General features: G+C 58.2%; 37 protein-coding genes and 5 pseudogenes. 16 read left to right on the top strand and 26 right to left on the bottom strand.

Annotation, left to right across the window (positions count from 1 at the left end; translation table 11 throughout):
* Positions 1-982 precede the first annotated feature (982 nt).
* Entirely contained in the window at positions 983-1438 is a 456-nt protein-coding gene (locus tag P9272_RS32465; RefSeq protein ID WP_256748481.1) for a transposase, read from the bottom strand.
* Positions 1439-2231: 793 nt separating this feature from the next.
* Between P9272_RS32465 and P9272_RS32460 the strand changes: the two genes are divergently transcribed.
* Positions 2232-2747, top strand: a complete 516-nt coding sequence (locus P9272_RS32460) for a DUF2285 domain-containing protein (RefSeq protein ID WP_224570032.1) — start codon at positions 2232-2234, stop codon at positions 2745-2747.
* A 784-nt stretch (positions 2748-3531) separates the two neighbouring features.
* Here P9272_RS32460 and P9272_RS32455 read toward each other — a convergent pair.
* The 7 genes and pseudogenes from P9272_RS32455 to P9272_RS32425 all read right to left on the bottom strand — a co-directional run bounded on the left by P9272_RS32455 (position 3532) and on the right by P9272_RS32425 (position 13684).
* Positions 3532-4999 (bottom strand): annotated as a pseudogene (locus P9272_RS32455) (NAD-dependent succinate-semialdehyde dehydrogenase).
* Positions 5000-5414: 415 nt separating this feature from the next.
* Positions 5415-6140, bottom strand: a pseudogene (locus P9272_RS36125) (pitrilysin family protein); the annotation flags it as partial.
* 549 nt (positions 6141-6689) lie between these two features.
* Positions 6690-7994: pseudogene (locus P9272_RS32445) on the bottom strand (pitrilysin family protein); the annotation flags it as partial.
* Positions 7995-9944: 1950 nt separating this feature from the next.
* On the bottom strand, positions 9945-11273 hold the full coding sequence (locus tag P9272_RS32440) for a HAMP domain-containing sensor histidine kinase (RefSeq protein WP_063169275.1): 1329 nt from the start codon (positions 11271-11273) through the stop codon (positions 9945-9947).
* The gene (locus P9272_RS32435) at positions 11270-11929 is read right to left on the bottom strand and encodes a response regulator transcription factor (RefSeq protein ID WP_024505389.1); all 660 of its coding nucleotides are present in this window, start codon (positions 11927-11929) and stop codon (positions 11270-11272) included. Before P9272_RS32435 ends, P9272_RS32440 begins: the two co-directional genes overlap by 4 nt.
* Before the next feature lie 619 nt (positions 11930-12548).
* Positions 12549-12981 (bottom strand): annotated as a pseudogene (locus P9272_RS32430) (helix-turn-helix domain-containing protein); the annotation flags it as partial.
* A 244-nt stretch (positions 12982-13225) separates the two neighbouring features.
* Positions 13226-13684 carry a response regulator transcription factor gene (locus P9272_RS32425; protein WP_224570033.1) on the bottom strand — a complete coding sequence of 153 codons (459 nt, stop codon included), beginning with the start codon at positions 13682-13684 and terminating at the stop codon, positions 13226-13228.
* A 751-nt stretch (positions 13685-14435) separates the two neighbouring features.
* Here P9272_RS32425 and P9272_RS32420 point away from each other — a divergent pair.
* A complete protein-coding gene (locus P9272_RS32420; protein WP_063169274.1) occupies positions 14436-15557 on the top strand; it encodes a DUF418 domain-containing protein in 1122 nt (373 codons plus the stop codon).
* Positions 15558-17100: 1543 nt separating this feature from the next.
* Positions 17101-17313, top strand: coding sequence for a cold-shock protein (locus tag P9272_RS32415; RefSeq protein WP_008874821.1), 213 nt, complete (start codon positions 17101-17103; stop codon positions 17311-17313).
* A gap of 228 nt (positions 17314-17541) precedes the next feature.
* Here the strand turns inward: P9272_RS32415 and P9272_RS32410 are convergent, their stop codons facing one another.
* The 6 genes from P9272_RS32410 to P9272_RS32385 form a co-directional block, all read right to left on the bottom strand.
* Positions 17542-18012 (bottom strand): MucR family transcriptional regulator, encoded by a 471-nt coding sequence (locus P9272_RS32410; RefSeq protein WP_024505385.1) that lies wholly within the window; start codon positions 18010-18012, stop codon positions 17542-17544.
* A gap of 894 nt (positions 18013-18906) precedes the next feature.
* Positions 18907-19449, bottom strand: coding sequence for a tetratricopeptide repeat protein (locus P9272_RS32405; protein WP_082826568.1), 543 nt, complete (start codon positions 19447-19449; stop codon positions 18907-18909).
* Between the two features lie 53 nt (positions 19450-19502).
* Entirely contained in the window at positions 19503-21566 is a 2064-nt protein-coding gene (sctV, locus tag P9272_RS32400) for a type III secretion system export apparatus subunit SctV (protein WP_063169272.1), read from the bottom strand.
* A 232-nt stretch (positions 21567-21798) separates the two neighbouring features.
* Positions 21799-22689: a hypothetical protein gene (locus P9272_RS32395; RefSeq protein WP_024505382.1), complete on the bottom strand. Its 891-nt coding sequence runs from the start codon at positions 22687-22689 to the stop codon at positions 21799-21801.
* A 117-nt stretch (positions 22690-22806) separates the two neighbouring features.
* Positions 22807-23049: a nodulation protein NopA gene (locus tag P9272_RS32390; protein WP_224570034.1), complete on the bottom strand. Its 243-nt coding sequence runs from the start codon at positions 23047-23049 to the stop codon at positions 22807-22809.
* 71 nt (positions 23050-23120) lie between these two features.
* On the bottom strand, positions 23121-23450 hold the full coding sequence (locus P9272_RS32385) for a hypothetical protein (RefSeq protein ID WP_081714433.1): 330 nt from the start codon (positions 23448-23450) through the stop codon (positions 23121-23123).
* A 1348-nt stretch (positions 23451-24798) separates the two neighbouring features.
* Between P9272_RS32385 and P9272_RS32380 the strand changes: the two genes are divergently transcribed.
* Entirely contained in the window at positions 24799-26913 is a 2115-nt protein-coding gene (locus P9272_RS32380; RefSeq protein ID WP_224570035.1) for a hypothetical protein, read from the top strand.
* Positions 26914-27438: 525 nt separating this feature from the next.
* Here the strand turns inward: P9272_RS32380 and P9272_RS32375 are convergent.
* The 12 genes from P9272_RS32375 to P9272_RS32320 all read right to left on the bottom strand — a co-directional run bounded on the left by P9272_RS32375 (position 27439) and on the right by P9272_RS32320 (position 36989).
* Positions 27439-28242 carry a hypothetical protein gene (locus P9272_RS32375; RefSeq protein ID WP_024505378.1) on the bottom strand — a complete coding sequence of 268 codons (804 nt, stop codon included), beginning with the start codon at positions 28240-28242 and terminating at the stop codon, positions 27439-27441.
* 355 nt (positions 28243-28597) lie between these two features.
* A complete protein-coding gene (locus P9272_RS32370) occupies positions 28598-29635 on the bottom strand; it encodes an EscU/YscU/HrcU family type III secretion system export apparatus switch protein (RefSeq protein ID WP_024505377.1) in 1038 nt (345 codons plus the stop codon).
* Positions 29632-30450 carry a type III secretion system export apparatus subunit SctT gene (gene sctT, locus P9272_RS32365; RefSeq protein ID WP_063169270.1) on the bottom strand — a complete coding sequence of 273 codons (819 nt, stop codon included), beginning with the start codon at positions 30448-30450 and terminating at the stop codon, positions 29632-29634. Before sctT ends, P9272_RS32370 begins: the two co-directional genes overlap by 4 nt.
* A gap of 8 nt (positions 30451-30458) precedes the next feature.
* On the bottom strand, positions 30459-30734 hold the full coding sequence (locus tag P9272_RS32360) for an EscS/YscS/HrcS family type III secretion system export apparatus protein (protein WP_024505375.1): 276 nt from the start codon (positions 30732-30734) through the stop codon (positions 30459-30461).
* 2 nt (positions 30735-30736) lie between these two features.
* Positions 30737-31402: a type III secretion system export apparatus subunit SctR gene (gene sctR, locus P9272_RS32355; RefSeq protein WP_029354851.1), complete on the bottom strand. Its 666-nt coding sequence runs from the start codon at positions 31400-31402 to the stop codon at positions 30737-30739.
* Complete coding sequence (gene sctQ / locus P9272_RS32350; RefSeq protein WP_095769044.1) at positions 31395-32423, bottom strand: type III secretion system cytoplasmic ring protein SctQ; 1029 nt, start codon at positions 32421-32423, stop codon at positions 31395-31397. The genes sctR and sctQ overlap by 8 nt, the downstream gene beginning before the upstream one ends.
* Positions 32424-32512: 89 nt before the next feature.
* Entirely contained in the window at positions 32513-33025 is a 513-nt protein-coding gene (locus P9272_RS32345; RefSeq protein ID WP_063169269.1) for a hypothetical protein, read from the bottom strand.
* On the bottom strand, positions 33001-34359 hold the full coding sequence (gene sctN / locus P9272_RS32340; RefSeq protein ID WP_063169268.1) for a type III secretion system ATPase SctN: 1359 nt from the start codon (positions 34357-34359) through the stop codon (positions 33001-33003). Before sctN ends, P9272_RS32345 begins: the two co-directional genes overlap by 25 nt.
* Positions 34356-34979 carry a type III secretion system stator protein SctL gene (gene sctL, locus P9272_RS32335; RefSeq protein WP_024505371.1) on the bottom strand — a complete coding sequence of 208 codons (624 nt, stop codon included), beginning with the start codon at positions 34977-34979 and terminating at the stop codon, positions 34356-34358. Before sctL ends, sctN begins: the two co-directional genes overlap by 4 nt.
* Entirely contained in the window at positions 34976-35662 is a 687-nt protein-coding gene (locus P9272_RS32330) for a nodulation protein NolU (RefSeq protein ID WP_210326671.1), read from the bottom strand. The genes sctL and P9272_RS32330 overlap by 4 nt, the downstream gene beginning before the upstream one ends.
* Positions 35607-36470 carry a type III secretion inner membrane ring lipoprotein SctJ gene (gene sctJ / locus P9272_RS32325; protein WP_024505369.1) on the bottom strand — a complete coding sequence of 288 codons (864 nt, stop codon included), beginning with the start codon at positions 36468-36470 and terminating at the stop codon, positions 35607-35609. The genes P9272_RS32330 and sctJ overlap by 56 nt, the downstream gene beginning before the upstream one ends.
* A gap of 9 nt (positions 36471-36479) precedes the next feature.
* Positions 36480-36989 carry a nodulation protein NolB gene (locus P9272_RS32320; RefSeq protein WP_024505368.1) on the bottom strand — a complete coding sequence of 170 codons (510 nt, stop codon included), beginning with the start codon at positions 36987-36989 and terminating at the stop codon, positions 36480-36482.
* A 187-nt stretch (positions 36990-37176) separates the two neighbouring features.
* Between P9272_RS32320 and P9272_RS32315 the strand changes: the two genes are divergently transcribed.
* The 12 genes and pseudogenes from P9272_RS32315 (at position 37177) to P9272_RS32260 (ending at position 52730) form a co-directional block, all read left to right on the top strand.
* Positions 37177-37875 carry a secretin N-terminal domain-containing protein gene (locus P9272_RS32315; RefSeq protein WP_024505367.1) on the top strand — a complete coding sequence of 233 codons (699 nt, stop codon included), beginning with the start codon at positions 37177-37179 and terminating at the stop codon, positions 37873-37875.
* Positions 37876-38176: 301 nt separating this feature from the next.
* Positions 38177-40111, top strand: a complete 1935-nt coding sequence (locus P9272_RS32310) for an HrpF/NolX family T3SS translocon protein (RefSeq protein ID WP_024505366.1) — start codon at positions 38177-38179, stop codon at positions 40109-40111.
* Positions 40112-41167: 1056 nt separating this feature from the next.
* Complete coding sequence (locus P9272_RS32305; RefSeq protein ID WP_082826567.1) at positions 41168-41512, top strand: helix-turn-helix domain-containing protein; 345 nt, start codon at positions 41168-41170, stop codon at positions 41510-41512.
* Between the two features lie 37 nt (positions 41513-41549).
* On the top strand, positions 41550-42887 hold the full coding sequence (gene glyA, locus P9272_RS32300) for a serine hydroxymethyltransferase (protein ID WP_063169266.1): 1338 nt from the start codon (positions 41550-41552) through the stop codon (positions 42885-42887).
* Between the two features lie 57 nt (positions 42888-42944).
* Positions 42945-44120, top strand: coding sequence for a methionine adenosyltransferase (gene metK / locus P9272_RS32295; RefSeq protein WP_063169265.1), 1176 nt, complete (start codon positions 42945-42947; stop codon positions 44118-44120).
* Between the two features lie 100 nt (positions 44121-44220).
* Complete coding sequence (locus tag P9272_RS32290) at positions 44221-45234, top strand: adenosine kinase (protein WP_063170366.1); 1014 nt, start codon at positions 44221-44223, stop codon at positions 45232-45234.
* Between the two features lie 65 nt (positions 45235-45299).
* Positions 45300-46334: an L-threonine 3-dehydrogenase gene (gene tdh / locus P9272_RS32285; RefSeq protein ID WP_063169264.1), complete on the top strand. Its 1035-nt coding sequence runs from the start codon at positions 45300-45302 to the stop codon at positions 46332-46334.
* A 714-nt stretch (positions 46335-47048) separates the two neighbouring features.
* A pseudogene (locus tag P9272_RS32280) lies at positions 47049-47217 on the top strand (transposase); the annotation flags it as partial.
* 805 nt (positions 47218-48022) lie between these two features.
* Positions 48023-48709 carry a response regulator transcription factor gene (locus P9272_RS32275; RefSeq protein ID WP_063169262.1) on the top strand — a complete coding sequence of 229 codons (687 nt, stop codon included), beginning with the start codon at positions 48023-48025 and terminating at the stop codon, positions 48707-48709.
* Positions 48710-48780: 71 nt separating this feature from the next.
* Positions 48781-50202, top strand: a complete 1422-nt coding sequence (locus tag P9272_RS32270; RefSeq protein WP_063170365.1) for a type II and III secretion system protein family protein — start codon at positions 48781-48783, stop codon at positions 50200-50202.
* 12 nt (positions 50203-50214) lie between these two features.
* Complete coding sequence (locus tag P9272_RS32265; RefSeq protein ID WP_063169261.1) at positions 50215-50775, top strand: CpaD family pilus assembly lipoprotein; 561 nt, start codon at positions 50215-50217, stop codon at positions 50773-50775.
* Positions 50776-50858: 83 nt separating this feature from the next.
* On the top strand, positions 50859-52730 hold the full coding sequence (locus P9272_RS32260) for an acyltransferase family protein (RefSeq protein WP_063169260.1): 1872 nt from the start codon (positions 50859-50861) through the stop codon (positions 52728-52730).
* Positions 52731-52918: the final 188 nt, after the last annotated feature.

Raw genomic sequence — 52918 nt, 5'->3', positions numbered from 1 at the left:
CTGCTTGATCAGCCATTCGATGTGATTTGACCACATCTGCAACACCTCGCGCTTCTCCTTGACGTTGCTATAGAGATTGTAGATTTCGCCAATGTCTGTCAAGGACGCCGCCTTGTGATTCAGTATGTGCTCGATGACGTGTGGCAATACCTGCCGCCTGCCGAGATTTGTCGCGAGCGTCCTGCGCAGATCGTGAAGGGTCCAGTTCTCCAAAGCCACCCCGTCAGTATTGACCTTGCCGTCTAGAGCCTTCTTGCCCTTCGCGTAGCCTGAGAAGTGGCTTCTTTCGTTGCCCCTCGCAGGGAAAAAAACGTGTCATTGGTCTTCGGTACCGTCTGGGGGACCGACACCGCCAGTGTGGACAGCGGAATAAGCGTAGGCTCTTCGTTCTTCGTGCGGTCACCCGATAGTTCCATGTTCCGGCTTCAAGGTTGAGGACCAACGCATCGCGGCAACTTCCGTACGCCTCTGTCCGGTCAGAATGAGCAGCTTGACGATGGAGCCGAACGAATAGCCGATATCGCCCGGTTCGGGCTCACAGCCCGTTCATATAGCCGCCAGTTCGGCATCGTTCACCACTCGCTTGCGCTTGACGATCGGGGCCGGATCCGGATTTTCCAATCCCTCGCGGGGAAACCGCGGATGAGCCGTTGCGGCGGTTTGCGACACCAGTTGAAAAATGCCCGCATACACCAGAAGGCCGTGTTAGCCGCTTGCGGGTGACCCCCGGCGACGATCTTCTTGGTGATGTTAGCAATGTCGGTGTCGATCACATGGTGGATAGAGCGACTCCCGAGGGCAGGCACAAGATACCGGTTCAGGCTGGCCTCGACCAGTGCGGTGTTTTGAGGGTCGTTACTCGGCGGCCTGGAGGTGACCGCCATCGCCGTCCTCGGTATCGTCAGCGCTGATATGCGCCTGATCGGCAAGGAAGGCTGGCAGTTCCGATGGAGCTATGCTGGAATTTGGGTGACGAGGCTGATCAAGCGGCGCTCTGCGGCTTCGTTTCGATGACCTGGATTCCGTCCAGGAACCTGGCACCTGCGATGAGTTTCGGCAACTGATTTTGTCCTTTCAATCGTCGCCACTTCCTGGCCGCGGCCAACAGCTTGAAGACCATCAGCTGGGCGGTTTTCGAGGATAGCGAGCCCTTGGTACGCACCGTGCGATAGCGAACGGTTGCAAAGACGCTTTCGATGGGATTGGACGTTCGCAGATGATCCCAGTGTTGGGCGGGGAAATCGTAGAGCGCCAGCGACGCAATATGATCTTTCGTCAGGCAGTCGACCGCCTTGGCATACGCCTCGGCCTCCATCTCGATCGCATGCGCAAGCAATTTGCGCGCGCCGCTGCGAAGTACATCCGTCAGGGTATCATCGATTTCGTCGGGCTGACGAAGGCGAACAATGTGTTGATAGTCTCGTTCATGGCGTATCACTCTCCTTGAGAGGTACTGGCAGGCTTCATCACCCGCCTCGATACGCCGCTCTCCTCAAGCCGCCATCATCCAGTTTCCGCCATGGCTCCCCCTGATTGATCCGCTTCACCTGTGCAACTGCACAGGCTGCCCTAGCGGGGAGATTGGCCTCCAATGGCGAAAGCTTGCCGCAGGAGACCCTCCGATGACCGTGCCTATGGCGCCGCCGCTACGACAACTTGCCGACAAGCAGCGTGCGATCCACTGCCGCGCTACTGCGCCTTCAAGGGACGTCTGGATCGCGACGCAGGAGCCGATGACCGTTACGGGATCAATTCCAGGTCGCGCTGGCCGTCGCTGTGCCAGTTCGACGGTCTGGTGGCAATTTGGGCACATCTTCTGTCGCCGACAGTGGCGATGGCTGACGCTTCAACGAAACGGGGTCTTCGACGTCTGCTGCCTTCGCCGATGCTTTGCGAAGTGGCATAATGTTTCGACGCACGCAGGCGCGGGCAGGGGATGTCAGTCATGAATCTCCTGACTGGCGCGGATCAGGCCGATTGGCGGGATGAAAGATCATACGACTACACCGCTGGCCTGACGCTGCGGGAGTGGGCTTGGGAGTTCTTACGCCGCAATCCAGCGTTCCAGCGCGATCTGACCGCTGCGCGCCAGCATTGCAAGACTTGGTCTCTCCAATCCTTTCTCGATATGGTCGCGTCGGCCGGCGACCTGTCACGCTGGGGTGTTCTGTTTCGCGGAGTCTTGTGGCCGCGCTTCGGTCGTATTCTGGTGTCCGCTCTGGTGCGTCCATGTGCTGCCGGTCATTGCGGAACGGTTGCCTGCCTCGTCGCCGACACCGCCGTTCGAACTCTCGGCATTGCCCTGTCGTGCAATCGTCCTGCTGGCGCCCGACAAGAGCCAGCATGTTCTTCTTCGCAATGCGGACCACGCGCTGCAGCTCGCCGTCTCGGGCGCGAATATCCTCCACCCTGTTTGCCTGCATACGCAAGCCATCTGGCCCGCGGTGCTTTTAAAGCATCGACTGAGGGGACTGGAGTGCCTCAATGCTCTCAGTCTAGGGCAACAGTTGCCCCCCCGCTTGTTTGCGCCGGAAAAGCGCGGCGTTCGTTTGTCCTTCGTTCTTCGTGCGCTCGACGGTTCGCTCGCCGGAGCACCTCATCGCGAGCTCGCCGAAGTTCTCATCGGTCAACGGCGCGTCCATGCCGACTGGGCGGATCCTCGCGATCATCTGCGCGACCGCATCCGTCGGGCCGTCTCGCGTGGCCGCGCGCTCATGAATGGTGGCTACAGAGATTTCCTAATTTGAAAAGCGACAGTCCGCGCTGTGCGTCGGTGGATGAACGTTCGCTCGCAGCTGTACCCGTCACCAACAGTTCGCCCGCCGACAGGACTGCATGGCGCCTTGCAAGTGCGCTCTGGTCTAGCTTGTCGATGCCGAAATGAGATGGGCGAGGGTGCCAAGGCGGTGGTTCATTAGGGCCGGCCTCGACCTGGACGCACATCATTGGTCGGAAAGCGGCGTGCACCGCAATGTCGCCATAGCAGCCAAGATCCTTTGAGGCCGGACCTGCAGTCCTGTTGGACCGGCGGGTGCAACAATATGGAGGGATCTGAGGCCTCACACCGTTCCCTGGTCGACAGCTCGGTCAACATAGCACCCACCGCTTGATTATGGAAATGGTGTGCCTGGAGTGCAGCGAGTAGCGGCTTGCTGCGCACTGTCCTAAGAATAGCAGTCATGACCCGTCTGGGGTTCTGCAACACGACGATTCAACCGCTTGGGCATTGTCGCATATCCCACAATGTAGAATGCGCAACAGGGCAAAAGCTGATCCATCGGCGGTTTATCAATGCTTTTTGGCTTGGCACGGCACATGCAACGCAATCGGCAAAAGGCGCACGAACTGAGTGGCCCATCGGCCCTAGGAGCGCTGACTTATGCCCTCCCAAGGCATGTCCGGCCCGACAGCGAGCTCAGTCTCCTGCCGGGCATCCGTGTTTCAGGTCAACGGCGTTTGGAACTTCCAATTAGGTGGCGGCATTGACCGCAGGCCGCCCCCCGGTGGGGCGGAGAGACAGTGCAGCAGGTTTCAAATCCCGCCCATGCAAAGATATTTCATTTCCAGATAGTCCTCGAGGCCATGACGGGAACCCTCCCGCCCGATGCCGGATTGTTTGATCCCGCCAAACGGTGCCGCCTCCGAGGACATGCGTCCCGTGTTGATGCCAACCATGCCATATTCCAGAGCCTCTGCCACACGCCAGACCCGCTTCAGGTTTGAGGCATAGAAGTATGCGGCGAGGCCGTATATCGTGTCATTGGCCTCGCGCACGACCTGATCCGCATCGTTGAAGCGAATGATCGGCGCGAGCGGCCCGAATGTCTCCTCTTGCGCGACTGCCATGACGCTGGAAATCTCGGTGAGGACCGTGGGTTCGAAAAACGTGCCATTCTTGCCGATACGCTGGCCCCCGCATCGTATTGTGCCGCCTTTCGCAATGGCATCTGCGACGTGAGACTCGATCTTGGCCAGAGCATGCTTGTCGATGAGCGGTCCGATGTCCACTCCGGCATCGAATCCGTCGCCAACCGACAAGTGCCGGATTCTTTCCACGAATTTCTTGACGAACTCATCGTGAACGCTCGATTGGACGTAAATGCGGTTCGCGGAAACGCAGGTCTGGCCGGCATTGCGGAACTTCGCCTGGACCGCACCGTCAACAGCACCGTCAATGTCGGCATCATCGAAGATGATGAAAGGTGCATTGCCGCCGGTTTCAAGGCTGACCTTCTTGATCTGGTCAGAGCACTGACGCATCAGCAGCCGTCCGACCTCGTTCGAACCGGTAAAGCTGATCTTTGGAATTGGTGCAGAGTTCACGGCCCACGCGATCACCTTCGGACGCATAGATCAGGTTGACCACGCCATCGGGAAAGCCGGCCTGATGGGCGAGGGCGAACATTGCGCCAGCCACGAGCGGCGTCTGTTCAGCGGGCTTGAGCACGATTGTGCAGCCCGCAGCCAAGGCCGGCGAGATTTTGCGCGCCACCATGGAGGCCGGGAAATTCCATGGCGTGATCGTGCCAACAACGCCGATGGGCTGCTTGATCACTAGCATTCGGCGGTCTGTCGAGGGTGCCGAGATCGTCTCGCCATAGACGCGATTGGCCTCCTCGGCATACCATTGCAGATACGCCGCCGCATGCGATACCTCTGAAATGGCTTCGGCAAGCGGCTTGCCCATTTCCGCAGTCAGAATCGCGGCGAGATCGCCTGCATGGTCGATGATCAGCTGATGCCATCGCCAAAGAACGTCGCTACGTTCTCGGGCCGTCAACGCGGCCCATCCCGACTGCGCAACATAGGCCTTGTCTACCGCAGCACGTGTCTCCTCCACGCCCATATCGGGAAGCTCTGCCAAAACTTCGCCGGTCGACGGATTGACGACCTCGAACGTCTTATTGCCAACTGGTCTGCCGAGTGCCGGCAGGCGGTCGATGGCTCCAAACAGGTGCGGGGATTTCAGACGGCGGATCATCGGCAGGCACAGGGGCAATACCGGATTCCTCCTCAACGCAGCGAACATCCAGGTCGACAGGCCGTCAGTGTGTATTCTGCACCAGTGGGTTCGTCGTAGGGCCTCGGCAAAGCAGCTGGTAGACCACGCTAGCCCGATGAAAAGACAGCAGTTTCGTTAGTTTGAGTGCCCGCGGTTCATCAATTGATGGATTAAGCAGTCGGATGTTTGCTTCATCCACCATGCCTGCTGGTGGCATGCGACTGAATTCTGCAAAAAGGCGGCATACATGCTGAGGAGCGCCATTTCGGCGAGAGGCCGCCGGACCGCCAATGCCGCGCAAGGTCGGCGAAAACGACTCCGCGCGTCTGCATGATCTGCTTGGCCCACGGGCCTCCACATTCGCTCTTCCCACGAGAAGCCCCGATGAAGAAGGAAGGTGAGATGAGTTTCTTTACTCATCCTTGCCGCCCAGCGGCGGGCCGACCACCAAAATGGCGGGCTCGGCCGAAAGCAGCTTTTTGGCCGCCGCCTTGACCTGTTTGAGCGTCACCCGACCGATGCTGCGGGCGCGACGCTGGTTGTAGTCGACGTCGGCCTTGTGAATCTGCAAATCCAGGAGCCGGTCTGCAATCGAGCGGGTCGAGCCCAGTTGGTCGATGGCATAGGCGCCGATCAGGTGCTTCTTCGACGCCTTGAGCTCGGCCCCGGTCGGTCCTTGCTGCGCCATCTGCTTTACCACATCTCGCACGATGCTCAGTGTTTGGGCAGCGCAGTCCGAGCGTGTCTCTGTCGTAACCAGAAGCGAGTCAAGGGTTAGTTCAGAGCTGACGTGATAGGCAAGGCCGCGTTTTTGACGTACCTCCTCGTAAAGGCGGGAAGTCAAGTATGAGCCGCCAAGGATGTCGTTCAGCAGCACGGCCGCGTAGAAATCCGGCGCGCTAGGCTTCACGCCAGGCCAGGCCAACGTCAGCGAAGTCTGCGGCAGGTCGTAGTTCTCCTCCACCAGTTGACCGAGTTTCGGCGCGACATCGTAGACGGGGACGAGGGTTTGTTGCTCAGGCAAATCACCAAACAGCTGGTCAAGCCTTTCCCTCAACGTGTTCGCGTCAATGTCACCCACCACGGCAATATGGAGCCCGTCGCGAGCGAAAATGGCCTGGTGGAAGGCGCGGAGGTCGGACGGCGTGATGCCGGGCAGGCTCTCTTTTGTGCCTTCTCCCAGCCTTGAACAAGGATGCGCGCCATAGATCGCGCGCAGCCATTTGCGCTGAGCGATGGCGTTAGGGTCTCGCTCGCTGCCGACGATGCGGGAGACAATCTCGGCGCGGACGCGATCGATCGGCCCCTGCTCGAAGCGCGGCGCGTTCAGCGCGAGCCGAAGCAGGCCGAACGCCGCGTCCTGCTTTTTGGAAAGCATGCACATCGATCCGTAGATGTCGTCGCTTTGCGCGTCCAAACTCATTTCGGCGCCGGCATGGTCGAGCTTCACCTGGAAGGCACCGCTGTCGTAATGGCCAGCGCCTTCGATGAACAGGCCGGCCATCAGTTTGGCCATCCCCTCCTTCCCGACCGGGTCCTGCTTGGTGCCGCCCTTGAAGGCAAAGCCGATGTTGACGATTTCCACTGTGTGGTCCTCCACCAGCCAGGCGATGATGCCCTTTTCGGACTTCACCTCCTGGATGTTCATCGCAGCATGGGGCCGAGCGCCGAGCGTCATCTCTTGATTCTCCGTCTTGGGCAAGAGATAGCCCGTGGTCGAACGGTCGAACGCGAGATAGCGGGCGGCAACTGCTTTGATTTGCTCGGGGGTAACCTTGCGGATGCGATTCGGCCGTTCCTCGACATCCTTCACGGTACCGCCGGTGGCCAGCGTCGAGCCGTAGATGCTGGCGAGCCAGTCCAGGTTGTCTTCCGCAAAGATCATATTGAGCAAATAGTGGTCCTTGGCCTTGCCTAGTTCCTCGTTGCTGACACCATCCTCGGCAATGCGGGCAACTTCGGCAGCGGCCGCCGCTTCGAGATCAGCCAGCTTGGCATCGCCGCGCGGTGCGCCATAGATGGCGAACTTGGTGTCGTCGAGCATAGTGCCCTGGAAATAGACGCGGGCGCTGGAAGCGATACCTTGCTGGACAGCGAGCGCCTGGTAGAGCCGGCCGCGGTTACCGCCGCCGAGAATTTCGGCCAGCAGGTCGAGCGCTTCGGCCTCGCCCGGCTTGGCGGTGTGGTAGGACGGCACCACCCACTGCGTCGAAAAACTGGGCACGCTGACGCGGGCGTCTGAGAGCGTGACGGTGCGCCTGGTGTTCTGCTCGGGCTCAACCGGCCGGATGCGCGGCGGCAGGTCAGGTCCGCGCGCCACCTTGCCATAGGTCTTTTCGGCCAGCGCCCGCACCGTGTCCGGTTCGACATCGCCGGCCACGATCAGCACGGAGTTGTTGGGCCAGTAGTACTTTTCATAGAAGACGGTGGCGTCGACGCGGTTCAGCTGCTCGATCTCCTGCATCCAGCCGATGATCGGGATGCGATAGGGGTGGTTCTGCCACAGCGTCGCGTCGATCTCCTCATGGAGAACGTCCTGCGGGTTGGTGTCGGTGCTTGAGCGGCGCTCCTCGATGACCACATCGCGCTCGGTCTTGACGACATCGTCGGTCAGGATGAGGTTTCGCATTCGGTCGGCCTCGAAGCTCATCATCAGCTCGAGCGCCGACGGCGCCACTGTCTGATAGAAGGCGGTGTAGTCGGAGGAGGTGAAGGCGTTGTTGGAGCCGCCGATCTCGAACACTGCGCGGTCGAATTCGCCGCCCGCATGGTTGGTCGTCGCCTTGAACATCAGATGCTCGAAGAAATGGGCGATGCCGGATTTGCCCGGCGGCTCGTCGGCGCTGCCGATCTTGTACCACACCATGTGGGTGACGATCGGCGCCCGGTGGTTGGGAATGACGACCACCTCCATGCCGTTGTCGAGCACGAAATCCCTCGCCTTGCCGTCCTCCCATGCGACGGGGATCGGAGCCGGCCCCGCGCCGACCAACTCGGACGCAACGGACGTCCTGCGAAGCCCATGAGTGCGGGGCTTGCTTGGTAGTTCTGGTAGGGAGAGTGGGGTTATGGGCTGCGTTCCTGGCAAAGTGATCTGTTCCTCATTTTGAAGGATCTATGTCTCCCGAACGCCTATTGGGAGAAAGTGGATCGGCACGCGACGCCGAGCCACATGAGCCGTCAGCGTGTTGCTGGGCCTGACGCGAGCCTCATCTTTGGATGCGTCCGGGAAACTTTCGGCATGGTGAGGCCATGGGAAGTCTGCTCGTTATCCATTGGGTGTTTGCGGATACCTGAGCATGCCCCGTGCCAAGTAAGAAAGCCCCGATTCGCAAGGTTTGATCCAACCTTGATACTTGCGATATCCGACATTGTCGGGCATCCGACAGAAAGCGCCTTTCGCCGGCGCGCCGGCTATGACGCTCGCCTCCTCCGGCGTGACGACGATCCTTTGGCGGGCGCCGCGCACACCGATCTGCCCGCCTATCAGCACCGCGACATCGAAGGACAGCGCGATCGTGACTGGATGGGTCTTACGCAAACATGCAGCAGTGCCACCGCGATCAGGACTTCATCCGCCCCACAAAGACCCGAGCGCGAGGGACGACGTGTAAGGCAACATGTCATCCTCGATAATGATGCCGCGCATAAAGAGGTAAGGTCCCTCGTCGTACCGGCGAGCCCCTTCGCTGGGTCTCGCGAGGGTCTGGTTTGCGAACGTCGACCGACAGCATCACGGCATGGGCGGCCCCATCGGTAGGCAAGCATTGACCGTGCCATCAGCGTTGAGGCAGCGCAGAGCCCAATTTCCCGGTGCCAGCCGGTACGTTGGAGCTTCAACTGTGGCCAGCCAAGCGGGCCGAGGCCGTGAAACTCCTGATACCCTGGACCGTCCGGATTGCAACGCACGACGCCTTGGTCTCGCGCCAACGTCCATTGACGCTCAGCGAAGCATCATGCGGACGAGCTGGGAAAGCTTGGCCGGGCCGGCGCCTTCCCAGGCGCATGGGACGCGCGACGACCCATGTGGACCTTGGATTTCACTACGCACTTACGCTGCTTTGGCCTTGTCAGCAGCCTGAGCATAAAGCGTGCTCAGCTTTCAGGGCGAGCCTCTTTCATGTTGATAGCATCTGTCGTCATTCAGGATCGCCCCATTTTCGCATGCCGCTTGCAGCTTTCAGACTGTTGTCAGCCAGGGCCGCCATAAAGGGTCTCGTTTAACGCATTCGGGAGGCTTCATCACTCGACCACATTAATTTCGGGCCGTTCGCCGGCGCTCCGAATGGCACTTAACACCAGATCCTCTCCAAACCCGTGATGATCCAAGAGGAAAACGAAAAATCCCTAAATCATAAAAAAGCACCGATACGGTCGGCTCCAGGCTGATGAAATTGCGGTCTCACTGGCCACGCACGATACTTGCGATGGCGATGGCCATTGCAAAGGCCGGTCAAGCACCCAAGACGCTGACAAGCACGCCTCCGACCAAAGCTCGATCGTTGGCAGCCTTTCTAGCCGTATACTTGGGGCATTTTGGGACGGCGATCCGGACGCCGATTAAAACCTGCCGGTCGTCTAAATGGAATGGTTGGTCCGGGTCCTTACTGGACCTGCGCCAACCCGATCGGGCCGGCGCACAGGGGCACCCAGACAATTGGACACGTCGCCTTTGCGCGGCGGCTTGCACTTTCTCGGATGGCCTTTTTTCTCCCCGGGCGAAATCGAGCGAGCGGTGAGGCGGAGCCTTCGATTTTGCCGATCATGTCGTGTCGCTTCGATCGAACTGCTCAGACGATGATAGCGGCATTGATTGCCGCGGCCGAAATGCGTTGTGTGAAGTACGATTTCTACGCCGTATACATACTGCCGTACAGTTCGCCCTGTCAGCAGCCTTGCCAGCAATCCGCCCTGTGTCCAACTGTCGTCGAATTCACCGGTGTCATTGAGGAATTCGTATGATCGCCTCGAAACCATCATTGCGACCGCGGGCGGGCGACGCAAGCTCTAGACTGCCACCGATCCGCTGGATAACCATGTTAGCGATATGTAGACCAAGGCCTGAGCCCGCAGCAGGAGTAGCACCACGACTAAATCGCTTTGTAAGCCCTTCGAGGTCGGGGAGGGGCACCACCGGTCCGGCGTTTGCAATAGCGATGGTTCCATCAGTTTGGACGGAAACTGTTGTCGGAACAGTGGGCAGTCCATGTATCAGCGCATTCTCGATCAGGTTACGAAGGAGGATCCCAAACGCATCGACATCCACTTTGCGCATCAAAGTGGGGCAGCCGTCGACGTTAAGATGCAGGCGTCCGGCATATTGCGGCTTTTTCCTCAGGTCATCGATTTCCAGCCGAACCGATCGGACAAGATCGATCGCGTGATCCGCCATGCCAACCCCCGATTCGGCTTGAGCGAGCTGAAGCACTTTTTCGACAAGGCGGCCAAGGCTCGACAGCGCTTGCTCGATGCCGCGCGCACGCATTTTGGCCGACCCATTGGGAAGCTCGGCCACTAATCTCTGCATCTGAGCGATTGAACCTGCGATCGGCGTGCGCAGTTCATGCGCACTGTTTGCGGCGAACTCGCGTTCGGCCTCGAGAGCCGCCCGCAGACGATCGAGAAGCCGATTGACGGATGCCGCGATTGGAGCCAACTCTGCCGGGAAATCGCCCAAGTCCATTGGTGACAGATTGCCGCCGTCGCGCGATCCGATCTGCTGTCGCAGTACCTCGATTGGCCGCAGCGAGCGCCGGATCACGATCCACCAAACAGCTAAGCTAAAGGGCAGGAGCACGAGTGTCGGAAGGAAGACAAAAAGTGCGCCCTTCGCGATTGTGGTACGGCGGCCATCAAGCGGTTCGGCCAACTGATGATACACGCCGTCTTGGATCTCCTCTGTGTAGACGCGGTAATCAGCGTTTCGCCAAAAGCCGTTACTCAGGGGAGCATCAGGGAAGGGCTGCTGACCCTCTTCCGGTTCAGAAATAAGCACTACCCCGTACTTATTAATAACCTGCTCACGATAGGTCCAGTACTTTTCATAAGTTGGCAAGTGGTTATTGTATTGATCAACGTGTTTTCCATTCAAGACCTTGATCAGCTCTGGTTCTCTGTACTCTGCGCTCCCCTGGAGCAAGTCATCCGAACTTTCGTTTACATTATTGCAAAAAATGAACGCAGCAATGGTTGGGGCGGCGATCCAAACCAGGAGCGTTGCCCCGCCTAACCACGATATCAGCTTTCTCGTCATGCTGTTCGAGTTCGTCATGTGACCACGAGCCTGTATCCGGAGCCACGCACGGTTGCTATTCTATCCCCGCCGATCTTCTTGCGGAGCCGGCTGACATAAACCTCCACTGTGTTGCTCTCGAACTCCGAATTGAATGAATAAAGCGCGTGCTCGATCCTCCCCTTTGAAACGACCGAACCGGGCCGGCGTAGAAGGCAGTCGAGCACCGCCCATTCGCGTCCAGACAGGTGGACCTCCTGCCCGTCGCGGAAGAGGCGTCGCTCGGCTGCCTGTATGGAAAGCGTCCCAACCGAAAATTGCGGCTCCGGAAAATGCCCTTGGCGACGTGCCACTGCACGGATGCGTGCCGAGAGTTCCCCCAGATCGAACGGCTTGACCAAATAGTCGTCGGCGCCAGCGTTGAGCCCCTCGATGCGATGCGAAATCCGATCGCGGGCTGTCAGAATGATGACCGGCGTTGTATCAAGCCCCTTGATCAGCTCCCGCAGATAGTCGATGCCATTGCCGTCCGGCAGGTGAACGTCGAGCAAAATAACGTCGTAGCCGGCCACAGCTGCATGACCGCGCGCTCCGGACAGGCCCTCGGCCCAGTCGACCGCGTGGCCACCAGCCACCAAATGATCGTGCACAGCACTTCTAAGGTCGTCGTCGTCTTCAATGAGCAGTATTCGCATCAGGCTGCCGAGCTCCGGTATGAGGGCAAGGCTCCTGCCTTATTGATCGAAGCTGACAGTAGGCTGAACCGGCGCCAGCGAATATCTGGGGGCTTTCAGGCTGCTGTCAGCTACAATTGCAAGAAAGGGGTCGTTAACAAAGCCAAACGAAGAGGCCTTATGAAACCCCTCCTGATCTCGGCACTTTTGCTCAATGTGACCACCGGCGGCTGTACACTGGTTGGCGGGCAATTCGACGTGGCGGTCAACGAATGGCAGCCGCGCCACGCGTCAATGTCCAGGCTTGAAACTGACAGGTGTCTTAAATACGAGGGCACCGTAGCGGGTGCCTCCAGTTATCGAACAGTGCCTAGCAGGTCAGAAGTGCACTTTGACCATAGGGGTCGTCCGTATTTTCGGCGCTCGCGAACAGAGTCGACGGTCAATCGATGCGCCACTGCCAGAGTCTGGAACGGTCAAGTGTTTGTTATCCCCCGTCCGGGCCATATTCTCTGCCGAGGACCAAGAAGGCCCTATTTTCGGTGCCCACGAACAGAGCCAACGGTCAATCGATGCGCCACTGCCAGGGTCTGGAACGGTCAAGTGTTTGTGATCCCCTGTCCCGGCCGTGTTCTCTGCCGAACTCGCCCTTGTAGTCGGCACACCAAAGATCGTTAGGGCGACAGCCGTTTGAAAGTGGTGTCCCCGTCGCCCTGTTGCGCCTGCGCTTGCGGCGCTCGACCATGCCGTGGCGGTCGAGCACGGCATGCACGGCCGAGATCGCGGGCCGGTGCACATCCGGATACAGCCGGGCCAGCCGCTCGCGTATCTTCGGCGCACCCCATGTCGGCTTGTCTTGCTTGAGGCGCACAATCAGCTTCTCGATTTGAAACGGAAGCTGATTGGCGTGGCGATAGGGCCGCCGCGATCGGTCCGTCAGCCCTCCAGGCCGCTGTCGTTGTAGCGCGTGAGGATCTTGTAGCCGGTCTTGCGCGAGATATCGAACTCCCGGCAAAGCACCGCCATCTTCTCGCGTCCAGCAGCCGGGCGACGAACTTCAGCCGCTCTTCCATGACGTTACACTCCTTCCAAGGCACCTTGCTCTCCTTGCAAAGGGCCGAAAGTGTAACCCATCTATCCGGAATGAACTGTCACCCATCTCTCGGGAAGGAAAGTCATGGCCAAGGCAACTGGAAGCCGAATTTTCTTTTAGAGTATGAATCAGCGCCGTCTGCCGAAAAGCGCGTCCACGATCTTCCCTTTTGAAACGACCGTGCAGGGCTGGGGCAGACGGTAGTCGAGCACCGCCCATCCGCGTCAAGTCAGGTAGACCTCCTGCCCGTCGCGGAAGAGGCGTCGCTCGGCTGCCTGTATGGAAAGCGTCCCAACCGAAAATTGCGGCTCCGGAAAATGCCCATGGCGACGTGCCACTGCATGGATACGCGCTGAGAGTTCCCCCAGATCGAACGGCTTGACCAAATAGTCGTCGGCTCCAGCGTTGAAGCCCTCGATGCGATGCGAAATCCGATCGCAGGCTGTCAGAATGATGACCGGTGCCGATTCAAGTTCCTTGATCAGCTCCCGCAGATAGTCGATCCCATTGCCGTCCGGCAGGTGAACGTCGAGCAAAATAAGGTCGTAGCCGACCACAGCTGCATAATCGCGCGCTTCGGACAGGTTCTTGGCCCAGTCGACCGCGTGGCCACCAGCCACCAAATGATCGTGCATAGCACTTCCAAGGTCCTTATCGTCTTCAGTGAGCAGTATTCGCATCATGCTGCCGAGCTCCGGTATGAGGGCAAGGCTCCCATCTTATTGGTCGAAGCTGACAATAGGCTGAACCGGCGGCAGCGAATTATTTGGGGAGCTTTCAGGCTGCTGTCAGCTACAACTTGCAAGAAAGGGGTCGTTAACAAAGCCAAACGAAGAGCCCCTATGAAACCCGTCCTGAACTCGGCACTTTTGCTCAATGTGACCCCCGGCGGCTGCATCAGCAAATTGATTTGGGAAACAGGCGCGCCGGTTCTAATGACCGACGCAGGCCGAGGTCTGGAGCTGGACCAGCGAACGGCGTCTTCGGTTTTTCAGGCAACAGCCACATGGAAGAATATGATTGGCTCGACCATGCGCCGAGCTTTGTCGAACGGATTGGTCGCGGGCGCACTACCACAGATTATGGCAGGTTTACGCCCTGGCCTTGACACCCGGGGTGATCGTCACCGGCGGAGCCGCGGCGTACTGATCGGATATCTAACGTCGCTGAGTCTCTCGTCGGTGCAGTGGATCTCTCGGCTTAGCCATCATGCAAAAAACGACGGTTCCGCGACACCACTTTTCAGGTCCGTGACACAGGCTTTGTGAGCCGATCTGTTGTTCTTACCCCAGGCTAATGGCTGAACAGCTCTGTCGCCGGCTCGATGCGCCAGATGGCGCGATGTTTTGAACCCTTTCACGAGGCGACGGCAGCAGCCGACCGGCTCTCCTATCGCGGCTCCCGCGATCCACACACCCAACAAGGGAATCTACCATGGTAATGAAGGCACCGGTTGCCGACGCTAGGAATGGGTCGGTAGTAGATCGGCTGGTCGGCATCGACCTCGCTCGGGGCCTGGCTGTCTTCGGGATGTATGCCGCCCATCTCGGTCCCGACCCCGGCGAAGGAGGACTAGTCGGGTTTCTGATGGAACTAACCCATGGGCGGCCGTCGGCCCTGTTTGCCGTATTGGCCGGTTTTTCAATCCTCCTGATTACAGGTCGCAAGGCGCCGAAGTCGGGGATAGCCGGTAGACAGGCCATCGCCAGAGTCGCAATTCGTGCCCTTGTTTTGCTCGCGCTTGGCTCAATCCTGGGCTGCCTCGGTACCCAGGTCGAAGTCATCCTAGAATACTACGGAATTTGCTTCTTGTTGGTATTGCCGCTCCATCGGCTCAGCGCATATCAGCTGGGCTTGATCGCTGCCGCTACGGCATTAGTTCTCCCGCAAGTCCGTTCCTCCCTTCTGTCGGTTGCCCCCAACCTCCTCGACCCGGTCTTCAACCTCATGGTCAACGGCTACTATCCCGCGGTGACCTGGGTTCCTTTCCTCATCGCTGGCATGGCCATCGCGCGCCTTAATCTTAATACGCTAGCAGCGCATTGGCGCCTTGGTCTGGCGGGGGTCGCGCTGGCCGTGTTGGGCCATGGGGGATCCTTGCTCGCGCTGAGTTCCCGCGCTTTGACTGAAACCTCCTTGTGGTGGTCTGACGTTGACGGCGCTTTTGAGCCTTCCAAGTCGTCATTTATAGTCAAGTCGTCATGGATAGCCGCACCTCATAGCGAAACGACGCTTTCGATCGTGGGCAGCACCGGTTGCGCAATGATCATCTTGGCGGCTTGCATGCTCGCTGTGGATGCGCTCCCGCGTCTGCGAAAGCTGGTCTGGCCAATAATCGCAGTCGGCTCGATGTCTTTGACGGCCTATGTGCTGCACATTGCGGGAATAGCCTATCTTATGAAGATAAACATTTTCAAAGACGAGAGCCTGTCCACGCTCTTTGGCTTCGTTGTGGTTATCAGCACTTTTGCGGTGCTTTGGCTGCGCATCTTCCAGCGAGGACCGATGGAAGTGCTGATGGGTAGGGTCGCAGATCTCGCGCGTCACATCCGCTGAGCACCGCCGCGCCCCGGCCTCCCGATCACATTACGGACAAGGTGGGGCTTTGTCCAAAGCTTGTTCGCGGCAGGGGAGGGTACTTCCTCCCAGCCTGCCGCCTTGTTGATGGAAGCTAAAACGGTCGCGCAGGCGCTAGAGTTGCATCGGCATAATCAGCTTAAACTCGCGAAGTTAAACCCGCGGTTGGTCTATCTCGGCCCGCCTCACCTGAAAGGCTAAGGTATCCGTTTCGGTCAAGGGTTTTAGGGGCCATTTTCGCTGCGCCTTGAGGAGAGCGTTTGCTAGGATGAGGAGCTTTCGCAACAAGATGATGACCTTTGCGGGTTTGCCTGCCGCCTTTAGCGCCTGGTATTTTGCCTTGAGGTCGGGGTTGAAGCGCAGGGCGAAGGGCCGGGCATGTAGAGGGCCTGGCGAACATTGGCCCGGCCGCCCCGGATGAAGGCGCGGCCGCTCCATTTTGCCGAGGCCGGCGAGGCTTGCGGCCTTTGGTTCCGAGTTCCGGCATGTCGATGGTGAGTGTGCAGGCGGTGGCATCCGATGCGCCATATGCTGGTCAGGATTTCGCGGCGCTGGACAGCGTCGGGATCGGCTTTCATGAGGGTAAGCATCGTCTGATCGATATCGCTGAGTTCACGTGGATCTGCTTCCAGCCACTCGTTGTTGTGGCGCCTGAGCAAGGCAAGCGGTCAAGGTCTGGCTCTGGTGCTGGCTGCGGTGCGATCCCCGCACGGGCCAGGTGCCGATCGTGTCGACGATCCACCTCGCCGCGACCAGAGAGCTGCTACTCTCTTCCGCTGTTCATTCTGGCCTCTTCGCAATGAATGTCATAAAATCACCTGTCGCAATTAATGGTTTTTGATTTGGCTCCTACAGCTGGCAGATATCGCCGAGAGTTCCGCAGAGAGCGTCGAAAGTTTTGGCCGCCTTCTTCCGCAGCCGCGCCTTGAGTTTTGAGCAGACCTGTCTTGATCGGGTTGAGATCGGGCGAGCATGGCGGCAGGATCAGGAGCCAGTGCCCCTTTGGCCAACCAGTGGGCGGCGCGTACCTTGCCGACAATCTGGGGTTCCGAACCCGACAGTTGGTTTTCAACCCGACAGTGGCCCGCCTCAGAGCAGGCTACCGCCCTTCGGAGCAGGCAGAAGCTAATCGAGGTTCGCGGGTTCCGGTTTGAATGTGCAGGTCGCTGCGCGCCTGATCTTTCGGTCTGGCGGCACATGACAAAAACTCTCATTTTGGCCGACGATACCCGGTCAGGAGCGGGTATCGCAGTCGAGAAGCGACCCGAGCACGTCCACAAGATGTGCCGAGTTTGCAAGGTGTGTCATTGTTTCTGTCAACGTTCGAGCGACAGCGCACGACGAAACGTCTGGCATACGCCTCGTCTGGCACGCGCCTCGCATATGTTGCAGTTGCTGCTGGAGATCAGGCGATCGAGTGGGCCTTGCAATTTTCCGATTTTGATGCGCCTAAAGTCTCGTGTACAAATCAGGCTGGCGTGAATGGCCTGCCTAAGTTGCGACTTATTACAAAGGAATGGATATGGCGACTGGAACGGTGAAGTGGTTCAACAGCACGAAGGGTTTTGGTTTTATTCAGCCTGACAACGGCGGTCAGGATGTCTTTGTCCACATTTCCGCTGTTGAACGAGCGGGCCTGTCGACCCTTAATGAGGGCCAGAAGATCAACTACGAGGTGGAACAGGATCGCCGCACGGGAAAGTCCTCTGCAGGCAGCCTCAGCAAGGCTGGCTAACGGTCCGGGAAAGCCTTGGCAAGGTTCGTCATCGCCGGAACGCATTGACGGCTCGAAACCCGGGCCGGAGCATGCAAGTTAATGCCGCGGCAGGGATTGCTGGAGCCATCATGAATTACTCTGGAAATGAGGCTCTTGGACGGGAAAGGCGGGGCTCATCCCCGCCCTTTGATTCCGCGCAGATTGGGCCAACGGCTGCTGCGCGTCCGAACGACTGTTGATACGGATTTAGGCTGCGACCTTCTTGCGGGTCCGTTTCGCCGGCGCCGTGGCTGGGGCTTCCGGCTCTTTCGGTTTGCGGCCGAGTCCCATGGTCTTGGCCAAGGCGGAGCGCGCAGCGGCGTAATTCGGCGCCACCATGGGATAATCCGACGGCAGACCCCATTTGGCGCGATATTCGTCTGGGGTCAGACCATAGTGCGTCGCCAGATGGCGCTTTAGCGATTTGAATTTCTTGCCGTCTTCAAGGCTAATGATGTAGTCCGGTTCGATCGACTTTTTGATCGGGACAGCAGGTTTTTTTACAGGCACAGGCTCTTCTGCCGGTATGAGTCCAGCCGTGCCGTTTAGAGCCCCGTGCACTTGGGCGATCAGGGCAGGAAGCTCCCCCGCCGGGACGGGGTTGTTGGAGACGTAGGCTGATACAACATCGGCAGTGAGCTCGATGAGGATGTCGGTCTTGTGGGGTTCTTCTGTCATAAACTTCTCCGGGCAGCTTGAAACACAGTTGGGCGAAGTGTCGCTTCATAGTGGCGGTTGCCGCTGAAAGCAAATGGATCGACGGGTGCGCTGCTCCTCCACCATTGAAGTCTCGGCGACGCATCCCGTCATCGTCCATCGCTAAAGGCAGCGTATTGAATTATGGGAGCGGTCGCGCCCGCCCCACCATAGCGATACAGCAAGACAATCAAAAAAGCCGGTCTTTGCTTGGCCCCAAATCTTTTCTCCTTTCGTGAACGCTGAGCTGCCAAGCTGCTACAGTTCACCTCGCGGGGCAACCGTGCACAACACAGGAGTTGCCCGAGCGATACATTCTTCACTTGCCGCTTATCAGCGCTGGTGATTGCACTTTGCAGCCTGCCTCCGGACCCGCAGCGCTCACGCTGTTGGTTTTGCGCCTGCAGGCGTCGGAAGTCGGATCGCCGCAGCTAATTTCCTCAGGCGGACGAATTCAACAAATCGATTGTTTGGATCGAAGGCATCCACACCATCGATGCCTCTAGAATATGATCCAGCTACAATCACCGTGCTGTAATGGCAGGGACGGCCAGCACAAGCGCGACACGATCCGGCGGGTCCATCGCTGCGTTACGTATTCATGGCTACTGCATCGGGCGCTCGGTCGACCGCCTTAAGCCAGGTCGCCGCATTGCGAGACGGTGACCGGCGAGGGAGAGGGCGCTCTGGCAACGAAGCGAGGCGGGTGGCCTTGCGGGTGGCCGCGTGATGTCATCCGGCTCTCCTGCCGATCTCTGCCGGCCAGATCTGGAGCAACTGTTTTGCATAGATATGGCTCTCTTCAGGGGGCCATCTATGATGGGAGCCGAGCGCGTGTTCGAGCCGGGGAACAGGCTGCGCATGCACTGTGCCCACCTATTGCGATCGTGCTAACCTTGGTTGTTCGGACTTGCCGTTAAAGGCAAGCGACAGATTGAAGTTATGCTGCACCATCTGATTGCCTGGCTCGTTTTCGAGAGCTCGCCGATACAGGGCCTGTGCCGCGTCATGCCGCCCCTCAATGTCCAAAATCACGCCCTTCGCATTCAATGCACGTACGTTTCCTGGGGCTGCAACCAAGACGCTGTCGAGCACCTCAACCGCTTCGTGCGGGCGCTTCTGGCCCACCAAGGCATTTGTAAGTCGTATCGCCGCATCAACATTGTCCGGGTGCTGCTTCACCTCATCCCGCAAAGCCCGCTCTTGAACATCCTGACCAACTTCGCGCAAAATGCGTTCGCGCATAGCCGGATCGATTTGATCGGCGCTGAGCAACTCGGGGGAAGATGTCTCCTGCACGGAAAGAGCCGGCTTTTGCCAGCTGGCGCAACCGCCCAAAGGCAGAATGGCGAGTACGGCAAAAAGAAGTGAGTTCCGGCGCAGAAACATAGGCGATGGAGAAACTGTATTACTATTCATGTTATCTCTCAGTTATCGGGGAGGCGCGTGGCGTTCAGTTAGGAAAGGTGGGACTACTCTAACAATCCGCTGTTCGATCCGTGCGGGAGTGTGACGGATCCTGCGGGGCGAATTGTAAAGTCGGAGGCGAGGTCTTGATAAGACAGCACGGCGAGATCAACCCCGTTTCGCGTCAGAAAGCCGCGGACGAAACGTCGGACATCCATCGACGTCAACAGAATAGGGCGGGTTTGACCCGGTTCTGCGTTCGAAAGGACCTGACGTATCTGTGATAGCATCGCTTCGCTTTGCCGATCCTCCAGTGCGAGATAGGGGCCTGCATCCGAATCTCGAACCGCGCCACGCATCACATCCTCGCTCTCGCGCTCGACGACCAGGGCGGACACGATGCCCTCCGTGTTGGCATGGCGGTGGCAGATCTGTCGCTTCAAACCAGAACGGACATATTCCGTCAGCAGGGCAACGTTCTGCTCACGCTCGCTCCATTCGGCCAATGCCTCCAACACGAGACGGGTGTGGCGGATTGGGATACCTTCCTCCAGGAGGCGGCGCAGAACATCGGCAATCCGAGGAATCGGCGTCGTGCGTAGCACCTCTTTCACAAGCTCAGAATATTCCTGCTCCATTCGGCCCAGGAAATGTCGGGTCTCTTGGATGCCCACCAATCGCGGTGCGTAGCGGGTCAACGCTGCATGGACGCGCAAGGCGAGGAGTTCGCCGGGAGCCCTATGCTCCGTGCCGGCGCCCGTAAGGGCCTTTGCAGGGGTATGTTCAACCGGGAGTCTGTCCGTTTTCGGCTCACGTCTAAGGGGGACACCGCTCGAGTCGACGTGCGCTACATCGGCTCGGAGCGCCATCTGGTTTGGATCTAAGGCGTCCTGTTCGACTGGCACGCCCTCGACATCAATTCGGAATTGCGATTCAGGCAGCTGCTCGTCAACCAAGACAGGGATGCGAGGAACGATAATGCCCAGATCGGCTGTGACCAGGAGCGAAACGCGCCCAATATGTTTTTGCAATTCGGCTTGATCGACCGCCTGCATAAGATCTGGCGCTAGAAAAAATGCGATCGGGAATTCCTTCGCAGGCGCGGCTTGCTTAGGCTCCGCTGCAGTTCCACCTTTCGCATCGGCAGTGCCGGCGCCCAGCACATCAGCCTTGACAATGCTTACCGCAGCGAACACTGCGGCCAGCATCAGAAAGACGGGGAGGGGAAACCCAGGAACGAACCCCATTACAACCAGGACGCCGGCCGCCAGTCGCAAGGCTCGAGTGCTGGCCGTGAGCTGACTGACCATTTCTGTACCGAGGTTGATCCTCGCCGTCCCAGTCACACGGGTGACGATGGTCGCCGCAGTAATGGAGAGCAGAAGGGCCGGAATCTGCGATATCAATGCATCGCCTATCGTCAGCAGAGTGTAGTGATGCAGTACCTCGCCGAAGGACATGCCCTTGGAGAGCAGGCCGATCGAAATTCCACCCAGCATGTTGATGCAGATAACCACCAGCCCGGCGATGGAATCGCCCTTCACAAATTTCATCGCGCCGTCCATCGCGCCATAGAGTTGGCTTTCCTTCTCCAATTCGGCGCGCCGCCGGCGGGATTCGTTGGCATCGATGTGGCCGTTGCGTAGCTCTGCGTCGACCGCCATTTGCTTGCCCGGCAGAGCATCCAGCGTGAAACGCGCCGCCACTTCTGCCACCCGTTCGGCACCCTTCGCGAGGACCATGAATTGCACCATGGTGACGACCAGAAATATGACGAAACCCACCACGATATTGCCTGAAATGACGAAATCGCCAAAAGTATGAATAATGCTGCCGGCCTCCCCCTCGGCCAGGATCAGTCGCGTCGTTGCGACCGTGAGCGCGAGACGGAATACAGTGGAAATCAAAATAACGCCGGGCAAAGAGGAAAAATCAAGTGGAGTACTGACATACAGGGCAACCATCATCAGCAGTATGGCCAACCCCATATTGAATCCTATCAGGGCGTCGACCACCACGACCGGGATAGGCATGACCATCATCGCGACAGCCAGAAGCAGCATCAACGCAACCATTAAATCCGGGCTGGCCGGCGCACGCTTGATGAAGTCACGCAGGACGTTGGCCATCGAGACACCTTTGCAATCGGTTGAGACTTACTCTGCTGTTACGCCATGAAACGTGGCTTTCGAACTCCGAAGGCGCCTCAGCCTTGGCCAGCGCGTGACCCTGCATGAGAGCCACAAGCAGGCGCGAAATGGCTGGGCAGCAAATGTTTCCAACGCAGCCAGCTTGTCAGCACCGAGCGCGACAGGATGTTTGGCTGGCCATAGAGTGCTGCTTGATGGGGCCTGCGAGCTTTCAATATTGGAGAGCAGCAATGCGGCCATTCCTGCTCAGCAGCACACGGCTGTCCTCAATACGTTCGACCACCCATCCATCAGCCAAAATGGCGCCGACAAAATACTTCTCGCTGTCGATGACAATATATGGTTGGACCCCATGCCACACAGCTTCGACCGCGATTGCGGATGGCGCCTTCTCCTCTTTGATGAGCACTCCGTTCACCAGTGTTAGAGTACCCTTGGTGCGACGATCGAACGATTGCTGAAGCTTCTGCCAACTGATGACCGATTCAGACGTGACGGTGCCTTCGGCGGTCACAACACCCTTTGCCGACCCAATCTTGACGTCGAGAAGACCCGCTCGATCGACTTCCTCCTGCAGCTCTTGGGCCGCTGCCTCCGTAAGTTCATTGTCAGCGCGGTGACTGATCGTTCTGGACGCGACTTCAGCCCGAAGTGAATTGGGGCTCGATCCACTTGCATTGCCAAGATAGGAGATCGTGCCTGAAAGCGCGCCGATCCCGAGTGAGCTGATTATGACCATGGCGAGCACACCGATCGGTAGGCGCGGTATGCCGGTCGAACCAGGCGGCTCTGCATCCTGCACGGACAAAGCAATGGACATCTCGCCTACGAGCAGGACGACAGGAAGGGGCACAACAACGGACTGGCCTGCGGCGATATTCCGGTTGCCCTCGATACTGAGTCCGGGTGCAAGCGCCTCCAGTTCGATCGACTTGCCAAGAAGAGTTACACGAAGGTGATGCGGTGCCAGTCCCTGCTCGACAAAGACCAAATCGGCATCGAAGCCGCTGCCGATTAAACACTTTTGAAGATCCGTCTTGCCGGTCAGACCGCAATAGTGCCCCGAACGCACTTCGAAACGGAGGGAAACGGCGTCATCCACAGAGCATCTCTCAAACAGGATAGAAGCCGCATGGCAATTGCCATGCGGCTCATTTCGGGACTACGTCGCGTCAATAAGGAGACGCGCTAGGGGGCAGTCTAAAACCCGCTTCCGACATTACGAAACGCGTTCGTCGGCGGCCTTCTTGATGGTCTGGAGATTGGTCGTTAGAGTGCGCAACTGGACACTCCTTTTCGTCGCCTCCAAGCTAACATTGGTTAGTTCCTGCACTTGCGCCTGAAAAGCAGTAGCATCAGCTCCGCTTGTATTGCCGGGAGTGCCACTGTTAGTTTTATCGGTATTGCCGGCGCTACTGGTATTGGTATTGCCTGATTTTTTATTATTATCAACTGCAGCCATGATCATTCCTTTTTCTGTTGGAGTTGTGCCGTCAATAACGGCCTGTATGACCTCACGCCGGATTTCCCGCGTCAGGCATCTTCTGTGTCATCCAAAGCTTCATCGGCCTCAGCCATCGCATCGTTCGCGAATTGGAACGCGAACGATCGCAGGATACTTTGGAAGGCTTCACTTTGTGCTGCAGACTGTGAGTTGTCTTGAAGTTGATCATTTGAAACGGTCCGGTTATCCGCCCGATCGTTCCCGCCAGCTGCCTTGCCATCATTCCCACCAGCTGGCTTGCCATCATTGCCATCAGCCGGCTTGCCATCACCAGAATGCTCGGATTTCGAATCCCCATGGCCCTTTCGGATCAAGGAAGTCCCGAGGTTGCCAACTCCACTCCCAATTGCTGCTATCATCAGGTACTCCGGCATTTGCCATTGGCGGCGACGTGTTAAAGGTTAGCCTCGATCAAGCTAAGGGCGGGAGCTTTCGAGAACCTGACGGCTTTTGACAAAAACCGGCCAGCGCAAAAACGTATGCTCTGCAGGATGTTGCTCTCGCATCGAACAGTCGACCACGATCTCGGCTGTTCGGCCAATCCCGCCGTCCACGCATGCCGCGACCGAATGGCAGCCGCAGCAGCTCGTTTGCATCCTCGATGCTGTGGTGTCGAACAGGAGACACGGTCCACGTGCTGCATGACCGCAATGACCGTATTCTTGCTGGCTCCACGGGCGCACGCAACGAGCAGGAACTCGGTCTTTGCATCACCATTCTCTCGCCTGCACATCACGGCCCGGCGCGGTGAGCTCATTGGCTTCGAGAAGGTCGGCGACCGTACGAACATGGGATGGTCTGCCGGCTTTGGGAGGCCGGTGCGGATCCTCTTCTCACCATATCGAAAGCTTGAAGCGGTCGGATTTTCTTGCCCTGTTCGTGAGAACTCCCATCGTCAGCTAATCGTCAGCCAAGCGGTCTATCTAGGCCGGCCGTGCCTGACCTTCGGATCCAAAGGTCCCGTCTCGACACTTTTTGTAACTATAGATCGAAATGGTCCGCGTGATACGCAACGCACACGCTTCTCTGAAGCAAATGTGTGACTTTGTCGGTGGCGAACGAGAGGAGTGACGCATCAATAAAATCGTCAGGCACGTGTCTAGGAAGGGGAGCTAGCCGAGTTGGTCTGATTTCATTCGCTGTTCCTGGAAATCGGCGGACTGAAGCGCTGATAATCTCAGGACATCGATGGCAACGTTGCGAAAGTCCTGTGAGCTCGGGCCAATCTTGGCCTGCTACTGAGAAGCACTTTGGCGGGAACATTACGCCGTCGCGGGTCTGGCTGACCGTGACGTTAACCGAAAGATGCCGCTGGTCTCGTCAGCCGCCAGCACAATAGCAGCACATTCTCGCCTACTACGGAGACGCAATATGAAGGGCATTGGCCGACCACGGAAATCGCAGGCTGAAACTGGAGCCAGCCGCGCGGGGCGGGCGAGCAGTTCCCTTTCGCAATCAAGTCTTGCTGCGGGAGAAGGTGGACAGTCATTCGATTCCGTTGTGGAGCAGATGCGCTCTGGGGACGCCGATAGGAGGCCCTCCTCCCTTCCAGTTGCGCGCGGTCCAGGCGATGCCCGCGAAAGTCTGCCAGGCGCCTCGATTGGCGAAGATCAAATCCTGAACACACCGCCACGTGGAGCCGCTGCGCCACCACGCGGAACCGTAGCGCCACGTGGCGCAGCCGCAAGGCGGCGCGGTTCTCCCTCCATGTCTGAGGGCGAAGCCATGGCGCCGGTCGGTAGCCAACTATCAACCGCGCAGGTGGAAGGCACCAGCTCATCGTCAAATAAAGATATCAGTCCGACACAGCTCAGAATGAACAGTCTTGTTCAACAACTGACTGATTGCGAGGCTGCGGCCAGGAAAACCGACGTCCCCGAGGAGGCGGTGGAGCTGATCAGTGGGGTCGTCGATGCAGCCTCAGCAATTCTGGAGTACCGCGCTAGCCTGCCTGCGGCTGAGGCGCAGACAATTATGCCAGACGACAAGGTGCGTAGATGTTGCCAGATCGTGTGCGACGCCGCGAATGAAGTAGACAAACTTGGCCTGTCGACGATCACGAAATTGGACAAAAAGACCAAGAAAGCGGCAGGTATGGTCGATAAACTCTACTCCTACTCCCAGGCGGACCGGCAGGAGCTGTTGATTTTAAATGTGGAGAACCACCATACGGCGGCAATTAAGTGGTGGGAAAAAAAGGCATGGCGCTCCGAACGGCAGCGATCCGCCTGCGCTGCCACCGCTAGCCTATCCAGTGGAACGCCCGTGATGCGGGAAGCCGAGCGGTGCGCACTGCGGCTGCGTGCCGGCTCGGTACTGAGTGTCAGGATCTGGCTGGTCCGTGAGCGGATCGGTCTTGCGCGGGCCAAGATTGAACTGCGGGCGAGCAGGTTCGAGCCAGATTTGAAGGAACTCCTCGTCGGTCGAAATGGAGTGGTGCAGCTGATGGCAAGCGCCGCTCAAGAAGCTCTTCGCGCCCTCTCTTTGGCGAAGGGCATAATGGATGATGGCAAAACACTCAACGCTCATGATTGCGCGGTTGTAGAAAAAATCATGGAGCGGCTTTCGGATTTTGGATTGGCGTTGCACGAGGTGCATACCAAGCTAAGCCATACCTACCCAGATGCCGGCCTCCCATTGAAACTGTTCGAACGGATCGTGGACGATGCATGGATCACTGCGCACGATGCCATGCACTTGTTGAACCTGCAGTCTCCGCCGTCAGCCATCATGGCGCCACAGGCCCAGGCGGGCGCTGCGATGCCGGCCAGGGCAGGCGCTGCGATACCGGCTGACACTGCTGGTACGGCTGCAGTGTCAGAAGGCACTACAGCGCGAAGGAAAGGGAAGTCAAAGCATAAGTCGGCAGCTCGCGCCGGGACTTCTGCCGCCGGGCAGCCATCAACACCAGTCGCTGCGAACGCCGGCACAGTGCCAGCAGCCAAGGTTCTCGCGCGCTCGGATCAAGTTGCGAGTACACAGGTGAGAGCGCAAGAGGTGGCTGCGAGTTCGTCGGGGGCAGGCTCGACAATCGGGGGCGCCGCGTTGTCAATGGAGGTATTGACGGAGCGGCTCAAACGATTGGACGAACTTTTGCAGTTCGATCTGGCCGGTCAGCAAAGCGTCGTCTCCCAAGTGCGCCAGATGAAGCCTGAGGAGGCCGGTAAGGTCGTGGACGATGTGGCCCAGTACCTGCGAGCCCAGGCCATTGAGATGCAAACCTGTCTCGCCGGGTTGCAGGGGCGTAATGTACGCCTGCTACTCACCTCCACCCAGCTACCCAAAGTGCACGAACGCACAGACCAGCTCAAAGGGTTGCTGAACATGGTGCTGGGACAGGCCAACGCATTGAATGAAGGAAAAGCCGGCATTACGACTGATTGCATGAAGACCTACGCATTTCCGGCGCAAAAATACCTGGAACATTTGTGCAATGCCGACGAATTGATGCCGCCGGAGGCACCGGTCGCGCTGCGTGGCGAGCCAGGAAAGCTGTTTGAGATGAAGCTGCAGCCCAAGATGCTGGTCAATGGTGCGATGCCGAGCCCGATGTGGGTGCACATCCACACGAGTCGCCCCGTCATGGCCAGAAACTTGGAAGGGCTGGCTGATTCCGAATTCACCGCTTGCCACGTTAAATCCAACGAACAGCGCGGCTACAATCGAGAGCGAGAGGAAGCCGATGCTAGGTCCGGTCGCGAGAAGGTCATAATTCATCGCGGCAAACTCACCCCCGCTTTCTGTAAGTCCTTGTTGACCTCAGGGCTTGGCCGCCAACCACGCCATTCGCGTGCCGAGCTCCCGTCGGCGCAGGCTGCATGACAGGGCACTCAGAATGCGGCCGGCCACGCTGTGAGTCAGCGAGCATTTCTCCTGGCCAAACCGCGAATGCCGCTGCGCGAGTTGCGGTCCGGCGATTGGAGTCGATCGGCTACCGTCAGGGCCGATTTGCGATGTCGCGTTACCGGCTGTTGACGTGGCGGCGTATCTTGCCTCCCATCCAACTTATCGCCGAGATCGCGCCGCCAAGATCGAGGCGGAAGGTCTTCCTGCGAGCGCGGAGCAGGCATAGCCGATCCGATCGGGATCGGCGCATCGCAACGACCCAACGGTGTGGTGGAGAAAATTGGATTCGGGAGAGCTCGGTTCCAAGAGGCGGAGTTCCGGCCCGAATACAATCCGCTCGCAAGCACCCACGATGCGCATCCGCAGTTTATTGTCTGGGAGATGGGCTGGATTGCTCGGCGGCGCTGGCGCTAAGGCGGGGCTGTCGCCGGACAATTAGCATTCACTGCCAACAGCCTTGCAACCGTCACCAGTTGCAAGGCTCGGCGGCGGGTCGACAAATCACATGAAATCGTCGTCGGACCCGCTATCGCTGCTGTCGCTATCCTCGGTTTTGTGGAGATAGAGTGGAGGTTTGCCTGCACGCTGCCACTCACCGGCACTGTTCTTCGTCCATTTGTCGGGATGCTGCGTAGGGTCAAGCACCAGGTCGCCATGATCCACTTCAACAAACCCCATCGTCTGCGCGCGCGCTTGTGCTTCCGGATTAGCCGCACGCCAATTCAGCAACGGTCGGTCGCCGTCTATCCGAAGTTGATGCTCCAGCAGAATATCGCCCGCATTTTCGACGAGCGGATGGGCGACTTGAAGATCCACTATGGAAGTGACCTCAGTTCGACCAGGAAATTGTTCCCGCCAACTTTCCGATTCGAACTCGTTCATGCTGAATCCGCCTTCCATTCTCAGCAGTCCGGCACTCCGGTCTCCCAATTGGTAACTGAAATATCGCGCGTGCTCCGTATCTCGACGGATGCCATATTGCTGAGCAACGTCCGCGGTGCGCCTGGCTCGTGACGATACGAACTCCGAATACTCTTGAGGATTGTCGGCGATGTGCGTGATTTCATCACCATGAAATTGCCTCACCTGTCTCCTGAAGGAAGTCCTGTTGATCTCCACCACAGGAGGTCGGGAATTGAGGGAGTATGCTTGGGGAGCCGCCGATGATGAGGCGCCGCTACCTTCCGATCCGGATAAGTGCATTCGGGCAAATGTGTCCGCGAACCCTTCGCTTCCTGCATCCGATTGCTCGCCGGCATTATGCGCGCGGTAACTATCGGATGAGCCACCAATTCGACCATACATGACGATTCGTACTCCTATGTTTCGCAACCGAGCTCAAGTTAGCACGGCTGTTCAACATAGGGCGCTTAGTTGACGACTAGCTGACGAGGGCATTCCAACGGCTGCACCAATCAAATCCGCACTGCCGGCCTCAAAACCTCGGACTGCGCCACGCACCGGCCAGCAGAGGCTGCAAGGTCATGCCCGGAGGACTTGCCGTAGTTGCTGGGTGGCAGATCCGAGGGGAGTGATTGCCCCAGGCCCGCGGTTGCGCGGTTGGCCTGACAGAGACACTGGGGCACGGATGGCCAGCCGACATTTGCCACTAGCATGGAGCCAGGTCAGTTTTGAACTGGGCAGTCGTGGACTTCCATGACTAGGCCAAGCCTGCGGCAAAGAATGCTTTCGCGACAGGCTGGAAATATTGCATAGGAACCGCGTGGCCGAGTTTTGTAGTGCCTATCAGCTGACGCGCTAAGACATGGTCATGGACGATCGTCAGGCGTAGTGCCCGCGCCTCGCTCAACACATGTGAAACGCGCTCACCTTCGGCACGGCAAACTAAGAACGGCACCCCGGTTTCACCGCGAACGTAACGCAGACCGATCAGGACCGCCCTTCCTGTTAAGACCAGCGTGGCGCGATGCACGCCAAGCGCAGGCTCGTCGGCCGCCTCCTCGCGGATGCGACGCTGTTCACCTTTCAACTCTGGCGCTCCTTGCTGATCCTTCGACTCGCGCGTCACTTCGGTATTGGTCATGCGCATTTCGCGCAGATACAACGCGCGCTGGAGCAGAAGATCGATCAGTCCGCCGACCAGCAGTGCGCCGGCGCCAATTCCCATCAGCAATTTTGTCTCCATAAAGATGAGGCCAACACAGCCCATGCCGCAGATCGGCAGAGGGACCATTGTCTTCCACATCCCGAGAAGGACAATGGAAAAGGTTGCGCTGAGAACCAATACCTTGAACATGGTCTTGCAGACTTCGACCATGGAACGAGCAGACCCCAAGCGCTTCAGCCCTTCAAAGGGGTCAATTTTCTTAAAGCTGAGCTTCATCGGCTCCAGAGAGAAGACAAATCCACCATTGGCTAGCAGGCTGGCCAAAATCACCGCGGCGACAAGGGTTCCAAGCAGCGGGCCAACAGCCGCGACTGTGAGTTGGACGAGCACAACCAATGCCTGCGGCACCGCGGTATCGAAAGGTAGGCTCTGCAACTTGGTGGCTAATAGGAGCGCTTCCCGGCATTTGTCCTCGATCACGCTGCCTCTTAGCCAAAGGTAGCCGAGCCCAGCGCAAGTCCCGACCGCGCGGACGAAATCGGAGCTACGTGGCAGCTGTCCTTTTTTGCGCGCTTCACTTAACTTCTTCGGGCTGGCGGCGTGTGTCTTCTCTTCACTTGTGTCGCTCATGGCAGCAATTTGTCGAACCACTCCAGCACGCCGTTGGCACGTGTGACCTCCAGTTTCATGCTCTCCACCAGATAGGCAGCGTAGGTGACCATGAGAACTGGAAAGACAATGTTCTTGATTGCCGGAGACAGTTGGCTCGCCTTAAATTGCGGGGCAAAGCGACGCAGCAGCATCATCGATATATCAATCAGTATCAGGAAGAACACGACAGGCCCCGAAACCAATAATGCCGTGCGCATTATGCTGTCGAGAAGCCCCAACAACTCCATTGCTCCTGGCCCGCTCAGTGTCGGGTGAAACTGATACACCGGCCAGATCAAGTAGCTGCGGTACAGGACACTGATCAAAGTTTCCAGGCCTCCTGATCCGACGAATATGGCAATCGCAGTGATCCCCAGAAAAACGCCCATCGCGGAAGCCTGACTGTTCGTCGCGGGATCGGCCGAAGCGGTCGGGCTGCTGATGCCGCGTTGGTTGTCGATAAGCTCCCCGGCAGCCTGAAGGCCCCAAAGCGGAATGCCAAGAAAAGTGCCAAGGAGTACACCGACAAAAACTTCCTTGAATCCGAGCAGGGTTAGCTGGATCAGGCGCGTATCAGGATCCAGCGCCGGCAATCCGCCGCTGACGTGTGCCAGGCATGGTAGTGCGAAGCCAACAGCCAAACAGCCCCGGATCAGCCCACTGATCTGCGAGCGTGTGAATACGGGAAAGATCAGCATGATGCCCATCGCGCGGGCTGCCCCAAGACCTGCCGCAACGACGAGTTCGAAAGCCGTCTGGATCAGAATTTGAATATCGGCCGATGGCGCGTCCATGGGGCGGACTAGTAGCTAAGTGTCATTGCGGGAAACTCGGTGAAGATCTGATCGGCTAGCTCTATGAGCGGGGCGCTTAGCACAGGAGCAAACAGCCCAATCACCGCGACAACGACCAGAAGCTTCACGGTGAGCGGCAAGCTTTCATCCTGGATCTGCGTCGCCGCCTGGAGGATGCCGATGACGAGGCCGACAACCACTGATGCAATGAGCGGCGGTAGAATCCAGATCATGAAAACCACCAGTGATTGGCTCATAAGAGTAATGATGCTGGATTCAGTGATGATCAGCCTCCCGGTAACGTATAACTCAGCACAAGCCCATGCATCAATTTTGACCAACCATCAATGGCAACAAACAAGAAGATCTTGAACGGAACAGATATAACAGTTGGTGAGACCATCGACATACCCATTGCCATCAAGATAGTTGTCACTATCAGATCTATAACAATAAAAGGCAGATAAAGTAGAAATCCTATCTCAAATCCGCGCTTCAATTCTGATAGCAAGAAAGATGGTACAAGTATTGCAAAGTCATCAGGCGTGGCTGCAGCGTGCATTTCCTCTGGCCAGACCTTTTCTGTCGAAGATAGGAAAAATCGCCGCTGCTCTTCATTTGTGAATTTCTTGAGATGCTCGCGCAAGGGCTCACTTCCGGCTTTAGCGGCGCTTACCCAGTCGTCGAATGTCTGATAGTGGAGCTTGGGATCCGACATGCGGTCATAGGTCTGCTCAGCAACGGGCGCACTAACGAACATAGTGAGGATCATCGCCGCGGCGTACAGCACCACATTGGGTGGTATGGTCTGGGTCCCGAGCGCATTGCGGACGAGGAAAAGAACAATTGATACCTTTACAAAGGCCGTTGTCGTGGCAACTGCTAAAACCAGCAGACCGAGTCCGGCGGTAACCGCAAGAAGCGCCAGGATTGTCGGCTGAGCTTCACTCATTGCATGCAAACCCGCCACGGAGCCTGATGCCCAGCTCTTCTCCGATGCGGACAATGTCGCCACGCCCGATACGCTGACCATTGGCCACTATGTCGACCGGGCCGTCGATCGGCCATCCAAGTTCAAAAATATGCCCTTCGCCGGCACTTCTTAATTCCCCAAGAGAAATAGGCCAGCGGCCGCATTCAAAGACAAGCACGATCTCGACATCGTCGAGATCCTTAGTAAGCTCCAGTTGCGATCCGGGTTGTGTCATATGCGCACTCTCCAAAGGACACGGTCGCGGGCGGAAAGGCCCCCGCAAGATTAATTCATCGCCGTCAAGATCCGCCTCGGCGCACAACTGGCCGACAGCTAGGGTGATCTGGCCGCGGCCGAACGGCGCAATATCGGGCAACAATGCATCACCGACACATGCGCTTCGAAGAAGCGCCGCAGGAAGGCGAAGCGTGCCGACCTCTCCTGCAACAATGAGCGGGAGCTCTGGAGGCAGCCCGCCCAGCTGCCGCGGCAACTGGGCAAGCAGTTCGCCTAGCGCGCGAAACGCAGGCGGTACTAAGCCGTCAAGTGGCGTGAACAGGAATAGACGGCCCTTGCCCTTGACCGCGCCGAAAATGATGTCGAGTTCAAGATGAGGAGCCAGCATCGTGGCTTCGCATACCCGCACGAGTTGCACGTTCAGACGCGTCGTCTCCTCCAGTCGAGTGACAAGCGGCTCCAGAGCGAGTTCGAGAATTAGCGAAGCAGTTGGCTCGGAAGGGAAGGCCAAGCCGTTCTGCACTGTCGTGATGAACTCCTCTACGAGCGGGCGCGACAGTGACAAGATGACCGTTTCGGCTCCCACTCTCCAGACGCAGTCAAGCATCGGAATGGCAGCAGGTTCCTGCTGCCAGACAAGCCCTGCCGTTCGCACCGATAGCGGCACCTCGTTGATCCGGCTTTGAAACGGCGTGCGCGGCGCTGCTGTATCATTGAGCCACGAGACAACCGTGTGGGACAGTTTCAGAACTGGTTCGAACATGGCGGGTGTGACCGCAGCGCCTATCAAAGACTGCACGGTCGTGTCATTCGGACGACCTCTTGCGACCGTCGGATCCGGTTGCGCGGCATTTAGGCAAGCGACCCCCTCGCATATTTCAGCAGTATCTCATCGTCGGCCTCGATCTCGGCTGCGGCCTCCGAATGAGTCTCGACGGCGCGCCGCACGTCGTCCTCGATTTGTTGCCATTTGTCCCTTGCCGCCGAACATATGACCCATAGCTCCCTCGTCCTGGACGCCGCCATCTCAGCCTCCTCTTGAGCGATTTGGGTATCATCAAGCATCTGCCGTCTGGAATTGATCTCAGCGGCAAGTTGTTCAGTGTGAAGGCGGTGACGGTCGAGCGCTGCGCTAGACAAGTTGTCGAGTGACATCAGATGCTGATAGAGCGCTGCTTCTTTTCTTGAACAATGTTGCTGTATCATTGCAAGCTCCCTAGAGGCATTTTGTACGGCTGAGGCGGCCACATCGCGCTGGGCTTCCTTCTTGGACAGCTCGCCAAGGGCACGACGCTCTTGCATTTCCTTCAGAAGCCGTATACTCGAAGACTGAATCCAGTTTACGCGGTCAGACGCGACATCCATGCGACCGTCTCCTCGAAATCTGACGCGTCATCTTCGCTCTGGCGCAGAAACTCCCTCAGTTCGTCGATTGACGCGACAGCCCGGTCAGTCAGGGGATCTCCACCTGGCTTGTATTCGCCAACATTGATCAAGAACTCGGTCTCGGCATAGCGCGACAGGAGCTCGCGGAAAATGGATGCTGCCTTGCGATGTGTCCCCGAAACGACTGCATCCATGACGCGGCTGCGACTCTGCAGCACATCAATAGCGGGGAAATGCGATCGCGCCGCAATAGCGCGTGAGAGGATGACATGGCCATCGAGAATACCACGCGATTCCTCGGCGATTGGATCACCCGTGCCATCACCCTCTACAAGCACCGTATAGAAGGCCGTGATTGAGCCCCGCTCACCCATGCCGGCGCGCTCGAGCAGGCCTGGCAGCATGCCAAAAACGGAAGGAGGAAAGCCCCGTCGCGTCGGCGGCTCACCCGCAGCAAGGCCTATTTCGCGCATAGCGCGGCAGAAGCGCGTCAGCGAATCCAGCATGAGAGCAACGCGTAGGCCTTGATCGCGGAAATATTCCGCGAGCGCAGTCGCCATTGGAGCGCATTGCGCACGCTCTACCGCCGAGCGGTCGGATGTTTCAACCACGACGACCGTACGGAGAAGGCCCTCTTCACCAAGATTCCTTTCGATGAATTCACGAACTTCCCGTCCACGTTCGCCTATGAGCGCCACTATGACGACGTCAGCGGCGGCACCCTTTACGATCTGTGACAACAGCGTCGACTTGCCACCACCTGGCTCGCCATAAATCCCGATCCGCTGGCCCTCGCCGCACGTCAGCAGACCATCGAGGACACGGACCCCAAGCGGGAATGGCCGCTCAATCATGCGCCTCGTCATCGGATTGGGGGCTCTGCCATGCAGGGGCCGAGTTTCGACGGTCTTGATTTCGCCTTTGCCGTCCAATGGGCGGCAACGACTGTCGATCACGCGACCGAGCAAATCGCCGCCGACGGGCACCTCACGCATTCGGCCAGTGGCCACGACCTCTGCGCGGCTGGATAGGCCCACCAAGTCCCCGATCGGTGTCAGCAATACACCATCACCCGACAGGCCGATCACCTCGGCCTCGAGCGACAGCCCGGTTCGCGGGTCCTCTAGGAGGCAAAGTTCCCCAATACGAGTGTCTGGCAAGACGGCATGAACCAGTGTGCCGATAGCCCGCGTGATCCGACCGCGCACCGCACGCGTGTCAATTCGCTTGGCCGCAGCCCTCAAAGACGAGATTGCTGGAACGAGAGCTCGAGTGTGGGCGTCAGCGTTATGTTCTGGGACGGGCTTTCTCATAGCTCGCCTTTCTCACAGAGCGTCCCGAAACCAAGGCGCAGCGCGCGCATCTGGGCGTCAAGTCCAAGGTCAACATTGCCGTACTCGCTCCACAGCACGCAGCGTTGCGGCGACAATGTCGGGTCGGGCTCGATCCGCACCCTTGGTCGACCATCCTGGCCGTCGCATCGAGCAAACTCTCGTGCAAGCATGTCGACTTGCATGGGAGAAACATGAAGGCAAACGTCGGCGCCGCTGTATTGACACTCTATGGCGTGACGAACAGCCCTCACCAATAGCTCGCCCGGATCGAAAGCGCCGATAAGATCGCTCAATATTTCCATCACGAGCTGCGGCAATTCCTGCTCCAGAGCCGCCTTTCGTCGCGCGATTTCGGAGATTGTCTCCGCAATCAACCCTGCCATCTCCTCGGTGCCTGCATTCGAGCCCTCCATGTGGCCGCGCGCCCACGCCCGCTGGTAAACCGCGCGTGCCCAGTTTCGAACGCGCTGCCGATGCCGTTCTGCCGCGGCAAGGGCTTGCGCGGCGCTGTGCCAGGTTTCGAGCTCGCTCGCGGGTATCAGTGGTCCGACTGGACGCATCTGCGGCGCTATTGGCCCCTCGGAAAGTTCGACTGTCATTTCACCGGGGTCTCTGTCTCAAAATGAGCTACTACAAGTGAAAGCAATTGGCCGGCGGCGGTCCAATGCTCATGTGCTGGAGTCTCCGCGGCAGTCCCCTCGGGCAATCGAAGAAGCACGCGGTTACGCTCGGTCGCTGAACTGTCCTGGAGCCAAGCTCCAAGACATGCGTGTCCATCGTATTCGATTTGCTGAGCGAGTTTTTCTGGGTCCGAGATCAGTCTTTTGTCAACAGCATGCAGCAGGTGTCGGATTCCGAATGCGTGTGCATCCACGCCGATGCGTTTAACAAGGATGGCAAGCTCAGGCTGAGAGACAAACGCGACCAGCGAACGGGCATGCCAGATACTACCAGCAAGAAGGGTCGCTCGATATGGATCATGCCCGCGTAGAAGGTCCGGCCTGCAGCCGATGTGGTTCAGATCCACGTCATCGTTGCCCAGCAATTCTGCCAGCCTTGGATGCAGTCTGGAACACTTCTGCAACTTCACTAACGTTTCGGCCGATAACGCTGGATCAAGACGCGCCGCAAGACGGGTTGGATGGGCCGAAGCCGCAAGCTCGCTCGCGCCCGGAAAGTGCGGACCATCAGGTCGGGCGGTCTGTATAGGCATTGGCAATGAGATGTCACCCACGTCCAATTGCAGGCATTCTTTTGCGAATGGCCTCGACAGCAGAAGCATCCCGGCGCCCCTCGACCTTGGAAACGCCGGTTGATTGCTTGCGCCGACGCGTAACAACGCCGATCAAGAGATAACAGGCCACGGCGAATACGGCTGCGGCAAAACCTGTTACGGTCGCCAGAAGTGGCGCAGGAAGAGGTAGTGATGCTTGTGGCAAAACAGCAGTCGGATCGGGCCGTTGCTCGTGTGCGGAACGTTCTACCGGCACCAAAACCACTTCCACCTTATCGTAGGACAGGCCTTCGATGCTGTCGGCTACAAGCATCTTTATCTTTGGCAGCAGAGCCGCGACATTTGTTTTTGCGTCGTGCCTGATAAACACCGAGGCCGAGGATGGCGTGGCACCGGCTCGCACAAGGTCGTTATGCGGCAGCACGACGTGAACACGTACAGAAAAAACGCCATCGATATCGCTGATCGTCCGCGACAACTCTTCGCTCAGGGCATACACGTAACGGGCACGCTCTTCGGTCGGCGAGGCAATCAGGCCTGATCCTTGGAATATCTCACCGAGGTTCTTGAAGGATTGGCGCGGCAGCCCCTTGGCGTTCAGAAGGTTGATTGAGAAGGCGAGCAGCTTTTCGTCAACCTGGATCGTGCTGGTTCCATCCTTGGCGACCACCCGGATCGCGGCGACCCCGTTGTCTTCAAGAAGTGCGAGCATTTCATTTGCCTCACGCTCTTGCAATTGCGTGTAGAGGTCGGCTTTGCAAGCAGTGAGGGCGACGAGAACTGGCAGCATGACAAGTCTAACCGACCGCCACCCTGACAGGCCACGCATGATTTCGCCCTCGGCCAAGCCAATCATGCGCGCGGTTCAGCCTTCCTTCAAAAGTTTATTCACGGATGATGTGACGCCGCTGACGCCTTTGGAGATAAGCGCCACCTGGGTGACGCCGTTGTAAACATCCCGAAGACCAGCCATCATCGTTTCGAAGTCTTGCCCTTGTTGGGGAATGCCCGAGATTCCGGTTCCCGCCTCACCTGGAACGGGAAGCTTCTGCGCCGGTCCCGGTAGAGCGCCCTTCGAAAGGGCTATGTCATGGTCGAGCGCGGGGAAGGAAACAGTGTTGTGTGGATATAGGGAGGAAATCGTCTGCAACACGCGATCGCCCATGCCGCTCGTCGGCGCAGCCGCGCGCTGAACATCCATCGCCGCAGCAACTGGCGCCGCACTCGCTGGCCCCGCGGCGGCATCGTTTTTCAGCGAGTCGGCTGCATGCCCTAAGGCGCGCTCAAACTGGGCCTGCTCGACAATCGACGGTGATCCGACCCTGGGGAGGCCAGCCGTTAGAGTGGCAGAGATCGACGTGACAGGCATCATCATGTAAGGACTCGGTTGCTCTCTCTGACCGGGCGAGCCCCGCCCATTCATCACCCGGTGTCGGCGCAACACTCCTAGGGGGGCAAGCTGACAACAAGCTGACTAACGGCGGCGTCATTTCGACAATCTAAAATCTCTTCGGCAATTTAGTCACTTGTGATGATTTCAGCGTTTGGTTTATCAGTGCGACATGCCGAGAACGCTTATCCAACCCGTCACCCTGCATGTTTTGAGACTTCTTTGTGCCGGGTTTTTTCTGTCCACCGGGATTCACCCGGCGCATGCAGTCCCGCTGTCCCTTCCGGCGACACCCTATAGATACACGGTTCTGGATCAGGAGCTCGCTGCAGCGTTGCAGGAATTCGGCAACAACCTGAATATCAGGGTCAACATCAGTCCTGCGGTGAAGGGGCGAATTCGCGGACGTATGCCTGATTTGCCACCGCGCGCGTTCCTCGACCGCTTGACGAACCTTTACGGTCTACAATGGTACTATGACGGCCTTGTGCTCTATGTGTCTGCTGCACAAGAATCGCAAACTCGAATGCTTTTGATGACGTCGATTCGCTTCGATGCGTTCAAGGGGGCTCTCGACAAGCTTGATATCTCCGACGAGCGCTATGTGGTCAAACCCGTGCCAGGCAATGGCCTCGTCTTCGTTTCCGGTCCACCGCGCTTCGTCGCACTCGTGGAGCAGACCTTTAACGGCTTGGTGGCGCAGGCGCAGGCGCAGACTCACATAGCGGCAACGCCAAAGGAATCAGTGCTGATCTTGTTTCGCGGCTCCTCCACTACGGTCGTTCGCGACGGACGACCGGATGCTTCTTATTCTTCTGACATCCCACAACAGGATAGCGTTGGCGGGAAGCCTGAGCTGGGCAAGAAATGAACATTGAGGATTTCCCGCAGCTCTGAAGAACATGACTGCGGCTACCCCTTTGTGAACTCTTCGCAAACTCGTCAGTTTCTCGAAAGCTAATCCGCTCATGATGAGTCCCGGCAGCTCTCGCGGTGACTCCGGCCATTGTGTTGGACCGAACCTTGGAGCCGGCCCGGAACACAGCAATTGAAGGCAGGGCAGGCGCATTCGTGACCTGCCGACGCTTGGAATTGTCGAATTTTGTGAAACGCAAGGGATCTTCTGTCGGGGTCTCTTGTGGGGATTTCAACGTCACGTCTGAGGATGCATAATGTCGGCCAGTAATCTTTCAACTTTCTACCGCTCAAATTCGCTACAGTCCGCAAGGGGTTGGCCGGGCCTGAAAGTTTCCCATTTTGCGACCCAGCATCAGCAAAGTGCATCGTGCTTCGAAGCGATGCTGTCCACTTGTGTGCTGGCAGACAAGCCCGGCTCTTTCGCGCAAGGGGATCTGCCAGCGTCGAATCTTGATTCGACAATGGATAAATTGCGGCAGGACCCTTTGGGCCATCTGGCACCGGATGTCTTGACATTGAATGGCTTGGAGCAACACCCACTGGATCTGCTGCCGCCAAATATGAGGGCGGCTCTCAAGGAGGACCAATCGCAACGCTCCAAGGCGACTGAAGCCCAACATCTGCTCGGCGTCACTCCGAAGATCGAGCCGGCTCCCAGGCCGAGCCCCGGAATCACGTGGAACGGTGGGTCGCTGACCACGGCTGAGTTGCAGATTGTTGCGGTACTCAACCGTCACAAGGACCAATGCCCGCTTACTTGGAAGTCGTTGACCGACAAAGCCAATGATCCCTCTACGCCACCGGATCTGAAAGCGGCGATCCAGGGACTGCAGCAGGATTCGGGACTTTTTTATGCGATTGGCTCGCAGGGCGACGGCCGCTGTGGAGGCAAGATCAACGCCAAGGACTTGGCCGGATTTTCAAACCACCACCCACAAGTTGCTGCATTTCAGGAAGCCCAAGCGCGAAGCTACGAGCAGAACTACATACCATCCGACGGCAGCGGAGGTTTGCAGCCTTCGGTCATGACCTTGAGCGATGCCTTGCGGGAGTTTTACCGGTACTCCGAAAATCTGTCCAAGGACCTGAGTCTGGATGAGTTCAAGAAAATGGTCGGCGGCGAATCGAAAAACGGCAAATTTCCGCCCCAGGTCATTGCGGCGGCGCAATATTTCCTCGATCACCCCGATGCTTGGAACCAGTTGTGCGGTGGCTCGAAAGGGAAGATGCACAAAGAGGATTTCCTGCAAGTCGCCTCATCGTCGATGAGCCTCACGCAAACTGAGCTGAATACGGTCGAGATGATCAAGGACCATCAGGACACGTTCTTTGGAAGCGGTGTTCTGACTCGCGACAAACTGGCGAAAATGAAAGACGACAAGAGCCTTGATCCGAAAGTGCGGGAAGCAGCCTCTCAGCTCCTTTCAGATCCTCTTTTGTTTGGCCTCCTGAACAATTCGATCACGGGCTATAAGACCCATCATAAATTCTTCGACTTTGGCGGCGGGCATACGGTTGATTCCGGCAATATCAGCAAAAAAGACTTTGCCCATTTTTGCACAAACATGTCGTCTGCGAACCGCAACGTTCAGCAGCCAATCACCCACGGCGCCCAAACCGCAGAAGAGCAGAATGCCGTCGCGGACATGAAGATGGGCCTGATGGACCAGCCTGACATTAAGTCAGCCAAAAAGAACGGCGGGGCCGTCATGCACGTCGTCGACTCCGTGCTCAAAATCGAGACGAAAGTGCTCGACTTGGCGGCAACGGCGGTGGGACTGCTCAGCTTCATTCCGGGCCTCGGACAAGTAGCCGATCTTGCCTCGATGGTTCTCGAGGCTGAGTCGCAAGCAGCCAATCTCCTGCGTACGGCCATTAACGGAGGCGATATGAAGCGAGCGCTGGAGGAAGCTGGCCTCAATATGGCCGCGCAGGCGATCGGCCTTATCGCAGGCCCCGAGGTCAAGCTGGCCATTCGAAATGGGCTCGTAAAGCACCTGATGGAAGAGGCCTTGGCGGCAGGCATTGATCTTTCGGTCTCGACGGCGCAGGACTACGCAGAAGGCTATGTGAATAACCTCAAAGCGCGCCTTGCAGGCGGCCCTGAGCAAAGCCTAGGCCTTCCGAGCATGCCATCATTCCAGAGTGTGGCAAGCAATGTGCCCTTCGTCGGCATTGCCTTATCCTAGCCGTCGCCTTGCGCGGAAGCTTTGGCTCGCGCGCTGACATAAGGGTCATTGTGGCACAAGCAGGGGTTCATCCGCATCAACGCAAGCGGTGTTCCTGACGCCATCTGGATCGGACTGTGAGGGGGATGTCCGAAGTCTGTGAAGACTTCGGTATATGACGACTTCAGAGTTACGCTGAGCCCAGCCATCTCGAGCCGGTGCGCCGGGTCGAGGTTTTCACGGGCGCCGGCCGGTAGCGGGAATGGTCTCCGGAAGGCACGGCGCGGATGGTGGCGGAGCGGCGCAGCCGAAGGAACGGCTGTCGCGCGCCCAGGGCGGCCTCCCGAACAGCAGACGATGATCTCCTGCCTTGGGCCTATATCCTCGTGCCACGCTCAAGGCAGTCGGCTGAAAACAGCGCTGATTTAAAACAGCATTATCCTGCACTGCACCCTCGATCCTTGCGCTCACCGATCGCTCGTCGACACGCACGCGGTCAAGTCGTTATCGGCGCTATGCCGATGGGCTTCGAGAGCAAGGTGGACGCTGAGCGGTGCGTCAGCCTCAGGGCGCGGCTGGCCAGCTTTGGGTCTCACGCTCTATGACGGCAACACCCGGCTGATCCACTTGGCCTGTTCGCGGGCTCCCGGCAGCGGCGCGGAAGCCACGGTCCGCCTTCCTCGGCTTCAGGCCAAAGATACCGCAGCATGCTCCAGAGCTATGTCTGCCGCCTTCGCCCCATCGTCGCTGGTCATGTGGAAAGGACAAGCAGGCTACGCACCCTATAATCCCGTCGGGCAGGATTCGACAGTCGACGGCGAGACATTCGCCAAACCTCCCCCTTGATTCTCAGCAACGTTAAAAAAAATTCACATAATGTTCGTGAGTGTAGTCTCCTGTCAGGTGGTACATTAGCCCCAATATCTGGCGTCTTAGTCGTAGAAAGGACTGTGATCTATCTTCCATTAGCATCCATACCAGCGGATTTACAGCAAATGACGAGAGAGGTCTCATGCGGATTGATGGGGATAGAAGGGCTAGCGGCTTGCTGCATCCCGTCCGGGTTGATGCTAACCAATGTTGACACTGGTAAATCGCCTAAGGACGGCAGCGCATCTTGATCGCCTTCGAATCCTGGGCCTTTGCGCGCATGCGGATCTAACCGTCGGCGAGCTGGCCGATATTACCGGTCTGCCTCGCGAGCAGGTTCGACGCCACGTTCGGCGGCTGGTCAGAGCCAACTTTCTTTGCTGCAACGAACAACGTCCGCAGTCTTCGTACCATATGCAAGCAGGAGGCAAGGATGGCGAGCTGGCTCAATTGGTGGTCGATCTCCTGCCCCACGATGATGGCCATCATAAAAGAGACCTACAACGCCTGGAAGCAATACAAGACGCGCGGTTGAAGGGACCGCCTGCTTGATCGTGAAATAGATCAGTCCAAATGGAGCGCGACTACCATGGATAACTCCGCCGGCGGCGCCATCGCGCAGCCCGACACTTACGGGCGGCCTCACTTAGCCGCCGTCGACTCCCGCGTTCACGAACTGCTTCTAAGACAGGAGCGTCAGGAGCGGACAACTCTCAAACTGATCGCCTCCGAGAACTTTGCCTCCTCGGCGGTGTTGGAAGCGACCGGGTCGATTTTCACCAACAAGTATGCCGAGGGATACCCCGGTGCGCGCTACTACGCCGGAAACGAGATCGTCGATGAGCTTGAGACCCTCGCGATCGAGCGCCTGAAAGCGCTATTTGGCAGTGAACATGCCAACGTCCAGCCTTATTCAGGCTCGCCAGCCAACCAGGCTGTCTATCGCGCGCTTTTGAGCCCCCGTGACAAAGTCATGGGCTTGCCTTTACCCGAAGGCGGCCATCTGACTCACGGTTGGTCCGTCAATTTTTCCGGCAGCGATTATCAGCGCGTCCCGTACAGGCTGCACGAAAAGACACAGCAAATTGACTATGACCACTTGCGCGAGACCGCCAAGCGGGAACGCCCGAAGCTAATTTGGGTCGGCGGAACTGCTTATCCGCGTATTTTTGACTACGCGGCAATGGCCGAAATTGCTTCGGAGGTGAACTCGTATCTGGTGGCTGACATCGCCCACATCTGCGGCCTGGTTGTCGCAGGAGTGCATCCGAACCCCGTGTCCCATTGCGATGTGGTCACCAGCACCTCTCACAAGTCGATCCGCGGTCCCCGGGGTGGCTTCATTTTATCAAGGAATGAAGACCGTTATCAGCCCCTCCATCATCCGAAGAGCAAACACAATCTGGCCAAACGTATAGACCGCGCCGTGTTCCCTCTTCTGCAAGGCGGACCGCATATGAATACTATCGCCGCGCTTGCCGTCGCTTTGCAGGAAGCAGCGAACTCGTCCTTTCGTGTCTACGGTCAGCAGATCGTCCACAACGCCAAGGCTCTGGCCCAGGCACTTCTGGAGCGAGGTTATGAACTCGTCACCGGGGGCACTGACAATCACATGCTGATCCTTGATCTTCGGGACCGGTCGCTGTCAGGCAAAGCCTATGCGGAGCGCTTATCGCGTGCAGGCATCATTGCGAATTTCAATATGGTCCCGGGCGACCGGCGGCATCCGGCGCTGACAAGCGGCATCCGCTTAGGGACACCAGCGGTGACGTCCATGGGCATGCGCGAAACGGAGATGGTGCAGATCGCCGCTTTCATCGACTCGGTCTGCCGCCAGCCCGATGACCAGGAAGTTCATGCGAGCGTACGAAGAGACGTTGCCGACTTCTGCACTGCGTTCGATGTTCCCGGCATCCCCGACCGATAAGCCACCCCAATCCAGAAACTCCTCACTAACTCCAGCACTTGAAGCGAGGGCATTTTTATGACCAGGCAGTTCGTGTTCTCTTCCGAATCCGTCGGCGCGGGACACCCCGATAAGATGGCAGACAACATCTCCGATGCCATTCTCGATGCGGTCCTGCGCACCGATCCGAAGGCGCGCGTCGCCTGTGAAGTGTTGGTGAAGACGGGGATGGTCGTTGTGGCTGGCGAGATCACCAGCCATGCCCACATCGATTACAGCCAAGTCGCCCGCGATACGATACTCGATATTGGCTACGACGATGATGCGATTGGCTTTGATGGTCGACGTTGCGCCGTCGTTCTGGCCCTCACCGAGCAGTCGCCCGACATAAGCCAGGGCGTTGATGAAGGACGAGGGCAGGATCTCGGGCAAGGGGCAGGGGATCAGGGCATCATGTTTGGATTCGCATGCAACGAGACGGATACATTGATGCCCCTGCCGATCCAACTCGCTCACCATTTGACGAAAAGACAGGCCGAGGTCCGGAAAGCGGGACAGCTTGGCTGGCTGCGTCCGGACGTGAAATCTCAAGTGTCGGTACGCTACGAAGGGCTCCGCCCGGTGGCGCTGGATACCATAGTCCTGTCAACGCAGCATGACGAAGCGGTCTCACAAGCCACGGTCCGCGAAGGCGTCATTGAGGAGATCATAAAACCGGTCCTGCCGGCCCACCTGGATACTTCGGGGATCAGATTTCTGGTCAACCCAACAGGGCGGTTCGTGGTCGGTGGGCCTGCCGGCGACTGCGGCCTCACAGGACGGAAGATCATCGTCGATTCCTACGGTGGGACCGGGCGTCACGGCGGCGGTGCCTTTTCGGGCAAGGACCCATCCAAGGTTGACCGCTCGGCGGCCTATGCCGCCCGGTATGTCGCGAAGAACATCGTTGCCAGCGGCCTTGCGGAGGTCTGCGAGGTTCAGCTTGCCTACGCGATCGGCGTGGCCAGTCCGGTTTCTGTCATGGTCAATACCTTCGGAACCGCAAGGATCGAGGAAAAAAGGATCGAGCGCCTTGTTCTCGAGGTTTTCAATCTCCGACCGAAAGGCATCATCAAGATGCTTGATCTCTTACGGCCGATATACCGCAAGACGGCGACATACGGACACTTCGGGCGTGAAGAGCCTGAGTTCACTTGGGAGAAGACGGACAAAGCTGACGATTTGCTGCGTGAAGCCGGACCGGCAGCTGCGTGAGGGCGGCTGGATCAAGCGCATGCGGCAACCCATTTCAACTCGCGAGACCACGCCCGGCCGGCGTGGCAAGAAGCCGGCTCGGGTTTTGGCGGAGATTTTGATGCCGGATTATGACGTGCTTTGCATCGGCAATGCCATTGTCGACATCATCGCCCAGTGCGACGAGGAATTCCTCGAGACCAACGGCATCATCAAGGGCGCGATGAACCTCATCGACACACAACGCGCCGAACTGCTCTACAGCCGCATGGGCCCGGCGATCGAAGCGTCCGGCGGCAGCGCCGGCAACACGGCGGCCGGCGTCGCCAGCTTTGGCGGCCGCGCGGCCTTCTTCGGCAAGGTCTCCAACGATGCGCTGGGCGAAATCTACGCCCACGACATCCATGCGCAGGGCGTCGCCTTCGGCACCACGCCGCTCAAGGGTGAGCCGCCGACGGCGCGCTCGATGATCTTCGTCACGCCCGACGGCGAGCGCTCGATGAACACCTATCTCGGCGCCTGCGTCGAGCTTGGCCCTGAGGATGTCGAAGCCGACAAGGCGTCCGGCGCCAAGGTCACCTATTTCGAAGGCTATCTGTGGGACCCGCCGCGCGCCAAGGAGGCAATCCGCCAGACGGCGAAGCTGGCGCACGCGGCAGGCCGAGAAGTGTCGATGACGCTGTCGGATTCGTTCTGCGTCGACCGCTACCGCGACGAATTCCTCGACCTGGTGCGCTCGGGCACGGTCGACATCGTCTTTGCCAACAGCCACGAGATCAAGTCGCTCTACCAGACATCGTCGTTCGACGAGGCGCTGGCCCAGATCCGCAAGGATTGCCGGATCGCCGCCGTCACCCGCTCGGAAAAAGGCTCGGTGATCGTGCGCGGCGACGAGACCGTGGTGATCAAGGCGACCGCCATCAAGGAACTGGTCGACACGACGGGCGCCGGCGATCTCTATGCCGCCGGCTTCCTGCATGGCTACACGCAAGGCCGCGACCTGCAGACTTGCGGCGACCTTGGCTCACTGGCAGCCGGATTGGTGATCCAGCAGATCGGCCCCAGGCCCCGTCAGAATTTGCGCCGCGAGGCTGAGCAGGCGGGGCTGACCATTCCGGACGTTCAAACGAGTTAGTGGCCTACCTTCCCGTTGTGCAGGCTATCTCGCCAGAAGCGCAATCACGGAATAGGGAAATCCTGATGTCGAACATGATGAAGGCGCTTGTGAAGGCCAAGGCCGAACCGGGCATCTGGATGGAAGAGGTGCCGGTGCCGGAAATCGGCCCCAACGACGTGCTGATCAAGATCAAGAAGACGGCGATCTGCGGCACCGACGTGCACATCTACAATTGGGACCAGTGGGCGCAGAAGACGGTGCCGGTGCCGATGGTGACGGGCCATGAATTCGTCGGCACCGTTGCCGATTTCGGCGCAGCGGTCACCGAATACAAGGTCGGCCAGCGTGTATCGGGCGAAGGCCACATCGTCTGCGGCCATTGCCGCAACTGTCGCGCCGGGCGAGGGCATCTGTGCCGCAACACGCTCGGCGTCGGCGTCAACCGTCCAGGCGCCTTCGGCGAGTATCTGGCGATCCCGCAGCACAATGTCGTGCCGATCCCCGACGATGTGCCCGATGAGATTGCCGCGATCTTCGATCCCTTGGGCAATGCCGTCCACACCGCATTGTCCTTCGATCTGGTCGGCGAGGACGTGCTGGTGACTGGCGCCGGGCCGATCGGCATCATGGGCGCGCTCGTCGCCCAATGCGTCGGCGCGCGCAAAGTGGTCATCACTGACATCAACCCGGTGCGGCTGGCGCTAGCCAAGAAACTCGGCGTCCAGCATGTCGTCGACGCCTCGAAGGAGAAGCTGCGCGACGTCATGCCGGTGCTCGGCATGACCGAGGGGTTCGACGTCGGCCTCGAAATGTCAGGCGCCGCCCCCGCTTTCCGCGACATGATCGACACCATGAACAATGGCGGCAAGATCGCCATTCTGGGCATCGCGCCGACCGGCTTCGAGATCGACTGGAACAAGGTCATCTTCAAGATGCTGCATCTCAAAGGCATCTACGGCCGCGAGATGTTCGAAACCTGGTACAAGATGATCGCGCTTGTGCAGGGTCCGCTGGATGTCTCCGGCCTGATCACCCACCGCATCGGCATCGACGATTTTCAGATCGGTTTCGATGCGATGAAGAGCGGCAGTTCCGGCAAGGTGGTGATGGACTGGTAGGGATTGCCTTGGCCGCTATTCAGGAAAAGCTGACGACAGCACCTCTGGTCCGCCGGACATTTTCCAACTAGGGGAACATGGCTGGGTGGAGAGCTATGGCTCCGCTACGTGCGCTCGCTAATCATATACGGCGACGTATCGCGGCCCACCCGGTGACGGTCGATGGGGCAATTCGCTTCAGTCGATGACGGAAACCCGGTGAACCGATGCTGAGGCCCCGACGCGATCGTCTATTTCCTATGATCTGCGATTGAGGTCGAGGTGTTGCCGCTTTCAGCGGGTAAGATGCGATAGACGACTTCCGGTACCCTTCCGGTCAGCGAAAAGGAAGGCAACGAGCCGCATTGCCTCAAGCAAAATGTTACCAATAGTGTCCTGTTCCAAAGGGGATGGACAGGTCGTGCCATTCCGGTTCGGGGGAAGGATGGCGCGGCTCAGCATGGCGACACGGTGAAGCGGCGATCGTGGAGCTTTATTGCGGCGTTGACAAGCGGCGCATTCTGGATGAGTTCGAGGCGGTAACCGGCTATTATTCGCAAGCGCGCGATCCGTCTTATGAACCGTCGTGAGCAGAGGCCGTCTGCGGGCAAGAGCCGCAGCCGCTGTTACGGCAGCGATGTCCGCGACGCGCTCATCGTGTTGTGGGAGGATTCGGAGCGGCTGGGTCCGCATCGACGCTCGCGGCGGCCAGCGCCGCCGGGCAGGAATGAGTTCGCAGTTCGCCGCTCGGTGCCAGCCCGCACCTTCGGCGATTGGAAAGATCCGCCGCCCGGCTTTGTTGAGCGCATTCGGGCACGTCTTCGTCAGGGAGCTTCGTGCAGACGATGGTGCTGACCGGATTGCCGCCGGCTGGACCGATTGCATTCCGCTCCGCACGCGCGACAGCGGCAATGTGATCATGGCGATCAAGCAGGCCCGCTCCCGGTTTCGCTGACCCTGTGCTGCTGTTTGCCGGCATCCGCCCGCACAGGAAGAGCTTGTAAAAGTGCGGAAATCGAGGAGCCGTTGGTCGTCGATCTTCAGCCTGAACGCGGTCGTTTGCTGGTGCCGCAAATCGGCTGTTGCATGTACATCCCTGTCAGACGTCAGTTTTCCTCGCCTATTTTGGTGTCGAGCGCGAAGTGCTCCAACCAGATTGCAAGGCTTTTTGGAAATGAGAGCGGCTTTGCGCAGGGCGCTCCGTTGTTGAGCATTCAAGCTACCAAGCCAATGACGCGCAGGTTCCACCAGGCTCGCCAGCCTTGAAGGACAGCGAAAAAAGCAGAGCACGACAGACACAACAGTGCATCAGGACGCCGCAGTCGTTGAAGATGGTGCGCTGCATCCATACCGTGGATGCATTCGATCCAAATAATCGATTTGTTCAATCAGTTTCTCGAAAGCTAACCCTACCCTCTGTGGGAATCGGGCTCTGAGCCGCGACGCTGCCTTGCGAGCGCAGGGGCTGCACGTAGGAGAGATGATGCAACGAGAAATCGCACGCGGGTTGCTGGCCTCGTGGGTTCGCCGACCGGCGTATTTGAGCCCGTCAGTTGGTCCTCACCCGCGCCTATTGCCACCGAGCGACTTGCATGTCCCTCCGACTCGGACCAGTTCCGAGAGCTGCGACGAGTTGCGCGCCGTGTGCTCCGATCAGATGGCCGCCGGTGACGCGTTCGATGGGCCGTCCCTCTTCGAGAGGAGATGAAATGCGAACGCTGCTCGTGGATCATCATGCGGATCTTGCGCGCGCCATGCGACTTGCGCTCGGGGATGGCGGCTTCGTCGTTGATGTCGTTGGTACTCTGGAACTGGCTTCGAGTGCATTTTCTTGCGCCAGCTATGAAATTCTCCTGCTGGAATTGGCTCTGCCAGATGGCGATGGCTTGGGTTGGCTGAGGCAGTTGAGGACCCACGGGCATTCAGTTCCTGCCGTCATTATGAGCAGCCTTAACGATCTCGATAAGCGAATTGCGATCTTCAACGGTGGTGCGGACGACTTTCTGCTCAAACCCATCTCTACCGATGAGCTTATTGCCAGAATGAGAGCCATTCTGCGCCGGGCGACACAGATGACCGACCTGAGGCTCGTATTTGGCAATCTCGACTTTGATCCGGTCGCCCGCCAGGTTTTCGTTGATGGGCACCCAATGATGATCGCACGTCGCGAACTCTGTGTTCTAGAGCACCTGCTTAACCGGGCAGGCCGCATCGTGCCCCGTGCGCAATTGGAAGATCACCTCTATTCATTCAACGACGACGTGTCTGCCAACGCGCTTGAAGTCGGAATTTATCGTTTACGGGGACATCTGACCAGATCAGGTGCAACGCCACGGATCAAGACCATCCGAGGCATTGGTTACATCCTAGAATTGACTGACGCCTCGTCCGCATAGTTTGTCGAATCGAAAGAAGATCTATTTTGCTGATCCTTCAACATCCTTGCGCTGCGCTCAATTGGCGGGCGATCGCCAACAAGGTTACAAGACCTGCAGTGCCCCGTTACCTGGGCCATCTCCTCTGCGCGCTTATTGTGACTTTCCCACTTGGTGTCGCGGCGCAAAACAAGCAGGACAAAGGCCCGCCGCATGCGGCTTCGAATAGCATCAACGCCACGCTGACCCTTTCCTCTTCGCTCGGGGAGACCGTTCATCTGCCCGGGCCAGCCACGACCATCTTTGTTGCTGACCCCACGATCGCGGATTTTCAGGCGCCATCGAGCAAAACAATCTTCGTCTTTGGCAAGAAATCGGGGCGGACCAGCCTATTCGCCTTGGATGGCAATGGCGAGCCTCTCGCCGAATTGCGTATCGTTGTCACGCAACCGATCGGGGATTTACGCGCCATGTTGCGGGAGCAGGTCGGCGACTATCCCATCCGCGTCAACTATACGCCGCGCGGCGCAATCCTTAGCGGGACGGCGCCCGACGCAGAGGTCGCCGACACCGCAAAAAGAGTCACTGAGCAATATCTGGGCGACGGAGCGCAAGTCGTCAACAACATCAAGGTCGCTGGATCCCTGCAAGTTAACCTCAGCGTGCGCGTAGCCGAAGTCTCACGCAGCGCCATGAAGTCACTCGGCGTCAACTTGTCCGCCTTCGGTCAAATCGGCAATTTCAAAGTGGGCGTTCTAAGCGGAAGCGCTGCAAGCGCTGGGTCTGGTTCAACCCAGGGTGGCGGTACAGCAGAAATCGGATTCGACAACGGTGCCGTCAACGTCAGCGCGGTTCTCGACGCGCTCGCCAAGGAGCATATAGCTTCCGTCCTGGCTGAGCCGAACCTCACCGCTATGTCGGGTGAAAAGGCCAGCTTTCTCGCGGGCGGCGAATTTCCCATTCCTGTCCTGCAGGAAAACAGGCAGGTATCGGTTGAATTCCGTCACTTCGGCGTCAGTCTGGAATTTGTGCCGACAGTTCTCAGCAACAATCAAATCAACATTCACGTAACGCCCGAAGTCAGTGAACTGTCGACGCAAGGTGCCGTGCAAATCAACGGAATTTCCGTGCCGGCAGTTTCCACGCGCCGAGCCGATACGGTCGTCGAACTCGCCAGCGGCCAGAGCTTCGCAATCGGCGGTCTAATCAGGCGGAACGTCAACAATGATGTCAGGGCCTTTCCCTGGCTCGGAGAACTGGCGATCCTGGGACCGCTTTTTCGCTCGACCTCGTTTCAAAAAGAGGAGTCAGAACTGGTCATTCTAGTTACGCCTTACATTGTAAGACCAGGCTCCAACCCAAACCAGATGAGCGCACCGACCGAGCGGGCGGCACCGGCTTTGAACGGAGGGGGCGCTCCGACGAATTCCGTGACAAGTCCCCCGCGAGACCGCGCTGCTATCCGTGCGGGCGCGCCAAGCGCCCAGGGCGGTCTCGGCTTCATCATCGAATAGTGTCATCCAAAGATGTTGCGTTTTATAATCCTCTTTGTCGCTCTGGCACCAAGCGTAAGTGGCTGCACAAGCACTACGCCAGTTGATGTCGAACCATCGGCACCAATGCTTGTCCGAGAGGAGACCACCGTCCTGACGTTGCAAAGCCTGCGCGCTTCCGAACGGCAGCGTTTGCGTGTTTTCCTAGACAAGGCCAGTCGCGGCCGGTTCGATGCCATCCACCTCCTCATCAGCGGTTCGCCCCAGCTCAGCGCAGGGGTAGCCCATCAGGCCAGGCAGTTGGCAATCGAAGAAGACAACATTCAATTGCGCGATCAACACGACGCCGGCTCAGTGCGAATTGAGGCGATTGTCTATCACGCCCGTCCGCCGGTCTGTCCCTCATATGGTGCCTTACCCAATGAAGAATCCTTCAAACAGCCGCTTGGTTGTTCGACAGGACATAACCTGGCCGTGATGGTCAACGATCCGCGCGATCTGCTCGACAATCAGGCCGTCAAGGCCGGCGATGGCGATCGTGCTTCTGTACCAGTTGCAACTTACAGAACATTCGGGACGGATAAAGGTGGCTGATACCGCCCTTATCTCGGCAGCACTCCTACCGGAGATTGAAAGCTTCCAATCGCGTCCTGATCTAAAATAAAAGGAACCGCTGGATGCAATATAGGCGCTATATCGAGGGCCTTAGGGCCGTTGCTGTACTTCCGGTCGTACTCTTTCATTTCGGAATTTCGGCGATCCCGGGTGGCTTTAGCGGGGTCGATATCTTCTTCGTCATCTCCGGCTACCTAACCAGCGGAAGCCTCCTGGATGACCTTGAACGCGGCCAATTTTCCATCGTCAACTTCTACTGGCGCCGTGCCCGGCGCATTCTGCCGGCGCTCGTCTTTGTGATGCTTCTCACCTGCATTGCGGCATTGTTCATTCTTCTGCCACCGGATCTGCGCGGATTCAGTCTTAGCATCATAGCTACCTCGACCTTCTGGTCGAACGTTTTCTTCTGGAAAACGTCAAGTTACTTCTCTATCGATGCCGCGCTTCTACCACTGTTGCACACTTGGCCGCTTTCCGTAGCGGAGCAGTACTACATCTTCGCACCAATCCTGATGTTCCTAATCTATCGCTACATCGGGAAGCGCTGGCTGACGACACTTCTTCCGATAATTCTCTGCAGCTTCGTAGTGGCGGTGATGGCGACATCGCTGGCACCCACCGCCGGATTCTATCTGCTGCCGACCCGAATCTGGGAACTCATGTTGGGCGCCCTGCTCATGCTCAAATGCCCCTCGCCGCTGGGCAACCGACTCCTGATGGAGTCGGTGGGGGTGGCCGGATTTGGCCTTCTCGCCATCGGGTTCTTCGCGATTTCGGCGAGTGATCCGTTCCCAGGCTACAACGCCTTGTATCCATGCATCGGAACGGCCCTTCTGATCTATGTTGGCCAAAATACCCCCTCGACGGTCGCCACCCGCATGCTCGAAGTCAGGCCGCTGGTCTGGATTGGGCTCATCTCGTATTCGTTGTATCTTGTTCACTGGCCTCTCAATGCGTTCGCGCACTATCTTTCGTTCCAAAAACTCGATCCGTTGATGACCGGTGCGATGTTGGTGGCAAGCCTCGCATTGGCTGCATTCTCCTGGAAGTTTGTAGAGCAGCCGTTTCGACAGAAGAGGGCCTTCACCTCCCCGGGGCCTATCTTCGCCTTTTCAGCGCTCGCGATCGTTGTCCTTTGTGCCGGCGGAGCGGCGGGGGCGCTCGGCAACGGCTTTCCGCAACGGTTTCCGGACTATGTCCAGCGGCGCATTTCCGTCGGGGACTGGAGGAATGGCATCTGTTTCAACGAGGGCACCAGCCGGATCGAAAGCTGGAATATGGAGGATTGCACGCGCACCAGCGGTTTTCCAACAACGGTTTTTTTGTGGGGCGACTCCTTCGCCGCGCACTATGTTTCCGGCTTGGGTGCTAACATAAATCGATTGCAGGCGAACATCGTTGAATATACGTACGCCAGCTGCGCGCCGATACTCTATTACTACCCGTACGATCGTCTTGATTGTGTCCGGTTCAATCGCAAGGCCTTGGACGTCATCTTGGAAGCGGACATCAAGACGGTTATCCTCAGCGGTAGATGGAGTGACTATGAGGTCAGAGGTTTCGACGGTCTTCAGCAAACAATCGCTACGCTTCGTGCCCTGGGCGTGCGCGTGTTTGTCATCGGCCAGTCTCCGCAGTTCCCAACTGACGTCCGGAAAATTGCGTTCTTCGCCAAGCGCCAAAATCTGGACGATACGTCCTGGCCGATCGCGATGGACCCCGACGTCAACGAACGTGTGCGCTCATTTACCAAAGGCGCCACATTCATCGATCCGCTGAAATTCCTGTGCAGCGCAGGACGCTGCGCCTATTTCGATAGAGGAGAGTTTTTATATTTCGACTATGGTCATTTCTCTTCAGCCGGCGCCACACTGGCAATCTCGAAATACTGGCCGGCTTTTGGCAAGGACAATGCTCTTCCTAAGACGAAGTAGCGGCTCAGCGGCTGACAAGCACCAGTACGGGTCCCAGTGATAGCTCCTGCTTCCGCAGCAGCCGCGACGATGGAGCTGTTCAGGTTTAAGGCCCCCCGATAGTGACCTAGGTGTGGAGCTTCAACAGGTTGTCCTCGATCAGGGCGAGGCGACTGATAGGCGTTTTTGACTTTAGGCTGCCATGTGGA

Source organism: Mesorhizobium sp. WSM4976 (assembly GCF_029625685.1).
GTDB lineage: Bacteria > Pseudomonadota > Alphaproteobacteria > Rhizobiales > Rhizobiaceae > Mesorhizobium.
The sequence above is the reverse complement of the archived record's forward strand: the minus strand, read 5'-3'. Positions and strand labels throughout refer to the sequence as shown.

What these genes read in the sequence shown, in the direction of transcription:
- P9272_RS32440 (WP_063169275.1), bottom strand. Translation starts at nt 11,273, where the DNA reads ATGACGAACTCGAACAGCATGACGAGAAAGCTGATATCGTGGTTAGGC.
- P9272_RS32435 (WP_024505389.1), bottom strand. Translation starts at nt 11,929, where the DNA reads ATGCGAATACTGCTCATTGAAGACGACGACGACCTTAGAAGTGCTGTG.
- P9272_RS32425 (WP_224570033.1), bottom strand. Translation starts at nt 13,684, where the DNA reads ATGATGCGAATACTGCTCACTGAAGACGATAAGGACCTTGGAAGTGCT.
- P9272_RS32420 (WP_063169274.1), top strand. Translation starts at nt 14,436, where the DNA reads ATGGTAATGAAGGCACCGGTTGCCGACGCTAGGAATGGGTCGGTAGTA.
- P9272_RS32415 (WP_008874821.1), top strand. Translation starts at nt 17,101, where the DNA reads ATGGCGACTGGAACGGTGAAGTGGTTCAACAGCACGAAGGGTTTTGGT.
- P9272_RS32410 (WP_024505385.1), bottom strand. Translation starts at nt 18,012, where the DNA reads ATGACAGAAGAACCCCACAAGACCGACATCCTCATCGAGCTCACTGCC.
- P9272_RS32405 (WP_082826568.1), bottom strand. Translation starts at nt 19,449, where the DNA reads ATGAATAGTAATACAGTTTCTCCATCGCCTATGTTTCTGCGCCGGAAC.
- sctV (WP_063169272.1), bottom strand. Translation starts at nt 21,566, where the DNA reads ATGGCCAACGTCCTGCGTGACTTCATCAAGCGTGCGCCGGCCAGCCCG.
- P9272_RS32390 (WP_224570034.1), bottom strand. Translation starts at nt 23,049, where the DNA reads ATGGCTGCAGTTGATAATAATAAAAAATCAGGCAATACCAATACCAGT.
- P9272_RS32385 (WP_081714433.1), bottom strand. Translation starts at nt 23,450, where the DNA reads ATGATAGCAGCAATTGGGAGTGGAGTTGGCAACCTCGGGACTTCCTTG.
- P9272_RS32380 (WP_224570035.1), top strand. Translation starts at nt 24,799, where the DNA reads ATGTCTGAGGGCGAAGCCATGGCGCCGGTCGGTAGCCAACTATCAACC.
- P9272_RS32375 (WP_024505378.1), bottom strand. Translation starts at nt 28,242, where the DNA reads ATGTATGGTCGAATTGGTGGCTCATCCGATAGTTACCGCGCGCATAAT.
- P9272_RS32370 (WP_024505377.1), bottom strand. Translation starts at nt 29,635, where the DNA reads ATGAGCGACACAAGTGAAGAGAAGACACACGCCGCCAGCCCGAAGAAG.
- sctT (WP_063169270.1), bottom strand. Translation starts at nt 30,450, where the DNA reads ATGGACGCGCCATCGGCCGATATTCAAATTCTGATCCAGACGGCTTTC.
- sctR (WP_029354851.1), bottom strand. Translation starts at nt 31,402, where the DNA reads ATGAGTGAAGCTCAGCCGACAATCCTGGCGCTTCTTGCGGTTACCGCC.
- sctQ (WP_095769044.1), bottom strand. Translation starts at nt 32,423, where the DNA reads ATGTTCGAACCAGTTCTGAAACTGTCCCACACGGTTGTCTCGTGGCTC.
- P9272_RS32345 (WP_063169269.1), bottom strand. Translation starts at nt 33,025, where the DNA reads ATGGATGTCGCGTCTGACCGCGTAAACTGGATTCAGTCTTCGAGTATA.
- sctN (WP_063169268.1), bottom strand. Translation starts at nt 34,359, where the DNA reads ATGAGAAAGCCCGTCCCAGAACATAACGCTGACGCCCACACTCGAGCT.
- sctL (WP_024505371.1), bottom strand. Translation starts at nt 34,979, where the DNA reads ATGACAGTCGAACTTTCCGAGGGGCCAATAGCGCCGCAGATGCGTCCA.
- P9272_RS32330 (WP_210326671.1), bottom strand. Translation starts at nt 35,662, where the DNA reads ATGCTTCTGCTGTCGAGGCCATTCGCAAAAGAATGCCTGCAATTGGAC.
- sctJ (WP_024505369.1), bottom strand. Translation starts at nt 36,470, where the DNA reads ATGATTGGCTTGGCCGAGGGCGAAATCATGCGTGGCCTGTCAGGGTGG.
- P9272_RS32320 (WP_024505368.1), bottom strand. Translation starts at nt 36,989, where the DNA reads ATGATGATGCCTGTCACGTCGATCTCTGCCACTCTAACGGCTGGCCTC.
- P9272_RS32315 (WP_024505367.1), top strand. Translation starts at nt 37,177, where the DNA reads ATGCCGAGAACGCTTATCCAACCCGTCACCCTGCATGTTTTGAGACTT.
- P9272_RS32310 (WP_024505366.1), top strand. Translation starts at nt 38,177, where the DNA reads ATGTCGGCCAGTAATCTTTCAACTTTCTACCGCTCAAATTCGCTACAG.
- P9272_RS32305 (WP_082826567.1), top strand. Translation starts at nt 41,168, where the DNA reads ATGTTGACACTGGTAAATCGCCTAAGGACGGCAGCGCATCTTGATCGC.
- glyA (WP_063169266.1), top strand. Translation starts at nt 41,550, where the DNA reads ATGGATAACTCCGCCGGCGGCGCCATCGCGCAGCCCGACACTTACGGG.
- metK (WP_063169265.1), top strand. Translation starts at nt 42,945, where the DNA reads ATGACCAGGCAGTTCGTGTTCTCTTCCGAATCCGTCGGCGCGGGACAC.
- P9272_RS32290 (WP_063170366.1), top strand. Translation starts at nt 44,221, where the DNA reads ATGCCGGATTATGACGTGCTTTGCATCGGCAATGCCATTGTCGACATC.
- tdh (WP_063169264.1), top strand. Translation starts at nt 45,300, where the DNA reads ATGTCGAACATGATGAAGGCGCTTGTGAAGGCCAAGGCCGAACCGGGC.
- P9272_RS32275 (WP_063169262.1), top strand. Translation starts at nt 48,023, where the DNA reads ATGCGAACGCTGCTCGTGGATCATCATGCGGATCTTGCGCGCGCCATG.
- P9272_RS32265 (WP_063169261.1), top strand. Translation starts at nt 50,215, where the DNA reads ATGTTGCGTTTTATAATCCTCTTTGTCGCTCTGGCACCAAGCGTAAGT.
- P9272_RS32260 (WP_063169260.1), top strand. Translation starts at nt 50,859, where the DNA reads ATGCAATATAGGCGCTATATCGAGGGCCTTAGGGCCGTTGCTGTACTT.